Source organism: Pseudomonas sp. YQ_6, assembly GCF_043103245.1.
In the GTDB taxonomy this organism is placed as follows: domain Bacteria; phylum Pseudomonadota; class Gammaproteobacteria; order Pseudomonadales; family Pseudomonadaceae; genus Aquipseudomonas; species Aquipseudomonas alloputida.
Genome location: NZ_JBICJR010000027.1, coordinates 1 through 57671 on the forward strand (window position 1 = coordinate 1; position 57671 = coordinate 57671).

Here is a 57671-nt window from a genome sequence, read left to right on the forward strand (position 1 = left end):
CAGGAGGGACTGGCCCGAAACAAACGTAGGAGCGGGTTTACCCGCGAAGCGCCGCGCGGGCGGCGCTCGATCTCACAGGCGCTGAAATTCTCCCGGCGAACACCTACCAGGCGCTGAAACTCTCCCGGCGAACACCTACCAGGCGCTGAAAATCTCCCGCCAAACACCTACCCGCCAAAGCGCGAATTCCGCCCCTTGCCCTATACACACCGCGACACATTGTCGGCTTGACTTTGCCTCTACCCACCCAATTGCTGTAAAGTTGACGCCAAGGTCAGCTTTTATCAAGCCAGGCCAAGAATCAAAGAAAGGGCAGGCCCCAACTGCCCAGAGGATCAAGCATGTCCAACCGTGATATTTCTCGGCGCGCCTTCCTGCAAGGCGGCCTGATCGCTGGTGTCGGCGTGACCATGGCGCCACTTGGCAGCCAGGCCTTCGCCGCGTTGATGGAGGAGCGCGTCACCACCTCGCCACAGAAGTGGATGAACCACGACGGCAAGGCGCGTTTCCGTAACGATGCCTTGTCCAAAGTCTGCGGCGACAAAGTGTTCGCCCGCGACATCCGCGCCAAGGACATGCCCGGCTGGCCCGCGCAGCAAGGTCATGCGCTGCTGCTCAAGGCGACCAAGGTCGACCGGATTTACGCCGGCCATGACCTCAGCCTGCTTGGCGCCGACCTGCAGCCGGACCGCATCGTCACCGCCGCCGACCTCGAACAGGACGGCATTGCCTGGCCCGAGGCCCATTCGCCCGACCCGCTGCTGCCGCCCGGCAAGGTGCCGATGTTCATCGGCCACCCGGTGGCGATCCTGATCTGGCATGACTTCGAGCGCTTCCGCCAGGCCAAGCGCAAGCTGCAGTTCAACCAGCAGGCGATCCGTTACGGTGCCCAGGCGCCGCTGTACCAGCGCGACCCTTATGGCAGCTTCCGCTTCGTGCGGGTGGGCGGCGCCACGCCGTTCGACGACGATGAGTTCTCCAGCCTGAAGAACTCCATGCTGTTCCCCACCATTCTCAACCGCAAGCCGGTGTGGTCGAAGCAGCCCAACCAGCACGGCGACCTGACCGAGCAGGGGTTGTTCTACGCCAAGCGCATGGCCGAGCAACTGGACAACCCGCCCGAGGACTGGCTGGTGTTTGACGAGCGCTACAAGACGCCGTCCATCGAACCTGCCGCGCTGGAGCCGGACAACGGCAACGGCTGGTATGACCCTGCCACGGGCACGCTGCACTTCGTGGTCGCCACTCAGTGCCCGTTCGAAGTGGCGCAGGAATGCGTGCACATGATCAAACCGTCGCGCTTCGCCCTGAACACGCTGAACATGCACCCGGGGTATACCGTGGGCTATGGCTCAAAAGACAACAATATCTTCGTCTTCTATGCCGCGGTAGCTGCGCTTTACGGCGCCGGCATGCCGATCCGCCTGGCCAACGACCGCTACGAGCAGTTCCAGAGCGGCATCAAGCGCCATGCCTTCGATATCCGCTACCAGTTGGCGGTGGACAAGAAGGACAACAGCTTCAAGATATTCCGCGCCGACATGAGCTGCGACGGCGGCGGGCGCATCAACTACAGCCCGTCGGTGGCCGCAGTGGGCGCCACTGCTGCCCAGTCGATCTATTACATGCCACAGAACGACCTGTCGGTGACCGCCTACTATTCCCGTGGGGTCGAGGCCGGCTCCATGCGCGGTTACGGCACCCTGCAGAGCATGGCGGCCACCGAGATGATGGTGGATGAGATCGCCGGCCGCCTGGGGGTCGATGCCATCGACCTGCGCCGCGCCAACGCGCTGAAATCGGGCATGAAGAACACCCAGGGTGCGGTTCCGGCCGGCGCCCTGCGCCTGTACGAAATCCTCGACAAGGCCGCTGTGCACGAGTGGTGGCGCAACCGCGATGCACGCAAGCAACAGATGGACGCCAAGGACCCGGACCACTGGTACGGCGTCGGCTTCGCCATCTGCCAGAAGGACTTCGGCACAGGCTCCGAGGCGCCGATGGCCAGTGTCGAGTTCAACGCCGATGGCCGCATCAGCCTGCGCCATATCGGCACCGAGCTGGGTACCGGCATGTCCACCTCCCAGGCTTTGGTGATCAGCGATTTCCTCGGCCGTTCGGCCGACGAGGTGAAGACCGCGGTCACCGAATGGCCGGAGCTGCAGCTGACCACCAGCGGCAACCCCTACCTGATCAGTCAGCCCGAACAGGACGCCGCGCTGCGCAACCCGCGCTGGGTCGGCAAGCTGGCGTCGCCATCTTCGGCCACCAACTCGGCCTTCTATTTCAGCCATGCCACCCGCGAAGCGGCGCGTGTGCTGTTCAATCATGGGCTGTGGCCAGCGGCCATGGCGATCTGGAGCCAAGGCCCGCACGGCGGCCAGGCCAACCCGCTGGTGGTGCGCCGCGAAAATGCGGTATGGGTCAACGGTGAGCTGACTGGCAACGGCCTGGCGCCGATTCCGTTTGCCCAGCTGGCGCAGAAGGCCCACGAAATGGGTCTGGTTACTGGCGTGAGCGTGCACGGCTTCAACCGCTGGAGCTGGGCCGAGGCCGACTTTGTCATTGATGGCGTGCGCGAGCGCTTCCCGCTCGATGCCATGGCGGTGAAGTACGGCGATGGTGCGGTGAATGCCAAGAAGGCGCAGATGGGCAGCCATGGCTATCACCTGCTCGACCGGCAGAATGCGGCCTACCCCGACACCCAGCTGAACAACGCCATGGTCACCTACTACAGCCCGGTGGCGACCATCGTCGAGGTCAAGGTCAACAAAGGCACCTTGGAGACGCAGGTGCTCAACCACCACAGTTGGGTCGAGTGTGGCCGGGTGCTGGTGCCGGAACTGGTCAAGGGCCAGCTCGAAGGCGGTATCGCCATGGGCATTGGCCATGCACTGACCGAAGAAATGCCGTTGTACGAGGGTGGCCCCGGGGAGGGCGACTGGAACTTCAACCGCTACCGCCTGCCGCATGCGCGCGATGTGGCGGTGTGGCAGCAGACCAGCGAAATCCTCCCGCCGCTGTCACCGACCGACCCCTCCAAGGGCATCGCCGAAGTGGTGATGATCCCGGTCGTCGGTGCCATCGGCAATGCCGTCGCGCATGCCATCGGCAAGCGCGTGCGCGATCTCCCCATCACCCCAGCCCGTATCAAGGAGGCCCTCAATGGCTAACCGTCCACTGCAACTGACGCTCAATGGTCAACCGGTCGGGCCGGTCGAGGTCCCTGCGGACCTGGCGATGATCGACTACCTGCACGAACACCAGAACCTCACCGGCTCGCGCCTGGGTTGCGGCCAAGGCATCTGCCACGCCTGCGTGGTAATCGTCGACAACCCCGACGGCACCAGCGAAGAAGTGCGCACCTGCATCACCGGTGCGCATTACTTCGAAGGCAAGAAGGTTCGCACCATCGAAGGCCATGCCAAAAAAGACGAGGCCGGCAACCTGACGCTCAACCCGATCCAGCAGAAGTTCGTCGACCTGTTCGCCTTCCAGTGCAGCTACTGCGCACCAGGCTTCGTCAACGCCGCTACCGTGCTGGTGGAAACGGCCCAGCGCCAGCCGTTGAAGAAGAGCGAAGTGGAGGACCGCATCGAGGCCAGCCTCGGTCACCACATCTGCCGCTGCACAGGCTACGTGCGTTACTACGATGCCACCCGCAAGGTGCTCAACGATCTCGGCCTGGTCAAGGAGGGTTGAACATGGGCTTCGTACGTAGCGCCTCGGCGTTGGCCCTCGGGCTGGCTGTCAGTTCGTTTGCCTTGGCGGCCGACGATGCGCAGGTCAAGCGCGGTGAATACCTGGCCCGCGCGGCCGACTGTATGGCCTGCCATACCGCCGAAGGCGGCGCGCCGTATGCGGGCGGCCTGCCGATCCATTCGCCGTTCGGCACCATTTATGGCAGCAATATCACCCCGGACAAACAGTACGGCATCGGCAACTACAGCGCCGACGAGTTCTTCGCCGCAGTCACCGAGGGCAAGCGCAAGGACGGCGCCAACCTTTATCCTGCGATGCCTTACACCTCGTACCACCTGATCAAGCGTGAAGATTCGGACGCGATCCTCGCCTACCTGATGACCATACCGCCGATCAACCGCCCGGCACCGCAGACCGCGCTGCGCTTCCCGTTCAATGTGCGCATGGGGCTCAGCGGCTGGAACATGCTGTATGGCAAGAGCGTGCAACTGCAGCCGACCGAGGGTAAAAGCCCGGCCTGGCAGCGCGGCCAGTACATGGTCGAGGTCATGGGCCATTGTGGCGAATGCCATACCCCGCGCAACGCAATCGGTGCGCTGCAGCAGGACCAACGCCTGAGCGGCGGCCTGCTGGGTGGCTACCTGGCGCCAAGCCTGCTGGCCCAGGACCTGGCCGAGCGCGGCTGGACCCAGCCGGACCTGACCACCTTCCTCAAGCACGGCATCAGCGCCCAGGGCAGCATGTTCAACGAGATGTTCCCGGTGGTGCACCACAGCACCCAGCACCTGGAAGATGCAGACCTTGCGGCCATGGCCACCTACCTGCTGGGCGACCAGCCGCCGCCGGCCAAGGCTATCGAGTCCGTTGCCCTGGAGCAGATGAGCGACAGTGCCAGGCGGGGCCGCCAGCAGTACCTGAACGTCTGCGCCGGTTGCCATGGGGTCGACGGCGAGGGCAAGCCGCACATCGCCGTAGCCATGCGCGGCAACACCGTGCTGCGCCAGGCCGACTCCCGCAATCTGGTCAAGGTGGTTCTCGAAGGCATCCGGGAACAGCAGTTCACCGGCTTCGAGCGCATGCAGCCGATGCCGGGCTTTGCCGACAAGCTTGATGACCAACAGGTGACAGATATGGTCAACTACCTGCGCCAGGCCTGGGGTGGATTGCCCGGCGACCTGAACGTACAGCAGCTCGCCGAGCTGAAGGCGGAGTAAAGCGTGCAGCATCTCGATCTACAGGTGATCCGTCAGGCTTTGCAGTGGTCCTGCAACGGCCAGCGGGTATGGTTGTGCACGGTGCTCGCCACCTATGGCTCGGCGCCGCGTGCGCCGGGTTCGCTGCTGGCGGTGAATGCCAGCGGCCAGTGGCTGGGCTCGCTGTCCGGTGGCTGTGTCGAGGACGACTTTCTCGAACGCGTGGCCCTGGGGGAATTCCCGGAGCCGGTTGCCATCGTGCGTTATGGCGACGGCAGCGACCCGCGTTCGCGCGTTCGCCTGCCGTGTGGCGGTGTGCTTGAAGTACTGGTGGAGAACCTGCCGGTTGAATGCGAGGTGCAGGCGCATCTGCGTGAGCTGGAACGTGCGCTGCTGGGCCAGCGCCGGGTACTGCGTGAGGTGAGCCTGTCTGCGGGTACCCGCCAGCTGCTCGATGACCATAGTCAGGGGCCACGGGTCGAACGGGAAAATGCCCGGGTGCGCTTGCGTGTCGGCGCCGCCCAGCGGCTGCTGCTGGCCGGCTATTCCAGCGTGGCGCATTTTTGCGCCGAATTCGGCAGAGGGCTGGGTTTTGAGGTCATCCTTTGCGAGCCGCGTGACGAAGTACTCGACGGCGTAGTGCTGAATGGCATTGAGGTGCGCCGCGAGCTACCGTCGGAATTCATCGCCAATGGCGGTTGCCATGCCGATACGGCAGTGGTGGCATTGACCCATGATCCAAAAATCGATGACCTGGCCATGCTTGAAGCCGTCCGGACCGAAGCGTTCTACATCGGCGTGATGGGCTCCAAGGCCACCTCCGACAAACGTCGCGAACGCTTGCAGCGAATTGGTGGCCTGGGTTGCGACGAGCTGGCGCGCATCCATGCGCCGATTGGCCTGAACCTGGGCAGCAAGACCCCGGCCGAGATCGCCCTGGCGGTACTGGCCGATATCCTTCGTGCGCGCAATGGCATCGAGCGGGCGGCGCTGTGAGCGTGGTTGCGCTGGTGCTGGCGGCGGGGCGCGGCACGCGTTTCGGCGCTGACAAGCGCCGGGCGACCTTGGCGGATGGCCGCAGTTTGCTGGCGCATAGCGCGGAGCGGGCACGGGCGGTGTTTGATGATGTGCGTGTGGTGTTGCGCGCGGGCGAGCAGGGCGGGGATTTCGGTTTGCCTGGCGGTTACCGAGTGATCGTCAGCCCGGATGCGGCAGCGGGCATGGGGCACAGCCTGGCGGCCGGGGTCGGGTCGTTGGGCGACAGCCAGGCACAGGCGGTGGCGATCTTGTTGGGTGATATGCCGTGGATCGAGTTGGCTACCTTGCGCCGCTTGGCCGAGGCTTCCAGCGCTTCGAACATTGTGTTGCCACGCCATGCCGGGCAGCAGGGCCACCCGGTGATTTTTGGGCGCGATTTCTGGCCGGCGCTGGGGCTATTGGCCGGCGATGAAGGGGCGCGGGCGGTGGTGCAGGCGCAGCGGGATTGTTGTGTTGTGGTTGAGGTGGAGGATGCTGGGGTGTTGCTGGATGTGGATACCCCGCAGGGGTTGATGTAGGGCCAAGGTGTTCGCCATAGCGTCCGCGGCGCCTGTGGCAGGTGTTCGCAGATGTCACGACGAACAACCCGGCCCCTCACCACACCCAAGCCGAACCCCCATCCCCCACAAAAGGTCCATAATCCCCCCTTAATCCGCCCAAGGTGCAATACCAGCCACACTACACCGGGAGCCCCACCATGCACGTTCTGCTCTGCGAGGACGACGACCTGATCGCCGCCGGCATCTGCGCCGGTCTCACCGCCCAGGGCCTGACCGTGGACCGTGTGGGCAACGCCGCTGCTGCGCGGGCGATGCTGCAGGCCGCGCAGTTCGACGTGATGATCCTCGACCTCGGCCTGCCCGACGAAGATGGCCTCAAGCTGCTGCGCCGCCTGCGCGAAAAAGGCGAGACCCTGCCGGTACTGGTGCTCACCGCCCGCGATGCCGTCACTGATCGTGTCGATGGCCTGCAGGCCGGTGCCGACGATTACCTGCTCAAGCCCTTCGATCTGCGCGAGCTGGCCGCACGCCTGCATACCTTGCTGCGGCGGGTGGCCGGGCGGGCGGTGAACGTGATCGAGCACGGCCCGCTGCGCTATGACCCGAGTAGCTGCGAGGCGACCTTGGCCGGCCAGCATGTCGACCTGTCCCGCCGTGAGCAGGCCCTGCTCCAGGCGCTGCTGCAGAACCCCGGGCGAGTGCTGTCCAGCGAGCAACTGAAAGACTGCGTGTATGGTTTCAGCGACGAAGTCGAGAGCAACGCCCTGAACGTGCACATCCACCACCTGCGGCGCAAGCTGGGTAACGGCATTGTCGAGACCGTGCGGGGCCTGGGCTACCGGCTGGGCCCGGCGCAGGCACCGCAAGAGGCCGCATCATGAGCCTGCGGGTGCGCCTGAGCCTGATCCTCGGCAGCGCCTTCGTGATCATCTGGGCGCTGGCCGCGGCGTGGATGCTGCGTGACCTGCGCCAGCAGATGATGTTCTCCCTCGACCAGCGCCTGGTGGCGTCGGCGCGTATGGTCGCCGGGCTGATCGACCAGTTGCCGCAGCCGCTGACTGCCAAGGGCGGGGAGGCGCATTTTTCCGCCGACCAGTTCAGCGTACCGGATGGCATGGCCTGCCAGGTCAGCTCGCTGCGTGGCGAGATCCTCGCCAGCAACCACAAGCACGATGGCGCCATGGACGACGAGCGCAGCGGGTTCCGTGACCAGACCATCGACGATGCGCTTTGGCGCACCTTTACCTACAACCACGGCGATGTGCGCATCACCACGGCCGACCGGCACATGGAGCGCGAGGCGCTGAATCAGTCGATTCTGCTGGCGGCATCGGCGCCGGTATTGATGGCCCTGCTTGGCAGCCTGGGGCTGTTGTGGATTGGCCTTGGCAAGGGCCTGGAGCCGCTCAACCGTATGCGCGATGCCTTGCGCCGCAGGCGTGCGGACAGTGTCGAGCCGCTGCAGGTGGCGGGCATGCCCAGCGAGTTGCAGCCGTTGCTGGAGACCCAGAACCAGCTGTTCCTGCGCATTGCCCAAACCCTCGAGCGTGAGCGGCGCCTGACTGACGATGCCGCGCATGAACTGCGCAGCCCGCTGACCGCGATCAAGACCCACCTGCAGGTGGCGCGCATGACCGACGGTGCAGTGCGCGAGCAGGCGCTGGAGCATGCCGAGCAGGGCACCGACCGCATGCACCGCACGCTTGAGCAGTTGCTGATGCTGGCGCGGGTGGAAGGCAGCCTGTCGTTCGAGGATGGCGTGCAGTGCAGCGCCGAGCAAGTGGCCCGTCAGGCGGTGCAGGATGCGGGCGGCGGCGACAACCGGCGTATCGTGTTGCGTTTGCCAGAGGAGGCGACGCAAATCTACCTGGGGATGCCGGCACCGTTGGCGGTGGCAGCGCTGCGCAACCTGCTGGACAATGCCTTGCGTCATGGCGGCGATGAAGCCGTAGAGCTGGAGGTGCAGATGGCGGACGACCAGGTGGGCTTCATGGTGCGTGACCATGGGCCAGGCATTGCCGAAGCGGACCTGGAGCACCTGACCGAGCGCTTCTGGCGCAATGGGCAAAGTGGTGGTTGCGGATTGGGGCTGGCGATTGTGCAGGCGATCGTGCAGCGGTGTGCCGGTAGCCTGCGCTTTGACAGCCGTAGTGACGGCTTGCGGGTCTTGTTGCAGGTACCGGCGCGTCCTGGGCATTGATGTTTATCGCCTGTGCTGGCCTCTTCGCGGGTGAACCCGCTCCTACGGGCGGGTGGCGGTCTGTGGGGGCGGGTTTGCCTGTGCTGGTCTCTTCGCGGGTGAACCCGCTCCTACGCAGGCGGTGTGGTTGTTGGAGCGGGTTTACCCGCGAAAGGGCCGGCACAGACAAAAATAAAATCGCGTAACAACCGCTAAATCCTCCCCCCACTCAAGCGTTTCCAAAGCGATAACCGCCCATCCGCTTGCTTGCGAGGATTTACCCATGTCCACCGCTTCCAGCCTTGCCCGGGTTGTACCGGCCAGCGTGCCGCAACCCTTGTACGAATTCATCGATTCACCTTTGCTGCAACGCCAGCAACAGCAGGAATCCAACGCCCGCAGCTACCCGCGGCGTATCCCGCTGGCGCTCAGGCGCGCCCGTGGTATCCACGTCGAAGACGTCGAAGGCCGCCAGTTCATCGACTGCCTGGCCGGTGCCGGCACCCTGGCTCTGGGCCACAACCACCCGGTGGTGGTCGAGGCGATCCAGCGGGTGCTGGCTGACGAGTTGCCGCTGCACACCTTGGACCTGACCACCCCGGTCAAGGACCGCTTCGTCCAGGACCTGTTCGGCATCCTGCCCGAGGCGCTGCGTCGCGAGGCCAAGGTGCAGTTCTGTGGCCCGACCGGCACTGATGCAGTCGAGGCTGCGCTCAAGCTGGTGCGTACCGCCACCGGCCGCAGCACCGTGCTGGCCTTCCAGGGCGCCTACCATGGCATGAGCCAAGGCGCGCTGAGCCTGATGGGCAGCCATGGGCCGAAACAGCCACTGGGGGCCTTGCTCGGCAACGGCGTGCAGTTCATGCCTTACCCGTACGACTACCGCTGCCCGTTCGGCCTGGGCGGTGAGGCCGGGGTCAAGGCCAACCTGCATTACCTGGAAAACCTGCTGCTCGATCCGGAAAGCGGCGTGCCGCTGCCCGCCGCCGTGATCCTCGAAGTGGTGCAGGGTGAGGGCGGGGTGGTTCCGGCCGACATCGAATGGCTCAAGGGCGTGCGGCGCATTACCGAGCAGGCGGGCGTGGCGTTGATCGTCGACGAGATCCAGAGCGGCTTCGCCCGTACCGGGCGCATGTTCGCCTTCGAGCACGCCGGTATCGTGCCCGATGTGGTCACCTTGTCCAAAGCCATCGGTGGCAGCCTGCCGCTGGCGGTAGTGGTCTATCGCGACTGGCTGGACACCTGGAAGCCAGGTGCGCATGCCGGTACCTTCCGTGGCAACCAGATGGCCATGGCCGCGGGCTCGGCGGTGATCAACTACCTGGTCGAGCATCGACTGGCCGAGCATGCCGAGGCCATGGGGCAGCGGTTGCGTGGGCATTTGCAGCGCCTGCAGCGGGACTATCCGCAGTTGGGTGATATCCGTGGCCGTGGCTTGATGCTGGGTGTGGAACTGGTCGACCCACAAGGCCAGCCGGATGCGCTGGGCCACCCACCGGCTAACCGCGACTTGGCGCCGAAGGTGCAGCGCGAGTGCCTCAAGCGCGGGCTGATCCTGGAGTTGGGTGGGCGGCATGGGGCGGTGGTGCGTTTCCTACCGCCGTTGATCATCAGTGCCGAGCAGATCGACGAGGTTGCCCAGCGCTTCAGCGCTGCGGTCGCCGCCGCCGTAGGCAGCGTTTGACGCCGCGCTGCATGCCACTGTTCGACGCGGTCGGCCTGCAAGGCTGACCGCCAACCCAAGCGTGTCGACGGTCTCTACGGAGTCTGGCGACAAGGAGAGCGAAACATGAGTGTACTTGCCGGGATCAAGGCGCGGCCATTGATGCCCGAACGGGGCTCTTTACCGCTGCTGATCGAAGCGCCCGAAGCGGGGCTTGGTTTGCTGGACGTCTTCGATGAACTCAAGGCTATCGTCGACGGCCACCTAGACCAGTGCGGCGGGGTACTGCTGCGCGGTTTTGACGTGGGCGGAGTCACGGCCTTTCGCGAATTCGCCCAGGCCTTCGGCCACCCGCTGCTCAACTACGAGTTCGGCTCGACGCCGCGCAGCAATGTTACCCAAGGGGTCTACACCTCCACGGAGTACCCCGCGCACCAGAGCATCCCGCTGCACAACGAGCAGGCCTACAGCCTCGACTGGCCGATGCGGATCTGGTTCTACAGTGTGATTGCCGCTCAGACTGGCGGTGAAACGCCAATTGCCGACAGCCGTGAAGTGTTCCGGCGCATGCCGGCCGACATACGCGAGCGCTTTGCCAGCAAGCGCCTGATGTATGTGCGCAACTACGGCAATGGCCTTGATGTGAGTTGGGAGCAGGTGTTCAACACCGAGGATCGCAGCGTAGTGGAGGCCTATTGTCGCGCGCACCACATCGACTGGGAATGGAAGGACGACGGTGAGCTGCGCACGCGCCAGGTCTGCCAGGCCGTGGCCACGCACCCCTGGACGGGGGATCAGGTATGGTTCAATCAGGCCCACCTGTTCCATGTCTCCAACCTACCGGCCGAGGTGCGCGAAAGCCTGCTGGAAATCGTCGACGAGGAAGACTTGCCGCGCAACGTCTACTACGGCGACGGCACACCGATCGAGAACGAGGTGCTCGAACGCATTCGCGCTGTGCTGGACGACTGCGCGATCAGTTTCCCCTGGCAGGAAAACGACGTGCTGATGCTCGACAACATGCTCGCGGCGCACGCCCGGGCGCCGTTCACCGGGCCACGCAAAGTGGTCGTGGCCATGGCTCAGGGGCACCGCGAAGCGGCGCTTTGAGGCCACTGTGGCGAGCGCTTGCGGCTTGCCGCAGGCGCTCGCCAGCGCAGCGTCCGGGCATGGCGCTGCCGCGTTAAATTCACCCTCCCTCCGCTCGTTCTACTGGAAACGCTTTGGCCGCACGGCCGAGCCGCAGATCAGTAAGGACCCCGAGCATGAACGCCCAAGACTCACTCAAACTGGCTCGACGCTTCATCGAGCTGCCCGCTGCCAAGCGACGGTTGTTTCTGGATGCCATGCGCGGGGAGGGCGTCGATTTCGCGCTGTTGCCGATCGCGCCTGGGGTCGAGGTTGCCGCCCGTGACGCGCTGTCATATGCCCAGCAGCGCATGTGGTTCGCCTGGCGGCTCGATGCCAAGAGTGCTGCCTATAACCTGCCCATGGCAGTCAAGCTCAAGGGGCCGATAGCGCCTGAGGCCTTGCAGCAGGCGCTGGACACCCTGGTGGCGCGACATGAATCGCTGCGCACGGTGTTTCCCGAGGTTGACGACCAGCCACGCCAATGCGTGCAGGCGCAGGCGTCGATCAGGGGCGAGCTGTTGGACCTTTCCCACCTGCAGGGCGAGGCCCAGGCGCAGCAGGTCGAGGCCGTATGTGCTGCAGAGTCGGCGGCACCCTTCGACTTGGCCGCTGGTCCGCTGATGCGGGTGCGCTTGCTGCGCACCTCGGCCACCGAGCACCTGTTGCTGATCACTCTGCACCATATCATCGCCGACGGTTGGTCGCTGGGTATCCTGATCGACGAACTGGTTCGGCTTTACGATGCCGCCGTGGCCGGCCAAGCGTCAGCACTTGCGCCGCTGGCCATCCAGTATCGCGATTTCGCCCTGTGGCAGCGCAGCTGGCTGGAAGCCGGCGAGCAGGCGCGCCAGCTGGAGTACTGGTTGGATCATCTGGGCAACGACCACCCCGTGTTGCAATTGCCGAGCGATCACCTGCGTCCGGCGCTGCCCAGCCACCGTGGCGAACGCCTGGAACTGCAAATCGATGCAGCGTTGGCCCAGCGCCTGCAGGTCCTGGCCAGGCGGCACAACGTCACGCTGTTCGTGGTGCTGCTGGCCGCGTTCAAGGCCTTGTTGTACCGCTACAGCGGCCAGTCGCGGGTGCGCGTCGGTGTGCCGATCGCCAACCGCAACCGCAGTGAAGTGGAGGGGCTGATCGGTTGCTTCATCAATACCCAGGTGCTGCAGACCGACATCGACCCGACTCAGGGTGGTGCGCACCTGCTGAGCCAGGTCAAAGCCTGTGCGACGCAGGCGCAATCGCACCAGGACGTGCCGTTCGACAAGCTGGTGGAAGCGCTGGGCCTGGAACGCACCGGGGGCGTGAGCCCGCTGTTCCAGGTGCTTTTCAACCATCAGTCGATGGTTACCGACGTCGCCACTGTGCGCACCGCCTCGGGCCTTGAGCTGGAAAAACTCGAGCTGCGCAAGAGCACTGCACGCTTTGACCTTACCCTGGACACCGTGGAGGTTGCCGGGCAGCTTCGCGCCGCTTTCACCTTTGCCCTCGACCTGTTCGAGCGCGACACCGTCGAAGCCATGGGGCGTGATTGGCTGAGCCTGCTGGCCGCCCTCAGCCGCGATGACGTTGCTGCGCTGGGTGACTGGCCGCTGGCGGGCGCACCCGTTGCCGCACCGCAGGTGCTGCCTTATGCCGGCCCATTGCTGCACCAGCGCGTGACGGCCTTTGCCAAGGCGCAGCCGCAGCGCATCGCCGTTGTCAGTGCCGATGGCTCGCTCAGTTACGGCGAGCTCGACGCGCGCGCCGACCAGCTGTGTGCCCAGCTGCAAGCGCACGGTGTGGTCGCCGATCAGCCGGTGGGCCTGATCGCCGAGCGCTCGGTGAACCTGTTGGTTGGTCTGCTGGCGATTTTCAAGGCCGGGGGGGCGTATGTGCCGCTGGAGCCGGGTCAGCCGCAGCAGCGAATGGCATTCATGCTGCGTGACGCACAGATCAAGGTCTTGCTCAGGGCCGAGGACGAGCCTGGCCCGGCCATCGGGGGCGTACAGTGCCTGGCGCTGAACGCGGCAGGTGGCGAGGCAGGGGTGCCCGTGGCGGTTCATTCCGGCAACCTGGCTTATGTGATCTACACCTCGGGCACCACCGGTATGCCCAAGGGGGTCGCGGTGTCTCATGGGGCGCTGGCCAATTACCTTGAAGGCTTGTCCGAGCGGATTGCCCTTAGCGATCTGGAACACTTCGCCATGGTCTCCACGCCTGCCGCCGACCTTGGGCATACCATGCTGTTTGGCGCGCTCTGGGCCGGCAAGACGGTACATCTGCTGCAGCGCGAGGCGGTGCTCGATGCCGACGGTTTCGCCGCCTACCTGTCGGCAAACCACGTCGATGCGCTGAAAATCGTGCCTTCGCACTTGGGTGCGCTGCTCGATGCCTGCGCCGATGCCAACGTGCTGCCGCAGCGTTGCCTGGTGCTTGGCGGCGAGGCCTGCCCGCCGGCACTGCTGGCGCGTATCGGCGCCTTGCGCCCGGGCCTGAAGGTCTTGAACCATTACGGGCCGACCGAAACCACGGTGGGCGTGCTCACCGCCGAACTGGCGGCTGGCGAGGTAACGCATCTGGGCAGCCCGTTGCGCAACAGCCGAGTGCAGGTGCTCGACGCCACGCTGCAGGTGGTGCCCGGTATGGCCAAAGGCGAGCTGTGCATCGCCGGGGCCGGCCTGGCCCGTGGTTACCTCGCACGCCCTGGGTTGACCGCTGAGCGTTTCGTGCCTGATGCCCACGGCGAGCCTGGGGCGCGCCTGTACCGCACCGGCGATGTGGTGCAGCGTGATCGCCAAGGCCGCCTGTTGTACCTGGGGCGCGTCGATCACCAGCTGAAGATTCGCGGCTACCGTGTCGAGCCAGGGGAGATCGAGGCGTGCCTGCAAGGCCTGCCGGATGTGGACAAGGCGGTGGTGCGTGCCACCGGCCAAGATGGCAGTTTGCAACTACTCGCCTACCTGGTGGCGCCGCGGCTGCTGGCCCGCGAGCGTGATGCCGAGGCGGCACAGGAGACCGTGCAGAAAGCGCTGAAGTTGCACATGCAGGCGCACATGGTGCCAGCCCGCGTGTTGTTCCTCGACAGCCTGCCATTGACTGCCAACGGCAAGGTCGACCTGGCCAGATTGCCGCTGCCGGACCAACAACACCCGGCGGCCAGCCACACACCGGCTCAGACGCCACTGCAGATCGACCTGGCCAACCTTTGGCAGGAAGTGCTGGGCTGTCCGCAGGTCGGCTTGGACGACAACTTCTTTGCCCTGGGTGGGCACTCGCTCATGGCCACCCAGATCGTCTCGCGCGCACGCCGACAACTGGGCCTGGATATCCCGTTGCGCCTGCTGTTCGATACGGCTGACCTGCGCAGCTTCAGCCGCGGGGTCAGCCAGCTGGGCGAGGTGGCCGATGCACCGATCCAGGTGCTCGACCGCCAGGCTTGGTTGCCGGTGTCCCATGCCCAGTACCGCCAGTGGCTGTTCTGGAAAATCCATCCGCACAGCTCGGCCTACCACACGCCGATGGCCGTGCGCATCACTGGCGCCCTGGACCGTGAAGCGCTGGCCCAAGCGTTTTCGGCGCTGGTGTCACGGCATGAATCATTGCGTACCTGTTTCGAAGAGCAGCAAGGTGTGCCTGGCTTGCGCGTCCACGCCAATCTCGCGGTCACCCTTGAGCAGCAGCAGGCGCAAGCCTTTGACCCCGCGCAACTGTTGCAGCAGTTGCAGGCCGACATCCAGCAGCCATTCGACCTTGCCAACGGGCCGCTGATTCGCATGAAGCTGTATCAGCGTGGCGAGCAGGAACACCTACTGCTCGTGACCCTGCACCACATCGTCTCCGACGGCTGGTCGATGGGCGTGATGGTGCGCGAGTGCATTGCCGTCTACAACCACCATGCCGCAGGGGCAGCGCAGCCTGATTTCGCGCCTTTGCCGGTGCAATACGCCGACTATGCCAGCTGGCAACGCGAGCGCCTGAGCGAAGGCCAGATGCAAGCCCAGCTCGGCTACTGGCAGGCGCAGCTGGAAGATGATTTCGCAGTGCTGCAGTTACCTGCCGACCGCCCACGGCCCGAGCTGCAAAGCTATCGGGGCGGACGTCTGGACGTGCGCCTGCCCGCGCAGTTGACGGCGGACCTGCGGCGCCTGGCAGTGCGCTGCAACGCCACGCTGTTCCACGTCTTCCTAGCCTCGTTCGGCCTGCTGCTGGCGCGCTACAGCGGCAAGGAGAAGATCAATATCGGCGTGCCCATGACCAACCGCAATCGCCTGGAGCTCGAAGGGTTGATCGGGTTCTTCGTCAACACCGTGGTGCTGCGGCTGGGTGTGGACTACAGCGTCAGTTTCGAGCAGTTGCTGGCCCATACCAAAGAAATCAGCCTGCAGGCCCAGGCCAACAAGGACCTGCCATTCGACGCGCTGGTCGAGGCGCTGCAGCCAGAGCGCGGCATGGGTTACAACCCGTTGTTCCAGGTGATGTACAACCACTTGCGCGATCTGGGTGAGCAGGTGACCGGGCAAAGCTTGAATGGCCTGCAGGTAGAGGAGGTGGACCTTGATGAAGGCACCGCGCAGTTCGATCTCTCGCTCGACACCGTGGAGCGCTCCGACGGCGTGTTGGCGACCTTCACCTATGCCGTCGACCTGTTCGACCCCTCACGCATCGGGCGTATGGCCACGCACTGGCTGAACCTGCTGCAAGCGCTGTGTGCCCAGCCGCACGCCTGCGTCGATCGCCTGGCCCTGGCCACGGCCGACGAGCGCCGTCTGGTCGAGAGGGACTGGTGCCAGGGGACTGCAGAGCAATTGAGCGATACCGCCGTGGCCCGCCAGTTCGAAGCGCAAGTGCTGCGCGCACCGGATGCCGTGGCGGTCATCCATGAAGGCCAGGCCTGGAGCTATGCCGAACTCAACCGGCGCACCAACCGCCTGGCCCATCGCCTGCAAGCGCTCGGCGCCGGGCCTGAGGTGCTGATCGGTGTGGCCCTGGAGCGTGGCCTGGGGATGGTCGCGGGCTTGCTGGCGATCCTCAAGGTGGGCGCCGCTTATGTGCCGCTGGACCCTGACTACCCGGCCGAACGCCTGGCCTACATGATCGAGGACAGCGGCCTGGCCTTGCTGCTGACCCAGGCCAGCCTGAGTGAGCAGCTGGCAGTGCCTGCCTGCGTCACGCAGGTGTGCCTCGACGCGCTGCTCGAAGACGGTGACGCTTCCAACCCGCAGGTCGCCATCGACCCTGCCACGCTGGCCTACGTCATGTACACCTCGGGCTCCACCGGGCGGCCCAAGGGTGTGGCGATCACCCAAGGCGCACTGAGCCAGCATGCCCAGGTGTCGCTGGGCTTCTTCAACCTCAAGCCCAGCGATCGCATCCTGCAGTTCGCCACCTTCAACTTCGACGGCTTCGTCGAGCAGCTGTACCCGGCGCTGATCTGCGGCGCTTCGGTGGTGGTCCGCGGGCCGGAGTTGTGGGGCAGCGAGCGGTTCTACCGCGAACTGATCAGCAATGACATCAGCGTGGTAGATGTGACCACAGCCTATTGGTTCATGCTGGCCAAGGACTTTGCCGAGCACGGTCCTCGCGACTACGGCCGCCTGCACCAGTTTCACGCCGGCGGCGAAGCCATGCCGCCGGAGGGCTTGCTCGCCTGGCAGGCGGCGGGCCTTAGCCATGTAACGCTGCTCAATACCTACGGCCCGACTGAGGCGACCGTCACGGTTACCGCCCACGACTGCGCGCCCTACCTAGGCGCCACGGCGCAGGCGCTGCCACCGGTGATGCCGATCGGCCGGGTGCTTGCCGGGCGCAGCATCCACGTGCTGGATAACAGTGGCGGTGCGGTGCTCAATGGCGCGATCGGCGAGCTGATGATCGGCGGCGAACTGCTCGCCAGGGGCTACCACCAGCGCCCTGGCCTGACCGCCGAGCGCTTCATCCCCGACCCGTTCGGCGCCCCCGGCAGCCGCCTCTATCGCTCCGGCGACCTGGCGCGCTACCTCGCCGATGGGCAGATCGAATATGCCGGGCGCATCGACCATCAGGTGAAGATTCGCGGCTTCCGCATCGAGCTGGGAGAAGTCGGCGCGCGCCTGCTGGAGCACGCCAGCGTACGTGATGCCCTGGTCATCGACGTCGATGGGCCGCTGGGCAAGCAACTGGTCGGCTACCTGGTGCCTGCGGTGGCAGACGTCGCCCAGGCCAGCGTGCAAACGCAACAGGACCTTCTGGCGCAGTTGCGCGCCGACCTTCGCAGCCGCCTGCCGGACTACATGGTGCCTGCCCACCTCATGTGGTTGCCCGAACTGCCCCTGAGCCCGAACGGCAAGCTGGACCGCAAGGCCCTGCCGCAACCCGATCTGGCCCAGCTTCAGGTGCGCTATGTGCCGCCGTACAGCGATACCGAATGCAAGGTCGCAGCGATCTGGGCCGATGTCCTGCGCATCAAGCAGGTCGGGCTGGACGACAACTTCTTTGAACTGGGTGGTCACTCGCTGCTGGCGGCCCAGGCCCTCTCACGTATCAACAGCCAACTGGGCATCGATATGCCGATCCGTCTCATCTTCGAAACACCGGTTCTGCGGGCCTTTGCCCAGGCGCTGGAAGGCGCGGGCCAGGCCCTGACCGAAGAAGGCCTCGCCGATATCGAACAACTGATGAATGAATTGACTGAGGCTTGAAATGGACAAGACAACCGCAGAACGCATCGCCAGACGTTTCGTAGCAATGCCGCTGGAGCAGCGCCGCCAGGTGGTCGAAAAGATGAGCGCCGGCGGCCAGAGCTTCCGCCTGCTGCCAATTGTCGCCAGCCGTCATGACGTGGCGCGTATCCCACTGTCCTATGCCCAGCAGCGGCTGATGTTCCTCTGGCAACTGGAACCGACCAGTGCGTTCTATAACGTACCGATGGCGGTGACGCTCAGGGGCGAGATCGATGTCGGTGCCATGGCCCGTGCCCTGGAGCTGCTGGTGCAACGCCACGAGACCCTGCGAACTCGGCTGGTCATGGACGAAGGGGAGTGCTATCAGCAGGTGCTGGAGCAGTCGCCGGTGGTCCTGGAGTGCGTCGAGGTCCAGGCGCACGACCTCGATGGCGCAGTGCGCGACGAACTGCGTCGCCCCTTCGACCTGTTCGCAGACCCGCTGCTGCGGGTCAAGCTGCTGCGTGTGGGGGCCACCGAACACGTGCTCACGGTGTGCATGCACCACATCATCAGTGATGGCTGGTCGAGCGAGCTGATGGTGCAGACTTTCGTGTCGTTCTATGACGCACTGGTGGCCGGGCAGGCACCGAACCCTGAAGCGCTGCCGATCCAGTACGCCGACTACGCCATCTGGCAACGCGCCTGGCTGGAAGCCGGTGAGGGCGAGCGGCAATTGCGTTACTGGCAGACCCAGCTGGGCGATGAACAGCCGTTGCTCGACCTGCCGTTGGACTACCCACGCCCTGCGCAGCCCAGCTACCGGGGCGCGGTGGTGCGCGCCGACCTGCCGCCCGCGCTGTCCAGCGCGTTGCGCAGCCTGGCCCAGGCCAATGGCCAGACCCTGTTCATGGTGCTGCTCGGCGCCCTGGCCGTGGTGCTGTCGCGCCACAGTGGCCAGCACGACATCCGTATCGGCGTGCCCAATGCCGGGCGCAACCGCAAGGACCTCGAAGGGCTGATCGGTTTCTTCATCAATACCCAGGTCATGCGCGTGCAGGTGGATGAACAGGCCACCTTCAGCGAGCTGTTCGCCCAGGTCCGCCAGGTGGTGGCCGACGCCCAGTCGCATCAGGAGTTGCCGTTTGAGCAACTGGTCGATGCGCTGGCCCCAGAGCGCAACCTCAGCCATAACCCGCTGTTCCAGTTCAAGCTCAACCAGAACGTCGCGGGTGAAGCTGCCGGCGGCGAGCAGCGCAAGACCCTCAGCGGCCTACAGGTCGAGGAGTACCCGTTGAGCGGCGCCGATGCGCGTTTCGACCTGGCCTTCGACTTCACCGATGGTGCCGACGGTATCCAGGCGTACTTCACCTATGCCACCGACCTGTTCAAGGCCAGCACCGTCGAGCGTCTGGTGACGGCCCTGCATACGTTGTTGCAGGACATGGTCGCGGCACCAGCCAGCCGGCTGCTGGACTGTGTCGGTGATGCCGATGCGGTTTTGCACGGTGAGGCCGCGACCTTCCCTTGCACGGACTTTCTCAGCCTGTTCCGCCGGGCGCTGGCCAATGCCGGCGAGCGCCCGGCGCTGCGTGCGGGCGGCGAGCAGTTGAGCTATACCCAGCTCGATCAGCGTTCGAACCAGCTGGCGCATCACCTGCTGGCACTGGGCGTCAAGCCCGGCGAAGTGGTTGCCTTGTGCCAAGAGCGCTCCATCGAATGGGTAACCGGCCTGCTGGCAGTGCTCAAGGTGGGGGCGGCCTTTCTGCCATTGGACAGCGCCCAGCCGGTCGAGCGCCTGGCTCAACTGGTGACGGACAGTCAGGCCGTGCTGATGGTGCACGACCCCAAGCTTGCCCTCGATGGTTTCGCCGCGTGCCCGGTATTGCCTTTCGATGCTGCCGCCTGGCGACAGTGCCCGACGACGCCGCTGGCCATCGAGGTCTGCGCCGCCCAACCGGCCTATGTCATCTACACTTCCGGCTCCACCGGCCAGCCCAAGGGCGTGGTCGTTGCCCACGGCATGCTGGCAAACTACGTGCAGGGCATCCTGCAGCGCCTGCAGTTGCCAGCCGACGCCAGCATGGCGATGGTCTCGACCGTGGCGGCGGACCTGGGGCACACCGTGCTGTTCGGCGCGCTGGCATCCGGCCGTCTGCTGCACCTGCTGTCGCGTGAGCATGCCTTCGATCCGGACGCCTTCGCCAGCTACATGGCGGAGCATCAGGTCGACGTACTGAAGATCGTCCCCAGCCACCTGCAAGCCTTGCTCCAGGCCAGCGATGCGGCCAGCGTGCTGCCGCGCAAGCTGTTGATCGTCGGCGGTGAAGCGAGCCCGTGGTCGCTGGTGGAAAAGGTCCGCCAGCTCAAGCCGCTGTGCCGCATGGTCAACCACTACGGCCCTACCGAAACCACGGTGGGCATTCTCAGCCATGAAGTTGGCGCGAGCGAACCGGACCTGCGCTGCGTGCCGGTCGGGCAACCGTTGGCCAACAGTCATGTGTACCTGCTCGACAGTGGCCTGAACCCGGTGGGCGAGCGGGTTGCCGGTGAACTGTACTTGGGCGGACAGGGGGTTGCTCAAGGCTACCTCGGCCGCCCAGGCATGACCGCCGAGCGCTTTGTGCCGGACCCACACGGCGATGGCAGGCGGGTCTACCGTACCGGCGACCGGGCTCGCTTGGCGCAAGGCCAGGTGGAATTCCTGGGTCGCGCCGATGATCAAGTTAAGATCCGTGGTTACCGCGTCGAACCGGGCGAAGTCGGTGAAGTGCTGCGCGGGCTGGAGGGTGTGCTCGAAGGCGTGGTCCTGCCGCTGGCACTGGAGAGTGACCCTGCACGCCTGCAGCTTGTGGGCTATTGCGTGACCGCACCCGACGTGGCGGCCAGCGCATTGCTGACGCAACTGCAGGCCCAGCTGCCGGACTATATGGTGCCGGCCCACCTGGTGTTGCTCGAACAGCTGCCGCTGACCGCGAACGGCAAGCTCGACAAGCGTGCCTTGCCCAAGCCCGAAGTGGCCGGCAAGGCTTACGTAGCCCCAGTAGGTGAGGTCGAGGAAAAGCTGGCGGCGATCTGGGCCGATGTGCTCAAGCTGGAGCAGGTCGGTAGCACCGATAACTTCTTCGAGCTCGGTGGCGACTCTATCCTCAGTTTGCAGATCATCGCCCGCGCCAAGCGCCAGGGCATCAAGCTGACCCCCAAGCAACTGTTCGAAAAACAGACCGTCGCGGCCTTGGCCCAGGTGGCCAAGGTCATCCAGGACAAGCCGCAAGCCGCTGTGGTTCAGCCCGAGGCAGACGGCCCGCTACCGTTGCTGCCGATCCAGGCGCGCTTCTTCGACACCGCCATCGCCCAGCGCCACCACTGGAACCAGTCGGTGCTGCTCAAGCCGCTGCAAACATTGCAGGCGCAGGCATTGGACAAGGCGCTGCTGGCGCTGGTCAATGAACATGAGGCGCTGCGCCTGGCGTTCACTGAGCACGCCGGAAAATGGCATGCTGCACCGCGTACGACACCGGTGCAGGCCCTCCTGCAGATAGTCACTCTGGACAGTTTGGCAGCGCTCGAAACCGCCGCCAACGAGGTGCAGGCCAGCCTTGACCTGGCCCGTGGCGAGCTGTTCAGGGCGACATTGTTCGAACTCGCCGATGGTCAGCAACGGCTGTTGCTGGCGGTGCATCACCTGGTGGTCGATGGGGTGTCTTGGCGCATCCTGTTTGAAGACCTGCAGACGGCCTACCAGCAGGCTCGCCTAGGGCAGGCGGTGAGCCTGCCGTCCAGGTCGGTACCCCTGCGCCAATGGGCGCGACAGCTTGATGACTATGCGCGCAGCGAAAAACTGCAGGCTGAACGTGATTACTGGCTGCAGGCTGCGCAGCAGCCCGCTGGCGAGCTGCCTTGCGATAACCCGCAAGGCGAATGCAACCTGCGCCAGGCGGCGCATGCCAGCACCCGCCTGGACAAAGCCCTGACCCACAAGCTGCTCAAGGTCGCGCCAGCAGCGTATCGCACCCAGGTCAACGACCTGCTGTTGACGGCGTTGGCCCGCGCCTTGTGTGACTGGAGCGGCCAACCGTCGGTGAATATCCAGCTCGAAGGCCACGGCCGCGAGGACCTGTTCGACGACCTCGACCTGAGCCGCACCGTTGGCTGGTTCACCAGTCTGTTCCCAGTGCAACTGGCACCGCTGCCAAGCGTGGCGGCCAGCATCAAACACATCAAGCAGCAATTGGCCGAGGTCCCGGCCAAAGGTATCGGTTACGGCGTGCTGCGTTACCTGGGCGAAGCCGCGTTCGCCCAGCGCCTGGCTGCGTTGCCGCAGCCACGGGTGACCTTCAACTACCTCGGCCAGTTCGATGGCAGCTTCAGCGAGCAGGGCGGTGCGCTGTTCGTGCCCGCCAACGAGAGTGCCGGCCGTAGCCAAGGCGAGGATTCGCCGTTGGGTAACTGGTTGAGCATCAATGGCCAAGTGTACGACGGTGAGCTGCGCCTGGACTGGACCTACAGCCGCGACATGTTCCACGAGGCGGCCATCGAGCAACTGGCCAGCCGGTATCAGCAGGCGTTGCGCGAGGTCATCGAGCACTGCGTGGAACCTGAAGCGCAAGGCATTACGCCAAGCGATTTCCCCCTGGCCGGGCTGAGCCAGGAGCAACTGGATCGCCTGCCGGTGGCCGCGCGCGATATCGAAGACATCTATCCGTTGTCACCGATGCAGGAAGGGCTGCTGATGCACACCCTGCTCGAACCGGCTTCGGGCATCTATCTGATGCAGTATTGCTACCGCGTCGACCACGCCATTGATGTCGGCGCGTTCAGTGAAGCCTGGAAAGCGGTAATTGCGCGTCATGACGTGCTGCGCACCTCGTTCTGCTGGGACCTGGGTGAGCGCATGGTGCAGATCGTCCATCGCCGCACCGAGCCGGCGTTGCGCCTGCTGGACTGGCGTCACCTGGCTGATGATCAGTACGAACAGGCCCTGCAGGCCGAACTGGAAGCGGAGCTGCGCCAGGGCTTCGATATGGCCAAGGAAGTGCCGTTCCGCCTGCGCCTGATCCTGCTGGACGCCGACCAGTTCGGCTTCGTCTTCAGCAACCACCATGTGCTGCTCGATGCCTGGTGTCGGATGGGCGTGGTCGATGAGTTCTTCAAGGTCTACCAGAGCCTGACCACCGGTGTGCCGGTACAACTACCGACGCCGCCGCGCTACCGCGACTTCATCGCCTTGCTGCAGCGTTGGGACCGTGAGGCCTCGCGTGGTTTCTGGCGCAATGAGCTGCAAGGTTTCGAGCGGCCGACCGCGCTGCCGTTCGACCGCAGCGCCAGCGCCGAGCACAGCCGTGCAGCAGTGGCCGATGAGCTGGTGTACCTGACCCGCGAGCAAAGCGCGCAGGTGGCACAGCGCGCCCAGGCGGCACAGTTGACGGTCAACACCCTGGTGCAAGGCGCTTGGGCACTTCTACTGCAACGCTACAGCGGCGAGCGCGACGTGGTGTTCGGGGTGACCGTGGCCGGTCGGCCGGTGGAGTTCCCCGAGATGCAGGCCACCGTCGGGCTGTTCATCAACAGCATCCCGCTGCGGGTCCGGTTGCCGGGCGCCGAAGCCGGCGTCACGGCCAAGGCGTGGCTCAAGTCACTGCTTGACCACAACCTCAACCTGCGCGAGCACGAGCACTTGCCTTTGGTGGATATCCAGGCGTGCAGCGAGGTCGGTAGCGGTCAGGCCCTGTTCGACAGCCTGTTCGTGTTCGAGAACGCGCCCGTGGAGTCCAGCGTGGGCGCCCAGGCTTCGACCATGAAGGTCAAGGCCGGGAGTTCGCGCACGCACACCAACTACCCGCTCACCGTGGTGGTGTACCCGGGTGAGGTGCTGGGCCTGCACCTGTCGTATGACCAACGCCTGTTCGACAGCGCGACCATCAGCGCGCTGCTGGCTGACTTCCAGGCTTTGCTGCTGACCTTGAGCGAGCAGCTGGACGCGGACTTCCATGCTGTGGCCGCCGCCCTTCCTGGCAGCGCCCCGGAGGTGCCGACAGCGCTGCCCGAGGCCTACGAGCAGGGCTATGCGCGGCTGTTCGACGCCACTGTGCAGCGTGCCGGGCAACTGCCTGCGGCCGCTTGCCAGGGCCGTGAATGGAGCTACGCCGAGCTGGATCAACGGGCGCGACGCCTGGCGGGTGTACTGCAGGACAATGGTGTGAGCGTCGACCACCTGGTCGCTGTGCTCGGTGAGCGTGACCTGTCGTTGCTGGGGATGGTGGTCGGGGTGTTCCAGGCGGGTGCCGGTTATCTCTCGCTGGATCCGTCCTTGCCGGTGGCGCGCCTGGCCGATGTGCTGCGCTTGAGCCAGGCGCGGGTGCTGGTGTGCGACGAGCATTGCCTGGGCTTGGCCCAAGCGATGCTCGAAGGCTTCCAAGCGCCGCCGACCTTGTTGGTCTGGGAGCAGGTGCAGGCAAACGCCGTGCCGGCACAGATGCTGCACCTGCCCATCAATGCCGCCAAGCTGCTGGCCTACGTGATCTTCACTTCCGGTTCGACCGGTGTGCCTAAAGGCGTCATGGTCGAACAGGCCGGCATGCTCAACAACCAGCTGAGCAAACTACCGTACTTGGGCCTGCGGGGCAGCGACGTGATCGCCCAGACGGCCTCGCAGAGCTTTGATATCAGCGTCTGGCAATTGCTGACGGCGGCCCTGTGTGGTTGCCGCGTGGAAATCTTCCCCGACGCCGTGGCGCAGGATCCGCAGGCGCTGCTGCAACAGGTCGAGGCCACGGGCGTGACCATCCTCGAATGTGTACCGGCGATGATCCAGGCCATGCTGGAACTGCCAGCCCGGCGATTGCCACGCCTGCGTTACCTGCTCACCACCGGCGAAGCCATGTCACCGGCACTGGCCCGCCGCTGGCGCGAGCGCTACCCGCAGGTTGAACTGGTCAACGCCTACGGCCCGGCGGAGTGTTCCGACGACGTGGCGCTGTACCGGGTGCGTGATGACGCACGCTCAGTGCACCTGCCGATCGGTACCGCGACCGAGCACAACCGCCTGCATGTGCTCAACGACCTGCTCGAACCGATGCCGGCCCGGGCCACCGGCGAGTTGCATGTGGCCGGCGTAGGTGTCGGGCGCGGTTACCTTGGGGATCCGGTGCGCACGGCATTGAGCTTTGTCCCCGATCCGTTCGCCAGCCGCCCGGGTGAGCGCCTGTACCGCAGTGGCGACTTGGCGCACGTGTGCGCCGATGGGCAGACCCTGGAGTATGTGGGGCGCGCCGACTTCCAGGTGAAGATCCGCGGCTACCGCATAGAACTGGGCGAAATCGAATCGCGCCTGCTGGCCCATGAAGGCGTGCACAGCGCCGTGGTGGTGGATGCGCAGGTGGCCGGTGGCAAGCAGTTGGTGGCCTATTGGGTCGCCCGCGATGCCTCGGTCGCCGCAGCCGAGATGCGCAGCGTGCTGGCCGACTATCTGCGTGCCAGCCTTCCGGGCTACATGGTGCCGGCACTGTGGGTGAGGCTCGACAGCCTGCCGCTGACTGCCAATGGCAAGCTCGACCGCAAAGCATTACCGGCACCGGACGCGAGCACCGCTCAGCAGCGCTACCAGGCACCGGAAACGTCGTTGCAGCAGCAATTGGCGCAGGTCTGGAGCGACGTGCTGGGCGTCGAGCGCATCAGTCTGGGCGATGACTTCTTCGAGCTGGGTGGGCACTCGCTGCTGGTGGTGCAGGTGGTGGCGCGGGTGGGCCGCGAACTGGGCATCGAAGTCAGCCTGCGATCGTTGTTCGAGCACCCGACCCTGGGAGCGTTCAGCGAGGCCGTCGCAGCGTTGCAAGGGCAGGGCGCGTCGATTCAGGACGAGTTGGCTAAATCCTTGGCCGCCTTGAAACGTCTTACTGCAGAGGAGATCGACGAGTTGACCCAGTAGCGCTCTGCGGGCCCGGTATGACCGGGCCCGGCTCGTCAACTTCAGTACACCCAGAGCCGGCAGCCGTCCGGCTCTTTCATTTGTTCGGCAGCATCATGAGCCTGTCGCGGGCTGGCACGTTCCGCAGGCAAAGACCGGTGCCCTGGTAGGAGATGTTCAAGTGCAAGCATTGCTCGATTCCGTGGAGTCACTGTCGTCCCGGGAGCGCAAGGCCCTGGCCGCCTTGCTCAAGCAGCAGGGTGTCAACTTCTACGGGGTGACGCGCATCTTCGCCCGCGACCCGGCCGACCCGACCCCGGTGTCCTACGCCCAGGAGCGGCAGTGGTTTCTCTGGCAGTTGGACCCCGCCAGCGGTGCCTACAACATCGGTGCGGCGCTGCAGCTGCAGGGGCGGCTGGATATCGAGGCCTTGCGCGGTGCCTGCCAGGCGCTGATGCAGCGCCACGAAGTGCTGCGTACCACGTTGCGCCAAGACAGCGACCGCGTGGTGCAGATCATCCACCCGCAGATGCCGTTCGAGTTGCTCATAGAGCCGCTCAGCGGCATGAGCGCGACCAGCGACGCCTTGCGCGAGCACGTCGAGGCGTGCATCGCCAAACCGTTCGATCTTGAACAGGGGCCGCTTTTGCGGCTGCACCTGCTGCCGCTTGGCGAAGACGACCACGTGCTGGTGTTGACCGTGCACCATATTGCCGCTGACGGCTGGTCGATGCCGATCTTGATCAACGATTTGGTACAGTACTACGAAAGCCTCAGCCAGGGGCAGGCACCGAATCTGCCGGCCCTACCGGTGCAATACGCCGACTATGCCATCTGGCAGCGCAACTGGATGGAAGCGGGTGAGCAGGCGCGGCAGCTGGCTTACTGGAAGGACACCCTCGGCGGGGAGCAACCGGTGCTCAGCCTGCCGACCAATCGCTCCCGGCCGGTGGCACCCAGCGGGCGCGGCGCGCGGGTGGGCATCGAGATCGATGCCGTGTTGCTGCAGTCGCTCAAGGCGTTGGCCAATGCCCAGGGTGTAACCTTGTTCATGCTGTTGCTGGCATCGTTCCAGACCTTGCTGCACCGCTACAGCGGCCAGCCCCAGGTGCGCGTGGGCGTACCGATCGCCAACCGTAACCGCAGTGAAGTGCAAGGGTTGATCGGTTTCTTCGTCAACACCCAGGTACTCAAGGCCGACTTCGCGCTGCACAGCCGCTTCATCGATGTGCTGCAACAGGTCAAGGAAACCGCGTTGCAGGCCCAGGCGCACCAGGACTTACCGTTCGAACAGCTGGTGGAGGCGCTGCAACCGGAGCGCAGCATGAGCCACAGTCCGCTGTTCCAGGTGATGTTCAACCACCAGGCGCAAGCTGCCAACAACGCCCATGCCCAGCTCAGTGGCTTGCAGGTGCGTGGGCTGGAGTGGGACAGCCGCACCACTCAGTTCGACCTGACTTTGGACACCCGTGAGCACGCCGATGGACTGTTCGCGTCATTGACCTATGCCACTGACCTCTTCGATGTCTCGCGCATCGAACAGATGGCGCGGCACTGGCGTAACCTGCTGATTCAGGCCTGCCAGGACCCGCGCAAGCGTGTGCTTGAGCTGGCGTTGCTGGAGCACGACGAGCGCGAGCGCATTCTCGGCCAGTGGAATCAGACGCAGATGGCCTATCCCACCAAGCTCGGCGTCTATCGCCTGTTCGAACAGCAGGTGTGTCGCACGCCCGATGCCGTGGCGCTGCGTTTTGGTGAGCAGACCTTGAGCTACACCGAACTCAACCGCCAGGCCAACCAGTTGGCCCACGCCCTGCGCGAGCGTGGCGTCGGCCCTGAAGTGCTGGTGGGTGTGGCGATGCCGCGCGGGCCGCGCATGCTGGTGGGCCTGCTGGCGATCTTCAAGGCAGGGGGCGCTTACGTGCCGCTCGACCCGGACTACCCGGCCGAGCGCCTGGCCTACATGATCGAGGACAGCGGCCTGGCGTTGCTGCTGACCGAGCAGGCTGTGCTGGAGAGGCTGCAGGTGCCGGCCACGGTCGCCAGCCTGTGCCTGGACACTGATACCGCGTGCTACGCCTCGGCTGCCGCAGAAGACTTGCCGCTTGACGTCGATGCCGATCATCCCGCCTATGTCATCTACACCTCAGGTTCCACCGGCAGGCCCAAAGGCGTCACGGTGCGCCACGGTGCCCTGGTCAACTTCCTCACCAGCATGGCCGGCCAACCGGGTATCGCGGCCAGCGACCGGGTACTGGCGCTGACCTCTCTGTCCTTCGATATCGCCGGCCTGGAGCTGTACCTTCCGTTGCTGCATGGGGCCAGCGTGGTGCTGCTGGCCGACCAGCAGAACAAAGACCCCTTCGCCTTGCTGCGGGTGATCGAGCAACAGGCGGTGAGCGTGATCCAGGCGACACCCTCGACCTGGCGCATGCTGCTGGACAATGCCCCGCCCCAGGCCCTGCGTGGCAAGCGGGTGATCAGCGGCGGCGAGGCCTTGAGCAGCGAGCTGGCCCAGCGCCTGATCGACCAGGCAGGGCATGTTTGGAACCTCTACGGACCGACCGAAACCACCATCTGGTCGGGTATCGAAAAGGTCACCGACAGCCGCCAGGTGTGGTTGGGCAAGCCGATCGGCAATACCACTTTCCACGTCCTCGACGCCCAGTTCGACGCGGTGCCGGTGGGCGTGAGCGGCGAACTGTTCATTGGCGGCGATGGCCTGGCGCGCGGTTACCTGAAGCGCCCAGGGCTGACCGCCGAGCGCTTCATCCCCAACCCGCACGGCCACGGCCGGCTGTATCGCACCGGCGACCTGGTGCGATACCGCGACGATGGCGTGCTGGAGTACATGGGGCGCATCGACCACCAGTTGAAGATTCGCGGTTTCCGCATCGAGTTGGGCGAGATCGAGGCCAGCCTGCAGGGCTTCGGTGCGGTGCGCGAAGTGGCCGTGATCGACGTCGACGGGCCGCTGGGCAAGCAGCTGGCAGGCTATATCGTGCCGTACGATGCCAGCCTGCTGCAGGCTGATGCTGAGGTTCAGGAAACCCTGCGCCAGGCACTCAAGGCCCACGCATTGAAGTCGATGCCGGACTACATGGTGCCGACCCACCTGGTGTTCATTCCACGCATGCCGCTGACCCCCAACGGCAAGCTCGACCGCAAGGCGCTGCCGGCGCCTGACCTTGCCGCCGCCCAGCGCCAGTACCAGGCGCCGAGCAGCCCGCTGCAGCAAGCGCTGGCGGCGATCTGGGCCGATGTGCTGAAGGTCGGGCAGGTTGGCTTGAGCGACAGCTTCTTCGAACTGGGTGGCCATTCCTTGCTGGCGTCGCAGATGATAAGCCGCGTGCGCCAGCAACTGGCGCTGGAAGTGCCGCTGCGCAGTGTCTTCGAGGCCCAGGACCTGGCGGGGTTCGCCGAGCGGGTGGCGGCTGCCACGACGGGTGCGCAGCTGCCGGCCATCGCTGTGGTGCCACGGGGAGAGCCCCTGGCGCTGTCGTATGCCCAGCAACGTCAATGGGTACTGTGGCAACTGGAGCCGCACAGCGCCGCCTACAACATCGCGTCGGCCCTGCACTTGCGCGGGTCGCTGGATGTGGCGGCGCTCAAGCAGGCCTTCCAGGCCTTGGTGGCACGCCACGAAAGCCTGCGCACCACCTTCGTCCAGGTCGACGGCGAAGCGCGCCAGGTGATTCACGCCCCCGAGGCGCAGGGTGCATGCCTGCGCCAGGCGGATGTTGATGCTGTCGAATTGCAGGCCACGGTCGAGCAGTTGGCCCGTGAACCCTTCGACCTGGTCAACGGCCCACTGATACGCGTTGACCTTTTGCGCCTTGAGGCCCAGGCGCATGTACTGGTGATGAACCTGCACCACATCATCACCGATGGCTGGTCGATGGCGGTGCTGGTCAACGAGCTCGTGGCGCTGTACCAGGGCTATCGTCATGGGCAGGCCGTCGAACTGCCCGCGCTGGCGGTGCAATACGCCGACTACGCGGCTTGGCAGCGCCAATGGCTGGAGGCGGGCGAGCAAGCGCGGCAGCTGGCCTACTGGGAAGCACAGTTGGGCGGTGAACAGCCGGTGCTGGAATTGCCGACCGACTACCCGCGCCCGGCGCAGCCAAGCCGCGCTGGCGGCCAGTTGAGCCTGGCGCTGGACGCGCCGCTGGTGCAGGCACTCAGGCGGCAGGCCCAGGCCCAGGGCGTCACCCTGTTCATGTTGCTGCTGGCCAGCTTCCAGACCCTGCTGCATCGTTACTCGACTCAGCCTGACATCCGCGTGGGCGTGCCGGTGGCCAATCGCACGCGCGGCGAAACCGAAGGGGTGGTGGGTTTCTTCGTCAATACCCAGGTGCACAAGGCCGAGTTTCACCTGCGCCTGCGTTTCGTCGAGCTGCTGCGCCAGGTGCGCCAGACCGCGCTGGATGCCCAGGCCCATCAGGACCTGCCGTTCGAGCAGTTGGTCGCCGCCTTGAAACCGGACCGCAGCCTCAACCAAAACCCGCTGTTCCAGGTGATGTTCAACCACCAGGCCGAGGCCAAAGGCGGGCCACGGGAAGTGCCTGGGCTGCAGATCGAGGCCGTCGACTGGCAGGTGCACAGCACCCAGTTCGACCTGGCGCTGGATACCGCCGAGCGCGCTGACGGCATGACGGCAGCCTTTACCTTCGCCACCGAACTGTACGACCGCCAGACCATCGAGCAAATGGCCCGGCACTGGCGCAATCTGCTCCAGGCCATCAGTCGCGACGCCAACCAAGTGGTCGCGCAACTGCCGATGCTGGATGATCTCGAGCAGCAGTGCATGCTGCATGACTGGAACGCGACCGCAGTAGCCTACCCGCAGGCGCGCCTGGTGCATCAATTGTTCGAGGATCAGGCCCAGCGTCATCCGCAGGCGCCGGCGTTGATTTTCGCCGATGCCACCCTTAGCTACGCCGAACTGGATCAGCGTGCCAACCGCCTGGCGAACAAACTGCGTGAGCAGGGTGTCGGCCCGGAAGTGCTGGTCGGCGTGGCGGTGGAAAGAAGCCTGGAACTGGTGATAGGCCTGATGGCCGTGCTCAAGGCCGGGGGCGCCTATGTGCCGCTGGACCCGGATTACCCGAGCGACCGCCTGGCCTACATGATCGAGGACAGCGGCATCGGCCTGCTGCTCAGCCAACAAGCATTGGCCGAGCGCCTGCCGGTGCCGGCAGCGGTACGTATCCTGTGCCTGGACCAGGGCGCGCAGTGGCTGGCCGGCTATGCGGACACCGCCCCTGAGGTGGACGTTCACCTCGCCAACCTGGCCTATGTGATCTACACCTCCGGTTCCACCGGGCGGCCCAAGGGCGCGGGCAACACCCACGAGGCGCTGCTCAACCGGCTGCAGTGGATGCAAGGCGCCTATGGCCTGGATGCCAGCGACACGGTGCTGCAGAAAACCCCGTTCAGCTTCGATGTGTCGGTGTGGGAGTTCTTCTGGCCGCTGATGACCGGCGCGCGCCTGGCCGTGGCCTTGCCCGGCGATCACCGCGACCCGCAGCGCCTGTGCCAGACCATCATCGACCACCAGGTCAGTACCCTGCACTTCGTGCCTTCGATGCTGCAGGCCTTCATGGCCAGCGCCGAGGTCGAGCAGTGCCGCAGCGTCCGCCGCGTGGTGTGCAGTGGCGAAGCGCTGCCGGCCGTATTGGCCCAACAGTGCCGCGAGCGCCTGCCTCATGCCGGGTTGTACAACCTGTACGGTCCGACCGAGGCCGCCATCGACGTGACCCACTGGACCTGCGGCGACAAGCAGGGCTTCAGCGTGCCGATCGGCCAACCGATCGACAACCTGCGCACGCACATCCTCGAACCCGACCTGCTGCCCGCTGCGCGTGGCGTCAATGGGGAGCTGTACCTGGCCGGCATTGGCCTGGCGCGGGGCTACCACGGTCGCCCGGCACTGACGGCTGAACGCTTCGTGCCCGATCCGTTCGATGAGCAGGGCGGTCGTCTGTACCGCACTGGCGACCTGGCGCGCTATCGCCCGAACGGTGTGATTGACTACGCCGGGCGTATCGACCACCAGGTAAAAATTCGCGGCCTGCGTATCGAGCTGGGTGAGATCGAAGCACGACTGGCCGAGCACGCCCAAGTGCGCGAGGCAGTGGTGCTGGCCCAGGACGGCCCGAGCGGCAAGCAACTGGTGGGCTATGTGGTGCCAATGGCTGCCGAGCAGGCCGAGCCGGGCAGCGAGGCGGGCCAGCAACTGCGTGAGCAACTGGCGCATTTCCTCGGTCAGGGCTTGCCCGATTACATGGTGCCGGCGCACCTGATGCTGCTCGCCAACTTGCCGGTCACCGCCAACGGCAAGTTGGCGCGCAACCTCTTGCCGGCACCGGATTTCAACGCCGCCAGGCAGGTGTATGTCGCTCCGCGCACGGTGCTGGAGCAGCAACTGGCGTCGATCTGGGAGACGGTGCTGAACCTGCCCCAAGTCGGTATGCAGGACAACTTCTTTGCCCTGGGAGGCGATTCGATCATCGCCATCCAGGTGGTCAGCCAGGCCCGGCAACTGGGGCTGGACATTGCCCCGCGCGACCTGTTTCTGTTGCAGACCATTGAGCAGCTGGCGGATCGAGTAGGCCAATGGCAGATCGTCGAGCAGCCGTCGGTTGCCCTGCACAGCCTGACTGAGCAACAGGTGCAGGCATTGCCCCTGGAGCATGCTGGGGTCGATGGCCTTTACAGCCTGTCGCCCATGCAGCAGGGCATGCTGTTCCTGAGCCTCAACGGCCGCCCTGAAGACCAGCTGTACATCAACCAGTTGAGCGTACCGGTACAGGGCCTGGTGGCCGAGCGCCTGCGCCAAGCCTGGGAAACGGTGGTGGCGCGCCACGACGTATTGCGCACCGGCTTCCTCTGGCAAGACCTGGATGAGCCATTGCAGTACGTGATGGGGCAGTTGCCACTGCCATTGCGTGAGCTGGACTGGCGCGGTCGTGGCGATTGCGTGCAGGCGCTGGAGGCGCTGGCCAATGAAGAGCGTGAACGCGGCTTCGACCTGGCCAGGCCGCCGCTGCAGCGCATGCTGCTGGTGCGCCTGGACGATCAGCGCCATCAACTGATCTGGACCTACCACCATATCTTGCTTGATGGCTGGAGTACGTCGCAGTTGATGGGCGAAGTCCTGGCCTGCTATTCGGGGCAGACGCTCGATAGCGTGGTGCCTTACCGCAACTACATCGGCTGGCTGCGCCAGCAGGATCCGCGCCACAGCGAAACGTTCTGGAAGCAGCAGCTGGCCAGCCTGCAAGAGCCGACCTACCTGGCCGATGCCTTCGCCAGTGGCGAGCGCGGCAGTGGCCACCAGGCCCTCTACAGCCGTTTCAGTGTCGCGCAGACCGAGACGTTCAAGGCCTTCGCACAATCCCAGCGCATCACCCTCAACACCTTGGTGCAGGGCGCCTGGTTGTTGCTGCTCAGCCGTTACAGCGGCCAGCGCAGTGTCAGCTTTGGCGCCACGGTGGCGGGGCGCCCGGCCGCCTTGCCGGGTGTGCAGAGCATGCTGGGCCTGTTCATCAACACCCTGCCGGTGATTCATGAGGTCGACCCGCAGGCGCAGGTCGGGCAGTGGCTGCAACAGTTGCAGCGTATCAACCTGGAGCTGCGTGACCACGAGTACACCGCACTGGGCGAAATCCAGCGCTGGGCCGGGCGCAGTGGCCAACCACTGTTCGACAGCATCATCGTGTTCGAGAACCAGCCTCTGGACCGCACCCTGCGCGAGTGGAAGGACGACAGCCTGCAATTCGGCGATGTCGGTGGCTCTGGCCTGACCGACTTCCCGATGGACCTGATGGTCATCGTCGAGGACCAGTTGATCATCGAGTACATGTACCTGCGCCAGTGCTTCAGCGAGGAAGCGGTGGCGGGCATCCGCGCCAACATGGAGGCGCTGCTACAGGCGCTGTCGTTGGACGGCCAGGCGCGCCTGGGCAACCTCGGGCTGCTGCCCGGCGCGCCCCTGCGTGCGCTGACGCCTCCAGCGCAACAGGCGCCGCTGCTGGTCCACGAGCGCATCGCGCAATGGGCGCAGCAGCAAGGTGATGCCGTGGCGGTCAAGGTCGATGGGCAAACCCTGAGCTTCGCCGAACTCGACCGCGCCGCCAATTGCTTGGCACATGCTCTGATTGCCGAAGGCGTGGGTCCTGAAGTGCGGGTGGGCGTCGCCTTGCAACGTACCCCACAGATGATCGTCGCCCTGCTGGCGGTGCTCAAGGCTGGCGCAGCCTATGTGCCGATCGACACGGCGTACCCCGCCGAGCGCCTGAGTTACCTGATGGAAGACTCCGGCGTCGCGCTGCTGGTGTCGCAGACCGCGGCCCTGGCGAGCCTGCCGAAATTGGCCAACGTGCATGCCTTGAACCTGGACAGTTTCGACCCCGCGCAGTGGCCAGGCCATGCGCCCCACGTAACGCTACAGGGTGAGAACCTGGCCTACGTCATCTACACCTCCGGCTCCACCGGCAAGCCCAAAGGCGTGGTGGTCAGCCATGACGCGCTGGCGATGCACTGCCAGGCCATTGGTGAGCGCTATGAGATGACCCCCGACGACTGCGAACTGTTGTTCATGTCGTTTGCCTTTGACGGCGCCCACGAGCGTTGGCTCACCGCATTGACCCACGGCGGCAGTGTGCTGCTGCGCGGCGATGAGCTGTGGACCCCGGAGCAGACCTGCCAGGCACTGCATCGCCATGGCGTGAGCGTCGCAGCGTTCCCGCCGGTGTACTTGCAGCAATTGATCGAGCAGGTGCGCGAGCACGGCAACCCACCGCCGATGCGCATCTATTGCTTCGGCGGTGATGCGGTGCCGCAGGCCAGCTATGAACAGGCGCATGCCTACTTGCAGCCGCAGTACATCATCAATGGCTATGGGCCGACCGAAACCGTGGTTACCCCGATGATCTGGAAAGCCGCGCCACAGCAGCCTTGCGGCGCGGTCTATGCGCCAATAGGTACGTTGGTTGGGCAGCGTAGCGCCTATGTCATGGACGTTGACCTGAACCCACTGCCGCCCGGTGTGGCGGGAGAACTCTACCTGGGCGGTACCGGCGTGGCCCGCGGCTACCTGAACCGCCCGGGGCTGACCGCCGAACGCTTTGTCGCCGACCCAGGCAACCCGGGTGGGCGCCTGTACCGCACCGGTGACCTGGTGCGCCAGCGGGAGGACGGCACCTTCGATTACCTCGGGCGCCTGGACAATCAGGTCAAGGTTCGCGGTTTCCGCATCGAACTGGGCGAAATCGAGGCGCGCCTGGCCGACATGGAGCCGGTACGCCAGGCGGCGGTGGTGGTGCGCGACGGCCCCAGCGGCAAACAGCTGTTCGGCTATGTGACCCTGGCCGAGGGACACGCTCAAGGCATTGCCGAGCAATTGCGCGAACGGCTCAAGCAAGAACTGCCCGAGTACATGGTGCCGGCGCAGCTGATGGTTTTGGAGCGGATGCCGCTTAGCCCCAACGGCAAGCTCGATCGCAACGCGCTGCCTGCGATGCAGACGTTGCGTGAACATGTGGCACCGCGCAACGAACTGGAGCTGGCCATCGCGCGCATCTGGCAGGACGTGCTCAAGGTTGAGCAGGTCGGTATCACCGACAACTTCTTCGAGCTGGGCGGCGATTCGATCCTCAGCATGCAGGTGGTGGCCAAGGCCCGTGGGCTGAAAAAAATCGGCTTTACCCTGCGCCTGCGTGACCTGATCCAGAAGTCGACCATCGCCGAGCTGACCGCCGTGGCGGGCAAGCACAGCCCGCTGTTGTCGCTCAACGCCCCTGTGGCTGGCCAGGCACCGTTGTTCTGCGTGCATGCCGGGTTTGGCACGGTGTTCGATTACGAACCGCTGGCCAGGCGCTTGAATGGACGCTGCCAGGTCATCGGCATCCAGGCCCGGCAGCTGCTCGACGGTGCCTGGCAGGCAGCGTCGCTGCAGAGCATGGCCAGCGACTACGTTGCCTGCCTGCGTGAACAGCAGCCGCATGGCCCGTACCGCTTGCTGGGCTGGTCGCTCGGCGGCACCTTGGCGTCACTGATGGCGGCGGTGCTGGAAGGGCAGGGTGAGCGCGTGGAGTTGCTCGCGCTGCTGGACAGCTTCGTGCCCAGCACGCAAACCCACCTGCAGGTCGATCATTGGCTGGACGATTTGAACGAGCTGTTGCAGGCCACCGTACCCTCGGCGCAGCCCGTGCAGCGTGATGTGGCGCTGCCGGAAGGCGAGGGGAGTGCGCGGGCGCTGATCACGCAGGCACTGGGCAACAGGCAGGGGGCGACGGGGTTGGGCGTCGATGAACTGACCCAGGTGTTCATCACTGCGCGCAGCCTCAAGCGCCTGTCGCGTGAGCTGCACACGTGCCAGTCCGTGCAGGTGGTACCGCACAGTTGGTGGGTAGCGGGCCGTGACGATGAGCGCGAAGCCTTGGCCGCGCAGCTTGGCCAGGCCCTGGACACTGCGCGGCTGTTGGCCTGTGGGCACTTCCAGGTGCCGCATGAGGCCACCCTGCTCGACGACGTACAAGCGCTGCTCGAACCCAACCTCACGCACGCCTGCGTCATTGAACTTTCATGAGCTTTCGGGGCCGCCAGCGCGGCCCCTCTGGAGAATCGAACGATGTCCCTGAACCCTGACCTGGCGGCCTACCTGCAACTGGTGGAGGCCGGACGCAGCGCCGGCAAGGTGCTGCCCATGCATGCCCTGGCGGCGGACGAGGCGCGGCGCCAGTTCGAAGAGTCCTCGGCGCTGATTGCGGGCAAGGCCGACGAACCGGACTGCATCAGCGACCTTTCGTTGACCACCCGCGATGGCCATACCTTGCCGGTGCGCTTGTACCGCCCGCCGCAGGCCGACCCTGCACTGGCCGGCGCGGCGCTGCTGTACCTGCATGGCGGCGGCTACGTGGTGGGCAGCCTCGATTCGCATGACACGCTGTGCTGGAACCTGGCGCAGGATGCCGGGGTGCCGGTGATTGCCGTGGGCTACCGGCTGGCGCCGCAGTGGCGTTTCCCGACAGCCAGTGACGATGCCCTGGATGCCTGGCGCTGGTTGGTCGAGCAGGCCGAGGCGCTGGGCCTCGATGCGCAGCGACTGGCGGTGGTGGGCGACAGTGTCGGTGGTAGCCTGGCTACCATTCTGGCCAACCGGTTGGCTGCGCAGCGCGAGCTGCCGGCACCGCGCCTGCAGGTAATGATCTACCCGGTGACCGATGCCAGTTGTCGGCGGCCTTCGGTGCAGCGCTACGGCAGCGGTTACCTGCTTGAAGCGCAGACCCTGGAGTGGTTCTACCAGCAATACGCCACGGTGCCGGCAGACCGTCACGACCCGCGTTTCTCACCGTTGCTGGGCAGCATCGCCAGCAACAGTGCACCTGCACTGATGCTGATTGCCGAGTGCGACCCGCTGCATGACCAGGGTGTCGCTTATGCACGGCACTTGGAGCAAGCCGGGGTGGCGGTGCAGCTTGCGGTGATCCCGGGAGTGACCCATGACTTCATGCGTATGGGTTCGATCATCGAGGAGGCCGATGAAGGCCTGGCGATGGTGGTCGAGGCATTGCAGCAGCATCTGTAAGGGAGCCTTTCAGGCCTCCATGAAAAAACCGCACCTGGGTGCGGTTTTTTGCGTTCAACGTCAGGCGATCAGAAGCTGTACTTGGCGGTGATGGTGAAGTTGCGTGGGTCACCATACACATCGTACGGGCTCCAGGAGTTGTTGCTGGCAATGCCCTGGTAGTACTTCTTGTCGAATACGTTGTTGAGGTTCAGGCGGGTGTCGAGGTTCTTGTTGACCTTGTAGCCGACCATCAGGCCCACTACCGCGTATGCACCCTGATCGATGTGGTAGTTGCCGAAGCTGTTGCTGCCTTTGTTGAAGATGCTGCTCTGGCCATACACGTTACCGCCCACGCGCCACTGGTTCAGCTCGCCCGGCAAGGTGTAGGTGGTGCTCAGCTTGAACAGGTGTTCTGGCAGGTCGGTGTCGAACTTGGTGCCTTCCTTGTTCTTGTCGGCATCCTTGCGGTACTTGGTTTGCGAGTAGGTGTAGCCGGCGCCGACTTGCCAGTTGGGGGTCAGTGCGCCCATCAACTCCAGGTCGATACCGTGGGTGCGTACCTTGCCCGAGGCTTCGTAGCAGGTGATGTCGACGCAACCTTCCTGGTTAGAAGCTTCCGCGGCGCGGTTTTCCTGGTCGATCTGGAAGATCGCTGCGCTGGCGTTGAGTGCGCCGTCGAAGTACTCGCCCTTGATGCCGATCTCGTAGTTCTTGCCTTCGATTGGGCGGATGATGGAGCGGTCACGCGCCAGTTCCGATTGCGGCATGAAGATATCGGTGTAGCTGGCGTAGACCGAGTGGTGGTCGTCCAGGTCGTAGATCACCCCGGCGTAGCGGGTGACGTTGCGGGTGACCTTGTAATCGCTGTTGGTGTAGTAGCCGTCGTTGATTTCGCTGTACACCGACTTGTTGTCGTACCAGTCCAGGCGTGCACCCAGGATGACCTTCAGCGGGTCGGCGATGTTCAGGCGGGTGGTGACGTACGCCCCTTCCTGCTCGACGTGCTCGCTCAGGTTGTAGATATCATCGACATTCGGCTTGTCGATGCCACTGGGGTTGACGCTGAAGAGGCTGTCGACCGGGATGAACACGGTGCCGCCGTGGGCGCTGGTCTTGACTTCGCGCTTGCTGGCGCCCACCACCAGTTCATGCTGGCGGTCGAACAGCTGGAACGGGCCATTGGCATAGACGTCGTAGGTCGACTGGTCGTAGTCGCGGCGCTGGTTGAACACGCGCTGGCGGAACCCCTCGTTGGTTGCCGAACCGGTGCGCTCGAACACGGCACCTTGCATGGCGAAGTCCGACCAGTTCTTGGACGCTGCCAGGTGCAGGCGCCAGTCGTTGTCGAAGCGGTGATCGACCTCGGCGAACACCGTAGTGTTATCGATGTCCTGGTAGCTCCAGTCGTAGCCCATATTGCGCGAGCGCGAGTAGCCCACATGGCTGCCATCGCGATTGACCGGCAGGCCACCCCAGTTGATGTTGTTGTTGTCGTTCTGGTTCGACGCGCCCACGGTCAGTGTGGTGTCGTCGGTCAGGTCGAACTCGGTGATGCCGTAGAACAGGCCGCGTTCGCGACCGGCGTAATCCTGGTAGCTATCCTTGTCGTTGTAGGCGCCGACGAAGCGGCCACGGACGCTGCCGTTGTCATTCAGGGGGCCGCTGAGATCGAGCTCGCCGCGGTAATTGTCCCAGCTGCCGGCCGAGCCGGTGACGCTGCCCTGGAAATCCTTGGTAGGGCGTTTGCGCACCATGTTGATGGCTGCCGACGGGTTGCCGGCACCTTGCATCATGCCGGTGGCGCCTCGCACGATCTCGACGCGGTCGTAGGGCGCCATGTCGGCCGCGGCGACCCAGTCGGCGTTGTAGGTGGTGGGCAAGCCATCGAACATCAGGTTGTTGATGGGAAAGCCGCGGGAAAAGTACTCGCTGTTGGCCGGGCGCGCCGCCGACATGCGCAGACCAGGAGTGGCCTGGACCACGTCGTCGAGGCTACGCATCGACTGGTCGTCCATGCGCTGGCGGGTGATGACGGTGACGGCCTGCGGGGTTTCGCGCAGGGTCAGTGGCAGTTTGGTCGCGGTCTGCATGCTGCCAGTGGTATAGGAACCGGTGTTCTCGGTGGTTTGCCCCAAACCCTTACCATCGATGTTGGTTGCCCCAAGTTCCACCGCAGCGCCCCCCTCCCGGGTGTGGATGGTGACTTGGTTGCCTTGGATCTGATAGCTCACACCGGTACCCTGCAGCAGCCGCGACAGGGCCGCGGCGGGCTCCATCGCACCGGTCAGTGCGCTGCTGCGCTTGCCTTCCACGTCCTGTGGGCTATAGAGCACCTGCAGGTTCGATTGCGAGCCGAAGGCCAACAAGGCGCTGGCCAGCGGCTGGGCCGGCACGTTGAACTGGACCTGTTGGGCCTGGGCGATGGCCGGCAGGCCCGCCAGGCCGACGGCCATTGGCGCTGCAAGGCGCAACGAGCGGCGAATGACCAGCGCCAGAGCGTGGGGGCGAAGACGTTGTGTTGGCATTTTTTCAAAGCCCTTGAGTGTCAGATGTTAATAGTATTAATTCTTGTTATTGATTGGGACGCACTCATCGGCCAAAACCGGAAAAATTAAATGCAATCTGCGACGCGGTTCTCCTGTTGGACCTTGCCTGCCGCCATGTGGATGAGCTGGTCGGCGACGTCGAAGTAGCGGTCGTCGTGGCTGATCACGATGATGGTCTTGCCCAGGCGCTTGAGGTCCGGCAGCAGCTCGGTGTAGAAAATGCGCCGGAACGTCGGATCCTGGTCGGCGGCCCATTCGTCGAACACCAGCACCGGGCGCTCCTCCAGCCAGGCGCTCACTAGCGCCAGGCGCTTGCGTTGGCCAGTGGACAAGTCGGTGGTGCTGAACACGCCGTCACGGATGCTGACCTTGTGAGCGATCTCCAGGCGCTCCAGGTAGCGACTGGCATCGGCAGGTACTGGCCGGTCACCCTGGATGACATCGTCGAACAGGTAGTAGTCGGCGAAGATGGTGGTGAACAGCTGCCGGTAGTCGTCACGGTTTTCGGCCGTCACCGGCTTGCCGTCTAGGTTGATCTTGCCTTGCTGAGGTGCGTATAGGCCGAGCAGCAGCTTGATAAGGGTGGTCTTGCCGCAACCGTTTTCGCCGACGATGAACACGATGTCGCCTTGCTTGATGCTCAGGTTCACCGGACCCAGATGAAACGGCTCACTGCCTTCCACACGGGGGAAGGTGTAGCTGACGTCCTGCAGCTGCAGGGTGTGCAGGGCCTTGTCGGCGGCGCGGGTGTCATCCAGCAGCAAGTGCGGCTCGGGCGATGAGAACTGGCGTGACAGTTCGGCGATGCGGCGGAAGGCGATCTGGGCCTTGCTGATGATCGGCAGGGTGCTGATCAGGTGTTCCAGCGGGCCTTTCATGTACAGCAGCACCAGCACGAAACCGCTGGTGACGCTCTTGTCGCCTGTGGGCCACAGCGACTGCATGGCCAGGGCCACGGCGATGACCACGAAGAACAGCATCGAGCCCAGGGTCTTGGCGATTACGAAGGTGTTGATCGAGCGTACCTGGGTGGCGCAAATACGGTTGGCGGTGTCCTGGATGCCGTGCTGGAACATGCGTTTGCGGCGTGGGCGGTGAATGCGCAGTTCCTTGGCACCTTCGGCGATCGCGCTGTAGTGCTTTTGCAGTTCATCCTCGGCTTCTCGGGCGCTTTCGAAGCCGCGCACACCCCACGAGCGGGCAACGAACTGCATGACCGAGCCGATGCCGATGGCCACCAGGATCACCAGGAACATCGGTATCGACAGATGCGCCAGATAGCCCAGGCAGCCCACGGTGACGGTGAGCGAAACGGCCAGGGGCGCGAAGACGAAGGCGAAGTCGCTGATAGTGTCGACGTCATGGGTCAGCACTGGGATGAGGCGGTGGCTGCGGTAGCGTTCGATCTGGTCGATCGGCGCTGCCAGCACCTTCTCGCCCAGCTCACGGCGCAGGCGCGCGATGATGTGCTGGCCGACCCAGTTGGTGCCCATGTCCGAGCAGATCGAGCTGAACAGCGCCAGCAGGCACAGCCCGGCAAAACCCAGGACCACGGCTTGAGTCAGGCCGGTGTCGCTGTGCAGGGCCGAGTTGATGGTCGCCAGCAGGGCGGTGACACTGAGGCCACCGACCATGCCCAGGATGATCGAAACCGTCACCAGGGGCCAGAAGGGTTTGAGCAGGCCGAACAGTTCGCTGACGGCGCCACGTGGTTTACTGGTCATGGGTGTCTCCCGAATCACGCGTGGTTAGGGGCCATCAGAGTTCGCGAGCGACCCGGAAGCCGAGGAAATCGCCGCGCACATCGGGGGCGCGGTTGTTGCGGTTGCCGGAGCGCGAGAACACCGGGGCTTCGCCCCAGTCGTTACCACGCATAACTCGCACGCTGCAGTCGCCGCCGGACCAGACGCTGCCATCGCTCGGCGCACCGTCGTAGCCGTCGTGCCAGCAGTCGGCCGTCCACTCATACACGTTGCCGTGCATGTCGTAGACACCGAAGGCGTTGGCCGGGTAGCTGCCGACCGGGGCGGTGTACGAGTAACCGTCGGTGGGGCCGTAGGTGTTGGCGTGCTGGGCGATGCTGTACCTGGAGGCGTCGCCGTTATCGAAGGGGAAGGGGAACGGGCCGGTTGAACCGGCGCGCGCGGCATATTCGCGCTCGGCTTCGCTGATCATGCGATAGGTGTGGCCGGTTTTTTTCGACAGCCACTTGGCGTATTGCTCGACATCGAACCAGCTCACGCACACGGCAGGCTGGCGCGGGCCCTGTTTGTAGGTCGGCTTGCTGGCGGCGCAGAAGCGCCCTGGGCGGGTGTCGCCGTCGGCGATCTTTACCCCGCTCTCGCGGATATAGGCATCCAGTTCGCCTGCGGTGACATGGTAGCGGCTGATGGCGAATGGTTTGGCAAAGGTCACGGTGTGCTGTGGACCCTCATCGCCCTCACGCCCGGGCTCATCCTCGGGCGTACCCATCACGAAGCTGCCGGCGGGCAGCACCACCATTTCCGGGCAGGCCGCCTTGCAGTCGCGGAAGACTTCGCCTGGGGTGGGCTGGCTGGCGGCCTGCGCACTGGCGGCGCCCAGACCAAGCACGGCCAGGCAGCACAAGTGGCGCAAGCGAGGCGTGAACCGGGGGGATGAGGTGAGGCGTGCATCATCGGACATGAAGTAGATTCCGTCAGCTGTTGGCTAAGAAAAATCAGGCGCGCAGGCGTTGGCCCAGGACATCGACCAGGCGGTCGATCTCGGCTTCGGTGTTCAACAGGCCAGGCGCGGTACGCACGACCGGCCCTACATCGCGATCGACCGCATCGACCACGATGCGCTGGCTGTTCAGGTGCGCTGCTATGGCCTCGACGTCCTGGCCCTTGACCCGGAAGAAGGTGAAGCCCGCTGAATGGTTAGGGCTGCGCGGCGTCACCAGTTCGATGGCGCGGTGCTGCGCGAGACGCTCCTTGAGGTAGTCGTTGAGGCCATGGATGCGTGCCTGGATCGCCGCCTTGCCGTGCTGCAGATGCAGCTCGAATGCCTTGCCCAACGCCCAGCGATGCTCGAAGGCGTGGTAGCCACCTGGGGTCATGGTGGTGGCGAAATCCTCATTCTCCGAGAAGGTGGCGAAGGTGGGCGTAAGGTGCTTGAGCTCGGTGGAGGCGGCGCAGATGATCCCGGTGCCTCGTGGGCCGAACATCCACTTGTGGGTGCCGGCGATGAAGTAGTCACACTGCAGGTCGGCGAAGCGCATGTCTTCGACGCCGAAGCCGTGTACGCCATCGATCACGTAGAGGATGCGGTCGTTTTCGTCACGGTCGCGGTTGGCCTCGCGGACCAGGGCGCCGATCTGCCCGACGGGCAGTTTCACGCCACTGCCTGAATGCACCCAGGTCATGCCCAGCACACGGGTCTGCGGCTTGATGGCGGCAGCAATGGTGCTTAGTACCTGGTCGTCGGAGACCTTGGCCGGGTCGTCGAACAGGCGCAGCTTGCGCACCTGGGTGCCGTCACGCTGGCTGCGATAGGCGAGGATGTTGCGGGTGGAGTAATGCTCGTGTTCGGTGGTCAGGATTTCTTGCTGCGGGTTCAGGCGCAGGCCGCCGTAGATCATCCCGAGGCCTTCGGTGGTGCTGCCGGTGAGGGCGATCTGGCGTGGCTTGACTTCAAGATAGCGGCCCGCCCATTCACGCACCTCGGCTTCGTGCTTCCACTCGCTCTGGGTGTCCCACTCGACGCAGCGTGCCGGGTGTTGGTCGAGTTGTGCGCGAAGGCTTTCGATCGCTTCGCGCACGGGGCGCGGGTGCGAGGTGATGAGGAAGTTGGCGAAGTGCGCGTAGTGGGGGTCGAGCTCGAACAGTTGGCGAAAACCGCTCCAGGCATCCGTGGCCGGAGGCGTGCGCGGCGCCGCCTGGGCGCTGCCCAGCAGTTGGCCGGCCAAGGGCAGCCCGGCTGCAAGTAGGCTGGCCTGCTTGAGGAAAGTACGTCGGTCGTTCATGGGCGGCTCGCAGCTCAACGGGAAGAGGTGGCGGTCGGGCGTGCAGCGTTTTGCACTTGGCCCCAGACCCGTAGGAAGTTGCCACCCCACAGCTTGGCAATATCGGCTTCGCTGTAGCCGCGGCTGATCAGCTCGGCGGTGACGTTGCGCGCCTGGCTGGCATCGTTCCAGCCGGCGATGCCGCCGCCCTCGTTGAAGTCCGAGGCAATGCCGACGTGGTCGATGCCGACCTTGCGTACTGCGTAGTCGATGACGTCGCCGTAATCCTTCAGCGTTGCCTGGGGTTCTTCCTCAAGGATCGCGTACAGCGCTTCGGCGTACTGGCCGACTTTCTGCTCGGGCCAGCCGGCGATGATCGGGTCGCCCGGCATCAAGGCATTGGCCTGGTTGACCAGGGGCGGCAGACCGTACTCGGCGCGCAGGCTGTTCAGGCGCTCTTGCGACTTCTGGGACAGCGGCTTGATGTAGGTGCCGAAGGCAACGATCTGGATGACCCCGCCGGTGCCCTTGATCAGTTGCATTTCCTTGTCAGTGAGGTTGCGCGGAATGTCAACGGCGGCCCTGGGGGCCGAATGCGAGGCCACCACTGGCGCACGGCTGAGTTCGACCACCTGGGTCAGGGCCTGGGTCGACATCTGCGAAACGTCGATGATCACGCCCAGGTCATTGAGCCGTTGCACCGCCTGGCGGCCGATGGCAGACAAACCGCCGAGGGCATCTGGGGTATCGTTGAAGAAGGGCAGCGGGCGCGAGGAGTCGGCCCAGTTGTTGTTGCCGATGTAGTTGAAGCCGAACATGCGCACGCCACGGGCAGCCCAGGTGTCCAGCTGGCTGAGGTCGTCGCCCAGGGCATAGGCGTTGAGCATGCTGATGAACACCGCGAATTTGCCTTCGCCGTGCAGGCGCCGCATGTCGTCGGGGGTATAGGCGATACCGACCTGGTTGGGGAAGTCTCGCACCATGGCGCTGATGGCGTTGTAGCGCACTTCCTGGGCATGTCGCCCGGCATCGACGAAACCGTCGGTGGGGTGGTGCGGGCCGTTGTCGCCGGTCCAGGACTCGGGCCAAGCGAAGACGGTCAGGGCAGCGCCGGACAGTCGCCCGCGCGCGGCTTTGGCCAGGTCGAACTGGCCCGGGCCATCCTTGTCAGCTTCGCGGCCTTCGGTGCCGAAGTCCAGCGGCAGGGTGAGATGGCTGTCGAACGAAATGATCCGCTCTTGCAGATCATTGGCCTGGCGCACGACCTCTATGGGGTAGCCGTCCTTGTCGAAGTGGTACCAGGCAGCCGCTCCGGCACCGACGGTCAAGGTGGCGGCCAGGCTGATATACAAGGCTTTTTTCCAGCGTGCTGTCGTCATTTCGGTCTCAGTAGGTTCACCGCAGAGGTTCGGGCCTGGGGCCATTGCTACCTGGAGGGAACGAGTGCACGCGGCAGAAATTTAACCGGCCCTCCTGTCTCCGGCGCGCCGCCAGGGCGGTTAAATTTTCTTGCCAGCTCAACGTTCTAGCCTTCGATGGGCCGTGCTAAGCGGCCACAACGACTGGCACAGGTAGTTCAATGACGATTTCTCGGAGAGGCTTCATCGCGGGCGTGGCACTGGCGGGCGTTACGGTGCCGGGGGCGCTGTATGTCCAGCGTCAGCTCACCCGAGAGGAATTCCCGGAAACCCCCGGCGAGGCGGTCGTGGAATTGGCCGACACGGCGACCCAGCAACTGGGCGACACCTTGCGCGGCATCTGGCGCTGGTCGTTCAAGGGGGCGCAGGCCGGCTTGCCGGGCTTGCAGGGCGAGACGCTGGAATTGTTCATCGATGTTGCGCAGAAGGGCCGCAGCATTCGCGGTTACCTCGATACCGCCGAGCGCTTGCGCAGCGGTGGCGAGCCACGATATCGGGTGCTCGGCGACTTGCCTGCCGACAAGCCGGGGCGGTTGCGCTGGCGCTTGTTCGACAGTGCCGATGGCGGCCGCATGCCGCGCTACGAGTGCCATCTCGTGCTGGATGAAGTGTGGGGGGTATTTGGCAATGCGGGGCCGGCCACCCTCAATGGGAGCATCCTCGACCTTGAGCGGCCATTGGCCATGCCCGAGCAGGACAATCGCTTCCTGGCCCACAAGCAGACCTTTCCCGAAGCCCGCGAACGCACCGCCTTGTCGCCGGCGATGATCGATTGGCTGATCGCGCCGGAGCATCGCCTGTTCCACCAGCTGTGGCATGCCTCCCGTGACAAATGGCACAAGCTCGACAAGGACAAGCGCAACGCCTTGCGTGGCCTGGGCTGGCAGCCGGGGCCGCGTGACCGTGAACGCGATGCCCGTGGCCGGCACAAGGACCGCAACGGCTCGGGTGAAGACTTCCTGTTCATGCACCGGCACATGCTCGGCGCTGCACGGGCCATCCAGGACCTGCCGTCATGGCCGCGCTTCCCCTTGCCACAGCCTGAACTTGAGCGCGATCGCCTGGGTTTCGCGCGTTACTTCGATAATCATGACGGCAACGCCTTGCCACCAACCTGGTTGGCTTACGATGATGACGAGTACACCCAGTGGGTGCGCGATATCAAAAGCGCCGAAACCTTTCATGGCAATTTCGAGGTGTGGGAGTCGCGTTACAGCGACCCCCAGTACCTGTCCCGGCTGACGTTGGGGCAGTTCGGCTCGGAGCTTGAACTGGGCTTGCACGACTGGCTGCACATGCGCTGGGCCTCAGTCCCACGTGACCCGAGCAACGGCATGCCGGTGCCGATGGCGCGCACGCCGGATGATTTCGCGGCGCGCTGGTATGGCGCGCAGAACGACTTTCTCGGGGACCCGTTCTCTTCCCACGTCAACCCTGTGTTCTGGCGCTTCCATGGCTGGATCGACGACCGTGTCGAGGACTGGTTCCGCGCCCATGAACGATTCCACCCTGGCGCAGTCACGCGCCTTGAGGTCAATGGCGTGCCATGGTTCGCGCCGGGGCGCTGGGTGGAGGTCGCCGACCCTTGGCTGGGACCGGACACCCACGGCTGCAGTAACGTGCCGGGGCTGCGCCCAGGGCGTAGCGTGGAGATGGACCCGGAAACCATGAAGCTGGCCTTGCGTCTGATTTACAGCGACGAGGAGCGCTTTGACGGGCTGGTAGGCAAAGTGCCGCGCCGCCCCTGGTATGCTCGCCACCTGAAGGTCAGGCAGCGGTCGTGAACACCAGATAGCCTGACGCCCTAGCGCGTCGGGCTATCCGCTTGCCAGCCACCGCCCAAGGCTTTGTAAAGGGCCACGCTGGCCTGCAGTTGGCTTAGCTGCAGGCGGGCCTGCTGGTCCTGGGCCTGGTACAGGCTGCGCTGGGTGTCGAGCACGGTCAGCAAGGTCTCGGCGCCGGCGCGGTAGCGGCGTTCGGCCAGCTGGAAGGCGATGCGTGATTGTTCAACTTCCTGATCCTGCCACTGGCGTTGACGGTCCACCCCTTGGGTGGCGTTCAGTGCTTTTTCTACATCGGCGAAAGCGGCCAGGATGCTGGTGCGGTAAGCCTCCAGCAACTCTTCCTGTTCGGCCTCGGCCAGTTGCTGCGCGGCGCGCAGACGGCCTCGGTTGAACACCGGGGCGACCAGGCCACTGGTCAGGGTGTAGTAGGGGCTGTCGAAAATCTGCGCGAAGGTGCTGGCGCCGCTGCCGAATTCCACGCCCAGCGTGAGTTTGGGCAACAGGGCTGCCCTGGCGACCTGCACATTGGCGCTGGCCGCGGCCAGGCGCGCCTCGGCGGCTGCAATGTCGGGGCGACGCGCCAGCAGCTCGCTGGGCACGCCACTGGCGATGCGAGGCCAGCGCAGGTCAGCGAACGCTGCGGTACTGGTCGGCAGTTGTTGCACCGGTAGCCCCAGTAGCGTTGCCAGGGTGACCTGGGTGTCTTGCCACTGCTGCTCAAGTAGCGGCAGTTGGCGTTGCTGAGCGGCCACCAGGCTGCGCTGCTGGGCCAGCTCGAGTTGGGTGCTGGAGCCGGACTGCTGGCGGGCTTCGACCAGGCTCAGCACCGCTTGGGCGTTGCGCAGGTTGAGTTGGGCTATACGCAGCTGTTCTTTGAGAGCCAGGCTTTGCAGGTAAGTGTCGGCGACGCTGCCGAACAGGGTCAGCTTCACGGTCTGGCGGTCCAAGCGGCTGGCGTCGAGGCTGCGCAAGGCGCTGTCGCGGGCACTGCGCAGGCCGCCCCAGAAATCGATTTCGTAGCTGGCGCTGAGGTTGGCATCGAACGAGGTGCTGGTGCGCTCACTGCTGCTGGCATCGAGCTGATCGTTGCCCTCGCCGCGAAGCAGGCGCTGGCGGCTGGCATCCAGGCCGAACTGCACCTCAGGCAGCAGCGGCGCGCCGGCGATTACTGCCCGCGCCTGGGCCTGGCGTACCCGGGCTGCAGCCGCGGCCAGGTCGTGGCTGTTGTTTCGGGCAATCTCGATCAACTGGTCAAGCTCTGGGCTGGCGAAGGCCTGCCACCAGCGTTGATCAGGCAGTGCCTGTGCCTTGCTCGCAGTAGGGCTTTGCCAATCGGCGGGCGGGGCGATGCCCATAGTTGGTGGCGTTGGCGTGGAGCAGGCGAGGAGTGACAAGCTCAGGGGCAGCAGGCAAAGGTGGCGTGGCAATGTCATGGGCTATTCGCTGGTAAGGGCTTTGACCGGGTCAAGGCGTGCAGCCTTGCGTGCTGGCATGAAGCCAAACACCACCCCAGTGATGACGGCGCAGGCAAATGCGCCAACAATGGCAGGCAGGGCGAACGCCACGGCAATGTCGGCCAGGGTAAGGCTGGCGCCGACCACCAGGGCCAGGGCGATGCCGGTCAGGCCGCCAACCATCGACAGCATGATCGCCTCGCTCAGGAACTGCCGGAGGATATCGCGCTGGCGGGCGCCGGTGGCCATGCGGATACCGATTTCACGGGTGCGCTCGCGCACGGTCATGAGCATGATGTTCATCACCCCGATACCGCCGACCAGCAGCGAGATGGCGGCAATGGCCCCGAGCATCAACGACAGGCTGTTCTGCGTGCGCGCCTCGGCCTGGATGAGGGCGGCATCGTTGGTCAGCTCGAAATCGTGTTTGCCCTGGTGGCGCTGGCGCAGCAGGCGGTCGATGGCCGCTTCGGTGTCCTTGACCTGGCCTGAGTCGCGCGCGGCAATGGCGATATAGTCCGGGTCGCGGTGGCCGAACAGGCGGATGGCCGCTGCCGAAAATGGCACCACGATGCGCCCGTCGCTGTCCTGGTCGCCAGAGCTGGCGCCTTTGCCGGCAAGGATGCCGACCACTTGGAACGGTACATTGCCGATCAGCAGGTACTGGCCGATAGGGTTGCTGCCAGGGGCAAGCATCTTTTCCCGGACTTTCTGGCCGATCACAGCCACCGCTGCGCTACTGGCCTCGTCAGTCTCGGTGAAAAAGCTGCCTTCAACGGCCGGCCAGTTGAAAATCTCCGGGAAAAAGGTGTTGTTGCCGCCCACGTAGAATTGCTGGCTGTTGTTGCCGTGGCGGACCATCATCTTTTCGCCGAGCACCGGCATGATGTGTTTGACCTGCGGCAGCTCACCGATCGCCGCAACATCGTCCAGGGTGATGCGCCCAGCCGGTTCGCGCAGGGTCGGGGGGCTGCCATTGAGGTATAGGATGTTGGAGCCGAAGGCGGCCATCTGTGCCATTACCTGGCGTTTGCTGCCTTCACCGACAGCCAACATCACCACCACCGATGCGACTCCGATGATGATTCCGAGCAGGGTCAGTGCCGTGCGGAAGCGGTTGATCCACATCACTCGCCATGCCGCCTGCAGCGATTCGAGCAGTTCACCTTTCCAGGCACCGTGCTGGGTTGCGCCACGGTCCAGGCGCTGGCGCAGTTCTTCTGCCTGTATGCCTTTGTGGGCATGGGCGGGCGGCTGGTCGGCGGCAGAGTCACTGATCACCAGGCCGTCGCGAATCTCGATAACCCGGTGCGCCCGGGCAGCCACTTCGCGGTCGTGGGTGATGAGGATGATTACATGGCCCTGGCTGGCCAGCTCGTCGAGCAGCGCCATCACCTCGGCGCCGCTATGGCTGTCGAGGGCGCCGGTCGGTTCGTCGGCCAGGATGATGTGGCCACCGTTCATCAACGCCCGGGCAATCGAGACCCGCTGCTGCTGGCCACCGGATAATTGATGCGGACGGTTGGCGGTGCGGCTGGCCAGGCCCAGGCGGCCGAGCAGGGCGCTGGCGCGGGCCTGGCGTTCGGCGGCTGGGGTACCGGCATAGATGGCTGGCATCTCGACGTTTTCCTGGGCTGAGCCGGAGGGGATCAGGTGGTAGCCCTGGAACACGAACCCGAAGGCCTCGCGGCGCAGCCAGGCCAGTTCGTCGCTGTCCAGCTCGGCAACGTCCTTGCCGGCGAAGCGGTAGCTGCCGGCACTTGGGCGATCGAGGCAGCCGAGGATATTCATCAGGGTCGACTTGCCGGAGCCGGAGGCGCCGACGATGGCGACGAATTCGCCGGCATGCACGCGCAGGCTGATGCCGCGCAGGACTTCTACCCTGGGGGTGTCGACACCGCCGTACGCTTTACGGATGTCACAGAGCTCGATCAGGGGCGTGGCCATTCAACCTCCGCTGGCGGCAGGAGCGCCGATAACCAGTCGATCACCTTCACTGAGGCCATCGAGGATCTGCACCCGCAAGCGGTCGCTCAGACCGGTGCGCACCTTGCGCTGTTCGACCTTGCCGTCGCGGCCGAAAACCTGGGCCAGGCGTAGTCCTTCGCTGTCGCTATCGTCCAGTGCGGCCAACGGGGCACTAAGCACCTGGCTGGCCTGGCCGACGACGAAAAACACCTGGGTGGTCATCTCTGCCATGAGGGCGCCATCGGGGTTGTCCACGTCCAGCAGCACGGTGTATTGCACGACTTGGCTGCCGGTGGCGCCGGCGGTGGCGCTGGCTGGGCTGCCGCCGCCCTGGCTGGTCTGGTCCAGTGGCTTGGGCGGAATGGGCAGCACCTGGCGCACGGTGCTGGTCCAGCGGCGCTTGCCGCCGGCCAAGGTGGTGAAGTAGGCGGTCATGCCAGGCTGGATCTTGCCGATATCGGCCTCCGAGACCTGGGCCCAGACGGTCATGGGGGACAGCTTGGCGATGCGCAGGATCAGCGGCGTTTGTTGCTGGGCGTTGAGGGTCTGGCCTTCACGGGCATCCACTGCCACTACCGTGCCGTCCATAGGGGCGAAGATGCGTGTGTAGCCCAGTTCGGCTTCGTCGCTGCGCAAGCTGGCGTTGGCCTGGCGGATCTGTGCCTGGTACATGTCGATGCGTGCCTGGGTCACGTTGAGCTGGGCTTCGGCCGTTTGCAGGTCTTCTTCGCGTGTGGCGCCGACCGCTGCCAGGTCGCGCTGGCGCTTGAGCTGCTGTTGGGCGAGTTTGAGCTGGGCGCGCTGCTCTGCCAGCTGCGCCTTGAGATTATCGATCGAGAAGCGCCCGGCATCGAGCTTGGCCTGCTGCGTGGAGGGGTCGATCTCGACCAGCAACTGCCCTTTGTGGACTTGATCACCGACCTCGACGTGCAGGTTGCGGATCTGCCCGGAGGCTTGTGCACCGACGTCGACGTAGCGCCGCGGCTGCAGCGTGCCCAGCGCTGTTACGCTGCTCTCGATGTCGGCGCGGGTGACGGCAACGGTACTGACCGGCTGCGCGCCGAACGGCAGGGATGTCCAGGCCAGCAGGCTGCCAAGGCCAAGCAGGCCCAGGCCGCCGAGGAGGAGGCGACGGCGAGTGTGGGTTGAGCGTCTCATGCGGACTTCCAGCCAGGGATAAAGGCCACGCGCAGCCAATCACGGTGCGCAGGGAGGTCACAGTTAGACGAAGGCTGGCAAGGCAGATTTAGCCAGGATAGTACGCGCCGGTGTGTTGCTGAGAATAATTATAATTTGTAGTATTCCACACTGATATCACTCAGTCCCCAAGCTGCTGATCAAGGGCCGGCAGGACGCCCTCAGGTACCCTCGTGGAACATTACTATCGTGAACTGGTGAGCTTTCTGTCTGCACGCTTGGGTAGCCGTCAGGCGGCGGAGGACGTCGCTCACGATGCTTATCTGCGGGTCCTGGAGCGTACCGGCAGCGAACAGATCGAGCATCCGCGTGCGTTCTTGTATCGCACCGCGCTGAACCTGGTTGTCGATCGGCACCGGCGTCAGTTGGTGCGCCAGGCCGAGCCGCTCGATGCCCTGGATGCCGATAGTCGGCTGCATAGCTCTGAATTGCAGCATGACCTGCAGTTGGACCAGCGCCTGGCACTGATGCAAAAGGCCCTTGATGAGTTGAGCAGGCCCTGCCGTGACAGTTTTCTGTTGCGTAAAATCGAGGGGCTGTCCCATCAGCAGATCGCCGATCGGCTGGGCATCTCGCGCAGCCTGGTGGAAAAGCACATCGTCAATGCCATGAAGCACTGCCGGGTGCGCATGCGGCAATGGGAATCCTGATTGCCAGGTTAAAGGCAAATGCAAATTCCGTCAGTCAATCACTTGATTTATGCGGCTTTCCCGACTTCTATCAAAGAAGACCGCTGCCAGGCATGGCCCTGGCAATAGCCGTTACCGGCGCAGTATGGTCATGGAGCGTGCCCATTACCTAATGGCCCAGGTCCGACCATGGCAAACAAGACCCTGCGCATCCTCATCGCCGATGCACACCCGTGCCAGCGCCTGCAACTGGAGCGGTTGCTCAATGGCCTGGGCTATTACCGGATAGCCCCCGTGGATAGCTTCGAGGAACTGCAGCGCCTGGTGCAGTGCGCCTTGCAGCCCTTTCACCTGTTGCTGGGCAATATCGAGTTGGCCAGCCATTGTGGCGTAGATCTGGAACGCTTCTGCCGCGTCAGCACACAAATCCAGCATGCCCTGCTTTACCATTCCAGCCAGTTGAAAGTGCCAGCAGTACCGCAGACCGAGCGCCAGGCGGTCAGCCTGAGCCTGCCTCAGGCGCCCGATAACGAGGCGCTGGAGACGTTCATGGCAATCATCGACGCCCCGATGGTGGTCGGCAAGCTACCGCTGCCGGGCACGCTGCCAGCCAGTACCGCGCGGCCACGGCCGCGAGCCAACTTCGCGCATACGGTGTTCAACCGCTAGCGGTGCTGCCGGTGGGGCAATCGGGCAGCTATTTGTTATGCTCTTGCCCTTTGCCGATCTGCGGACCCTGCCATGACTGCCATCGATACCGCTCGCCCGCCCCGGTTCAGCCGTGGCGACCATCGGACCCTGGGCCTGGCGGCGCTGGGCGGCGCGCTGGAAATCTACGACTTCATCATTTTCGTGTTCTTCGCGCTGACCCTCAGCCAGCTGTTCTTCCCGCCCGAGATGCCCGAATGGCTGCGCCTGCTGCAAAGCTTCGGAATCTTCGTCACCGGCTATCTGGCGCGGCCGCTGGGCGGCATCCTGATGGCGCACTTCGCCGACCATCTGGGGCGCAAGCAGGTATTCAGCCTGAGCATCCTGATGATGGCCCTGCCGTGTCTGCTGATCGGTGTGATGCCGACCTATGCCGACATCGGCTATGCCGCCCCGCTGATCCTGTTGGCCTTGCGTATCCTCCAGGGGGCTGCCGTAGGCGGTGAAGTGCCAAGCGCCTGGACGTTCGTTGCCGAGCACGCGCCAAACGGGCGGCGCGGCTATGCCCTGGGCTTTCTGCAGGCCGGGCTGACCTTCGGCTACCTGCTGGGGGCGCTGACCGCAACCTTGCTGGCGCAACTGTTCACTCCGCAGGAAATCCTCGATTACGCCTGGCGCTACCCGTTCCTGTTGGGTGGGGTGTTCGGTGTGATTGGTGTGTGGCTGCGCCGCTGGCTCAGTGAAACACCGGTGTTCCTCGCCTTGCGCGCGCGCCAGGAGCAACCTGTGACGTTTCCGCTGCGGCGAGTGCTGGGCGAGCACCGCCGGGCGTTGATCCCTGCCGCGTTGCTGACCTGTGTGCTGACCTCGGCGGTGGTGGTGCTGGTGGTGATCACGCCGACGGTGATGCAGCAGCGTTTCGGCATGAGTGCCGGGCACACCTTCGCGCTGAGCAGCGTGGGCATCGTCTTCCTCAACATTGGCTGCGTGCTGGCCGGGCTGCTGGTCGACCGTGTGGGTGCCTGGCGCGCGCTGATGCTGTATAGCCTGTTGCTGCCGCTGGGTATCGGCGCGTTGTACGCCAGCCTGGTGGGGCAGTGGGGCATGACCTGGCTGGCCTATGCGCTGGCGGGGTTGAGCTGCGGCGTGGTGGGGGTGGTGCCCTCGGTGATGGTGGGGCTGTTCCCGGCGCAGATCCGCGTATCGGGCATTTCCTTCACCTACAACGTGGCCTACGCATTGTGGGCCAGTACCACGCCGCTGGCACTGATTGCGCTGATGCCGTGGAGCCCGTGGGTGTGTGTCGGGTTTTGTCTGATCATGGGCGCGGTGGGGCTGCTGACAGCCTTGTATTTCGGGCGCCGTGAGCCATTGGTGTTTGCGGCGGAGCCGATGCCGGTCATGTGCGGCGACAAATGAGCCGGTAACGGCTGCGGGGCATTGGGGCAGACTTCCAGGTGGGGGCTATTGGAATAACCTATTAGCCAAATTTAACCTGGAAGGTTAATTTCTCATGGAAAAGAGAATGCCTCATTGCCCGCTGGAGCGGGTAAAAGCCCTGGCTGCGGCAAGGCGAATCCGTCCTACGGGTGCTGCATTGAAAGGCGCCAAGGCGCTGGGAATGGATTTTCCGGGCATGCTTGAGGTGATCACCAGCTTAAAGCGCACTGATTTCTACAAGAGCATGACCAGCCATATTGACCACCAGGTTTGGCAGGATGTGTATCGCCCGCTTACAGCAATTGGGTACGTTTATTTGAAATTGTCCGTGGTAGACGACGTGCTCATCGTGTCTTTCAAGGAGTTGTAACCATGAGATGTCCAATATGCGGCGGCTCGGAGCTTGCACCTGACATTCAGGGCATGCCCTATAGCTACAAAGGCGAGATGACAGTGATCCCGGAGGTAAGTGGCGATTACTGCTCTGCATGTGGTGAATGCGTACTGAGTCATGATGAAGCCATGCGCGTCAGTCACTTGATGACGGCATTCGAGCGCCAGGTCAACGCAAATGTTGTGGATCCTTCCTTTATTGCCTCCATACGCAGAAAGTTCGACCTCGACCAGCGTGAAGCGGGGGAAATCTTCGGTGGTGGGGTCAATGCGTTCTCCCGTTATGAAAACGGCAAGACCACCCCGCCAGTGGCGTTGGTGAAACTGCTCAAGCTGCTGGATCGCCATCCAGAACTCTTTGAGGAAGTGCGTACTGCCTGATAATGGCAGCCAACAAAAAGCCCCCGGCTCATGAGAACCGGGGGCTTTTTGTTGCCGCAAGGGCAGGGGCCTTACTTACATGTTCGGGTAGTTCGGCCCGCCAGCGCCTTCAGGGGTGACCCAGGTGATGTTCTGGGCCGGGTCCTTGATGTCGCAGGTCTTGCAGTGCACGCAGTTCTGCGCGTTGATCTGGAAACGCTTGTTGCCGTCTTCCTGGGTGACCACTTCGTACACGCCTGCCGGGCAGTAGCGCTGGGCAGGCTCGTCGTACAGCGGCAGGTTGCTGGCGATCGGTATGCTCGGATCGGTCAGCTTCAGGTGGCAGGGTTGCTCCTCTTCGTGGTTGGTGCTGGAGAGGAATACCGAGCTGAGCTTGTCGAAGCTGAGCTTGCCGTCCGGTTTCGGGTAGTCGATCTTTTTCGAGTCGGCGGCCAGCTTGAGGCAGGCATAGTCCGGCTTGGTGTCGTGCAGGGTGAACGGCAGCTTGCCACCGAACCAGTTCTGGTCGACATAGTTGAACGCCGCACCCAGCAGCGGGCCGAACTTGTGCATGGCCGGGCCGAAGTTGCGGCTGGCGAACAGTTCTTCGTACAGCCAGCTGGCCTTGAAGGCGCTGACATAGCTGTTCAATTGATCGCCGCCTTCGCTACCGGCGATCAATGCGTCGGCCACTGCTTCGGCGGCGAGCATGCCGGACTTCATCGCGGTATGGCTGCCCTTGATCTTGGCCACGTTCATGGTGCCCAGGTCGCAACCGATCAGCGCGCCACCATTGAAGACCATTTTCGGCAGCGAGTTGATGCCGCCCTTGGCCAAGGCGCGGGCGCCGTAGCTGATGCGCTTGCCGCCTTCGAGGTACTGGCTGATCACCGGGTGGTGCTTGAGGCGCTGGAATTCGTCGAACGGCGACAGGTAGGGGTTGGCGTAGGACAGGTCGACGATCAGGCCGACCACCACCTGGTTGTTTTCCAGGTGATAAAGGAACGAGCCACCGGTGTTTTCCTTGGCCACCACGTCCAGCGGCCAGCCGGCGGTGTGCACCACCAGGCCCTGTTCGTGCTTGGCCGGGTCGATTTCCCAGATTTCCTTCAGGCCGATGCCGTAGTGCTGGACGTCGGACTCGCTGTCGAGGTTGAAGCGCTTGATCAGCTGCTTGCCAATATGGCCACGGCAGCCTTCGGCGAACAGGGTGTACTTGGCACGCAGTTCCATGCCCGGGGTGTACAGGCCGTCCTTGGGGTTGCCTTCACGGTCGACACCGAGGTCGCCGGTGACGATGCCGCGGACCACGCCGTTGTCGTCGAACAGCGCTTCCTGAGCGGCGAAGCCCGGGTAGATCTCCACACCGAGGTTCTCGGCCTGCTGGGCCAGCCAGCGGCACAGGTTGCCTAGCGAGATGATGTAGTTACCATGGTTGTGCATGGTCTTGGGCACGAACAGGTCAGGCACCTTGGTCGCGCTGCCGGCATCCTTGAGCACGTAGATGTCGTCGCGCTTCACTTCGGTGTTCAGCGGTGCGCCGAGCGCTTTCCAGTCGGGGAACAGCTCGTTCAGGGCGCGGGGCTCGAACACTGCGCCAGAGAGGATGTGGGCGCCGACTTCAGAGCCTTTCTCCACCACGCAGACGCTGATTTCGCTACCGGCTTCGGCGGCCTTCTGCTTCAGGCGGCAGGCGGCGGACAGGCCCGCCGGGCCGGCGCCGACGATGACCACGTCGAATTCCATGTATTCGCGTTCCACTGGTTCTCTCCTACTCATCAAGGCTCGTGCTGTTGCTTTGTCTTATGGGTGCGGGGCATTCGCAGCGGTTCTACGCAACGGCGGAACTGTAGCTGGGCAAATGACGGACTACACCGTTTTGTCTTGGCCGCGCATTATATCTACACCACTTGGCGGGTCCAATACAAACGTTTGTTTGAATTTGCCGCAGGCCAGTAAAATCACAGGAACGCGGCTGGAGGGTGACCGATTTGCCGTATTGACCGGAATGGGTGTTACGGTCAAGATACGAGCGGTTTTACGTTCGCCGTAGGCTTGCAGCCGGGCGCAGGTACACCTCTAAAGACCAGGTGTGGAGCAGGGTTTTGCGGGCTTAGGCCGGTTTGTAGTGGAGTTTACACGCCACGACAGGAAATGACCCGTGAGGATTTGTCGCAAGAGTCCGAACAAGACTGTTTGGTCACTGTGAAGATGCTGCCTCCCGATACGTTTTTAGAGGTGCCCTTGTACCCACGCGCATCGCTGGGCTCTGCCCCAGGCGACTATCTATTCACCGGAGAGTAACGAGGAATCCATGAAGGTTCTTGTAGCTGTCAAACGAGTGGTCGACTACAACGTCAAGG

Annotated in this window: 29 protein-coding genes (1 of these 29 running past the window's edge); 20 read left to right on the plus strand and 9 right to left on the minus strand. The window is 64.5% G+C overall.

What is annotated here, in order from left to right; all coding sequences use genetic code 11:
- Positions 1-341: 341 nt before the first annotated feature.
- The 13 genes from ACF8FG_RS08220 to ACF8FG_RS08280 all read left to right on the plus strand — a co-directional run bounded on the left by ACF8FG_RS08220 (position 342) and on the right by ACF8FG_RS08280 (position 37525).
- Positions 342-3173 (plus strand): xanthine dehydrogenase family protein molybdopterin-binding subunit, encoded by a 2832-nt coding sequence (locus ACF8FG_RS08220; RefSeq protein WP_119714041.1) that lies wholly within the window; start codon positions 342-344, stop codon positions 3171-3173.
- A complete protein-coding gene (locus ACF8FG_RS08225; RefSeq protein ID WP_003254265.1) occupies positions 3166-3702 on the plus strand; it encodes a (2Fe-2S)-binding protein in 537 nt (178 codons plus the stop codon). Before ACF8FG_RS08220 ends, ACF8FG_RS08225 begins: the two co-directional genes overlap by 8 nt.
- A gap of 2 nt (positions 3703-3704) precedes the next feature.
- Positions 3705-4916 (plus strand): cytochrome c, encoded by a 1212-nt coding sequence (locus tag ACF8FG_RS08230; RefSeq protein ID WP_070383603.1) that lies wholly within the window; start codon positions 3705-3707, stop codon positions 4914-4916.
- A gap of 3 nt (positions 4917-4919) precedes the next feature.
- Complete coding sequence (locus tag ACF8FG_RS08235; RefSeq protein WP_076402725.1) at positions 4920-5891, plus strand: XdhC family protein; 972 nt, start codon at positions 4920-4922, stop codon at positions 5889-5891.
- Complete coding sequence (locus tag ACF8FG_RS08240; protein ID WP_014590244.1) at positions 5888-6451, plus strand: NTP transferase domain-containing protein; 564 nt, start codon at positions 5888-5890, stop codon at positions 6449-6451. The genes ACF8FG_RS08235 and ACF8FG_RS08240 overlap by 4 nt, the downstream gene beginning before the upstream one ends.
- A gap of 179 nt (positions 6452-6630) precedes the next feature.
- Positions 6631-7314: a response regulator transcription factor gene (locus ACF8FG_RS08245; protein WP_004576176.1), complete on the plus strand. Its 684-nt coding sequence runs from the start codon at positions 6631-6633 to the stop codon at positions 7312-7314.
- Positions 7311-8633: an ATP-binding protein gene (locus tag ACF8FG_RS08250; RefSeq protein WP_019437870.1), complete on the plus strand. Its 1323-nt coding sequence runs from the start codon at positions 7311-7313 to the stop codon at positions 8631-8633. Before ACF8FG_RS08245 ends, ACF8FG_RS08250 begins: the two co-directional genes overlap by 4 nt.
- 262 nt (positions 8634-8895) lie before the next feature.
- The gene (locus ACF8FG_RS08255; RefSeq protein WP_019437869.1) at positions 8896-10296 is read left to right on the plus strand and encodes an aspartate aminotransferase family protein; all 1401 of its coding nucleotides are present in this window, start codon (positions 8896-8898) and stop codon (positions 10294-10296) included.
- 105 nt (positions 10297-10401) lie between these two features.
- On the plus strand, positions 10402-11385 hold the full coding sequence (locus ACF8FG_RS08260; protein WP_014590247.1) for a TauD/TfdA family dioxygenase: 984 nt from the start codon (positions 10402-10404) through the stop codon (positions 11383-11385).
- 155 nt (positions 11386-11540) lie between these two features.
- Positions 11541-18065, plus strand: coding sequence for a non-ribosomal peptide synthetase (locus ACF8FG_RS08265; RefSeq protein WP_318078988.1), 6525 nt, complete (start codon positions 11541-11543; stop codon positions 18063-18065).
- A gap of 1 nt (position 18066) precedes the next feature.
- Positions 18067-25953, plus strand: coding sequence for a non-ribosomal peptide synthetase (locus tag ACF8FG_RS08270; protein WP_318078987.1), 7887 nt, complete (start codon positions 18067-18069; stop codon positions 25951-25953).
- A 160-nt stretch (positions 25954-26113) separates the two neighbouring features.
- On the plus strand, positions 26114-36526 hold the full coding sequence (locus ACF8FG_RS08275; RefSeq protein WP_392518693.1) for an amino acid adenylation domain-containing protein: 10413 nt from the start codon (positions 26114-26116) through the stop codon (positions 36524-36526).
- 42 nt (positions 36527-36568) lie between these two features.
- A complete protein-coding gene (locus ACF8FG_RS08280) occupies positions 36569-37525 on the plus strand; it encodes an alpha/beta hydrolase (protein WP_019437864.1) in 957 nt (318 codons plus the stop codon).
- 68 nt (positions 37526-37593) lie between these two features.
- Here ACF8FG_RS08280 and ACF8FG_RS08285 read toward each other — a convergent pair whose 3' ends face one another.
- The 5 genes from ACF8FG_RS08285 to ACF8FG_RS08305 form a co-directional block, all read right to left on the minus strand.
- The gene (locus ACF8FG_RS08285) at positions 37594-40032 is read right to left on the minus strand and encodes a TonB-dependent siderophore receptor (RefSeq protein WP_010954972.1); all 2439 of its coding nucleotides are present in this window, start codon (positions 40030-40032) and stop codon (positions 37594-37596) included.
- Positions 40033-40118: 86 nt separating this feature from the next.
- Positions 40119-41777 carry a cyclic peptide export ABC transporter gene (locus tag ACF8FG_RS08290; RefSeq protein ID WP_318078882.1) on the minus strand — a complete coding sequence of 553 codons (1659 nt, stop codon included), beginning with the start codon at positions 41775-41777 and terminating at the stop codon, positions 40119-40121.
- 34 nt (positions 41778-41811) lie between these two features.
- Positions 41812-42717 (minus strand): formylglycine-generating enzyme family protein, encoded by a 906-nt coding sequence (locus tag ACF8FG_RS08295; protein ID WP_010954970.1) that lies wholly within the window; start codon positions 42715-42717, stop codon positions 41812-41814.
- Between the two features lie 34 nt (positions 42718-42751).
- On the minus strand, positions 42752-44038 hold the full coding sequence (locus ACF8FG_RS08300; protein WP_020193868.1) for an aminotransferase class V-fold PLP-dependent enzyme: 1287 nt from the start codon (positions 44036-44038) through the stop codon (positions 42752-42754).
- A gap of 14 nt (positions 44039-44052) precedes the next feature.
- Positions 44053-45396: a dipeptidase gene (locus tag ACF8FG_RS08305; protein ID WP_318078884.1), complete on the minus strand. Its 1344-nt coding sequence runs from the start codon at positions 45394-45396 to the stop codon at positions 44053-44055.
- Between the two features lie 200 nt (positions 45397-45596).
- Between ACF8FG_RS08305 and ACF8FG_RS08310 the strand changes: the two genes are divergently transcribed.
- A complete protein-coding gene (locus tag ACF8FG_RS08310) occupies positions 45597-47219 on the plus strand; it encodes a twin-arginine translocation signal domain-containing protein (protein ID WP_318078885.1) in 1623 nt (540 codons plus the stop codon).
- A gap of 20 nt (positions 47220-47239) precedes the next feature.
- Here ACF8FG_RS08310 and ACF8FG_RS08315 read toward each other — a convergent pair whose 3' ends face one another.
- Genes ACF8FG_RS08315 through ACF8FG_RS08325 form a run of 3 tightly spaced genes read right to left on the minus strand, consistent with a single transcriptional unit; the run spans position 47240 to position 51799 of the window.
- Positions 47240-48652: an efflux transporter outer membrane subunit gene (locus ACF8FG_RS08315; protein WP_019437858.1), complete on the minus strand. Its 1413-nt coding sequence runs from the start codon at positions 48650-48652 to the stop codon at positions 47240-47242.
- A gap of 3 nt (positions 48653-48655) precedes the next feature.
- Complete coding sequence (locus tag ACF8FG_RS08320) at positions 48656-50620, minus strand: MacB family efflux pump subunit (RefSeq protein ID WP_010954965.1); 1965 nt, start codon at positions 50618-50620, stop codon at positions 48656-48658.
- Positions 50621-51799, minus strand: coding sequence for an efflux RND transporter periplasmic adaptor subunit (locus ACF8FG_RS08325; RefSeq protein WP_014590258.1), 1179 nt, complete (start codon positions 51797-51799; stop codon positions 50621-50623). It lies immediately after the preceding gene.
- Positions 51800-52011: 212 nt separating this feature from the next.
- On the opposite strand from ACF8FG_RS08325, the gene ACF8FG_RS08330 reads away from it, so the two are divergent.
- The 5 genes from ACF8FG_RS08330 (at position 52012) to ACF8FG_RS08350 (ending at position 55329) form a co-directional block, all read left to right on the plus strand.
- Entirely contained in the window at positions 52012-52488 is a 477-nt protein-coding gene (locus tag ACF8FG_RS08330) for a sigma-70 family RNA polymerase sigma factor (RefSeq protein ID WP_014590259.1), read from the plus strand.
- 168 nt (positions 52489-52656) lie between these two features.
- A complete protein-coding gene (locus tag ACF8FG_RS08335) occupies positions 52657-53136 on the plus strand; it encodes a hypothetical protein (RefSeq protein WP_014590260.1) in 480 nt (159 codons plus the stop codon).
- Positions 53137-53208: 72 nt separating this feature from the next.
- Complete coding sequence (locus ACF8FG_RS08340) at positions 53209-54534, plus strand: MFS transporter (protein ID WP_318078887.1); 1326 nt, start codon at positions 53209-53211, stop codon at positions 54532-54534.
- A gap of 94 nt (positions 54535-54628) precedes the next feature.
- Positions 54629-54925, plus strand: coding sequence for a type II toxin-antitoxin system MqsR family toxin (locus ACF8FG_RS08345; RefSeq protein WP_041166873.1), 297 nt, complete (start codon positions 54629-54631; stop codon positions 54923-54925).
- A gap of 2 nt (positions 54926-54927) precedes the next feature.
- Positions 54928-55329: a type II TA system antitoxin MqsA family protein gene (locus ACF8FG_RS08350; RefSeq protein ID WP_003254235.1), complete on the plus strand. Its 402-nt coding sequence runs from the start codon at positions 54928-54930 to the stop codon at positions 55327-55329.
- A 75-nt stretch (positions 55330-55404) separates the two neighbouring features.
- On the opposite strand, the gene ACF8FG_RS08355 is transcribed toward ACF8FG_RS08350, so the two are convergent.
- Complete coding sequence (locus tag ACF8FG_RS08355; protein WP_080557776.1) at positions 55405-57087, minus strand: electron transfer flavoprotein-ubiquinone oxidoreductase; 1683 nt, start codon at positions 57085-57087, stop codon at positions 55405-55407.
- Positions 57088-57622: 535 nt separating this feature from the next.
- Here ACF8FG_RS08355 and ACF8FG_RS08360 point away from each other — a divergent pair.
- A protein-coding gene (locus ACF8FG_RS08360; protein WP_014590265.1) for an electron transfer flavoprotein subunit beta/FixA family protein crosses the window boundary here: on the plus strand, positions 57623-57671 show its start. It continues 701 nt past the right edge of the window; the window shows 49 of its 750 coding nt (coding positions 1-49); the start codon lies at positions 57623-57625; its stop codon lies beyond the right edge, outside the window.

Coding starts and splice junctions, on each gene's coding strand:
- ACF8FG_RS08335 (WP_014590260.1), top strand. CDS start 52,657: ATGGCAAACAAGACCCTGCGCATCCTCATCGCCGATGCACACCCGTGC.
- ACF8FG_RS08305 (WP_318078884.1), bottom strand. CDS start 45,396: ATGACGACAGCACGCTGGAAAAAAGCCTTGTATATCAGCCTGGCCGCC.
- ACF8FG_RS08295 (WP_010954970.1), bottom strand. CDS start 42,717: ATGTCCGATGATGCACGCCTCACCTCATCCCCCCGGTTCACGCCTCGC.
- ACF8FG_RS08290 (WP_318078882.1), bottom strand. CDS start 41,777: ATGACCAGTAAACCACGTGGCGCCGTCAGCGAACTGTTCGGCCTGCTC.
- ACF8FG_RS08230 (WP_070383603.1), top strand. CDS start 3,705: ATGGGCTTCGTACGTAGCGCCTCGGCGTTGGCCCTCGGGCTGGCTGTC.
- ACF8FG_RS08260 (WP_014590247.1), top strand. CDS start 10,402: ATGAGTGTACTTGCCGGGATCAAGGCGCGGCCATTGATGCCCGAACGG.
- ACF8FG_RS08315 (WP_019437858.1), bottom strand. CDS start 48,652: ATGACATTGCCACGCCACCTTTGCCTGCTGCCCCTGAGCTTGTCACTC.
- ACF8FG_RS08320 (WP_010954965.1), bottom strand. CDS start 50,620: ATGGCCACGCCCCTGATCGAGCTCTGTGACATCCGTAAAGCGTACGGC.
- ACF8FG_RS08225 (WP_003254265.1), top strand. CDS start 3,166: ATGGCTAACCGTCCACTGCAACTGACGCTCAATGGTCAACCGGTCGGG.
- ACF8FG_RS08355 (WP_080557776.1), bottom strand. CDS start 57,087: ATGAGTAGGAGAGAACCAGTGGAACGCGAATACATGGAATTCGACGTG.
- ACF8FG_RS08340 (WP_318078887.1), top strand. CDS start 53,209: ATGACTGCCATCGATACCGCTCGCCCGCCCCGGTTCAGCCGTGGCGAC.
- ACF8FG_RS08220 (WP_119714041.1), top strand. CDS start 342: ATGTCCAACCGTGATATTTCTCGGCGCGCCTTCCTGCAAGGCGGCCTG.
- ACF8FG_RS08325 (WP_014590258.1), bottom strand. CDS start 51,799: ATGAGACGCTCAACCCACACTCGCCGTCGCCTCCTCCTCGGCGGCCTG.
- ACF8FG_RS08270 (WP_318078987.1), top strand. CDS start 18,067: ATGGACAAGACAACCGCAGAACGCATCGCCAGACGTTTCGTAGCAATG.
- ACF8FG_RS08265 (WP_318078988.1), top strand. CDS start 11,541: ATGAACGCCCAAGACTCACTCAAACTGGCTCGACGCTTCATCGAGCTG.
- ACF8FG_RS08285 (WP_010954972.1), bottom strand. CDS start 40,032: ATGCCAACACAACGTCTTCGCCCCCACGCTCTGGCGCTGGTCATTCGC.
- ACF8FG_RS08350 (WP_003254235.1), top strand. CDS start 54,928: ATGAGATGTCCAATATGCGGCGGCTCGGAGCTTGCACCTGACATTCAG.
- ACF8FG_RS08255 (WP_019437869.1), top strand. CDS start 8,896: ATGTCCACCGCTTCCAGCCTTGCCCGGGTTGTACCGGCCAGCGTGCCG.
- ACF8FG_RS08300 (WP_020193868.1), bottom strand. CDS start 44,038: ATGAACGACCGACGTACTTTCCTCAAGCAGGCCAGCCTACTTGCAGCC.
- ACF8FG_RS08280 (WP_019437864.1), top strand. CDS start 36,569: ATGTCCCTGAACCCTGACCTGGCGGCCTACCTGCAACTGGTGGAGGCC.
- ACF8FG_RS08245 (WP_004576176.1), top strand. CDS start 6,631: ATGCACGTTCTGCTCTGCGAGGACGACGACCTGATCGCCGCCGGCATC.
- ACF8FG_RS08310 (WP_318078885.1), top strand. CDS start 45,597: ATGACGATTTCTCGGAGAGGCTTCATCGCGGGCGTGGCACTGGCGGGC.
- ACF8FG_RS08250 (WP_019437870.1), top strand. CDS start 7,311: ATGAGCCTGCGGGTGCGCCTGAGCCTGATCCTCGGCAGCGCCTTCGTG.
- ACF8FG_RS08345 (WP_041166873.1), top strand. CDS start 54,629: ATGGAAAAGAGAATGCCTCATTGCCCGCTGGAGCGGGTAAAAGCCCTG.